Here is a 55199-nt window from a genome sequence, read left to right on the forward strand (position 1 = left end):
AACTTCCCCGCGCGCAAGGCCCACAGCGACTGGGACATCCCGCTGCCGCGCGGCATGGGCGACGCGGCCTACCTGCAGGTGGTCGACGATGCGCTCAATTACCTGCTGCCGCTGTACCAGCCAGACCTGGTGCTGTACGACGCCGGGGTCGATGTGCACAAGGACGACGCGCTGGGCTACCTGCAGTTGAGCGACCAGGGCGTGGCCGCGCGCGACGAACGCGTGCTGCGCCACTGCATTGGCCGGGATATCCCGGTGGTCGGGGTGATCGGCGGCGGCTACAGCAAGGACCGCGCGGCCCTGGCCAAGCGCCATGGCATCCTTCACCACAGTGCGGCAAAGGTCATGAGTTGTTCACAATGACTGTGGAACCGCCTGTGGATAACCTGAGTGAAAGCCGCTACAGCCCCCTAACTGCCTGACCTGCAAAGACCTGATCATTTTTTGCACAGTGCTTCACAGGGGCTCGCTGGGGTAGAATGCCGGCTCTTTTCCACAGCCTGCCGCCCGCCATGCCTGATCAACTCCCCGCTTGCCCTCCCCTCGTCGCCGTGATCGGTGCCGGCCCCGCCGGGCTGATGGCCGCCGAAGCCCTGGCCGCGGCCGGTGTGGCGGTGCAGGTGTTCGACGCCATGCCTTCGGTGGGGCGCAAGTTCCTGCTCGCCGGGGTCGGCGGCATGAACATCACCCACTCCGAGCCCTACCCGGCGTTCGTCGGCCGTTACGCCGAGCGCCGTGACGAGGTCGACGCGCTGCTGCGCGACTTCGATGCCGATGCGCTGCGCGAGTGGATTCATGGCCTGGGCATCGAGACCTTTGTCGGCACCTCGGGCCGGGTGTTCCCGCGTGACATGAAAGCCGCACCGCTGCTGCGCGCCTGGCTCAAGCGCCTGCGCGACAGCGGGGTAGTTATCCACACCCGCCACCGTTGGTTGGGCTGGAACGCCGACGGCGGCTTGCGGATAGGTTATCCACAGGGTGAATTGAGCCTGCACGCCGATGCGGTGGTGTTGGCCCTGGGTGGCGGCAGTTGGGCGCGACTGGGTTCGGACGGCGCGTGGGTGCCATTGCTGGCCGAGCGGGCTGTGGATATCTCCGCGCTGCAACCGAGCAACTGCGGCTTTGAGGTCGAAGGCTGGAGCGACGTGCTGACCAGCAAGTTCGCCGGTGCGCCGTTGAAGAACATTGCTTTGGCCATGCCCGGCAGCGCGGCGCGCAAGGGGGAGTTCATCCTCACTGCACAGGGCGTCGAAGGCAGCCTGGTCTACGCCTGGTCGGCGCAGGTGCGCGAGGCGATCAACCGCGATGGCCGTGCCACCCTGTTGCTCGATCTGCTGCCGGACCGGCCTGTGGATAAAATTGTCCAGGCCCTGGCCAAGCCACGCGGGTCGCGTTCGATGGCCAAGCACTTGCACAGTCAGTTGGGGATCGATGGAGTCAAGGCGGCGTTGTTGCGTGAGCTGACCGATCAGGCGACCTTTGCCGATCCGCAGGCGCTGGCGGCGGCGATCAAGGCACTGCCGATCGTGCTGGTGCGCACGCGGCCGCTGGATGAAGCGATCAGCAGCGCCGGTGGGGTGCGTTTTGCGGGGATGGATGACGGGTTGATGCTGCGCCCGTTGCCGGGGGTGTTCTGTGCGGGCGAGATGCTCGACTGGGAGGCGCCGACCGGCGGTTACCTGCTCACGGCATGCTTTGCCAGTGGCCTGCGGGCCGGGCGTGCGGCGGCGGATTGGCTCCGCGGCAAAGGCTGACATCCGCTGTGAATGGCAAGGGCTTTGCCCTTGTTCGCGGGTAAACCCGCTCCCACGGGACCGCGCAGCACTAGAGAGCAGCGCATATCCCTGTGGGAGCGGGTTTACCCGCGAAGAGGCCAGCACTGACGCGACAACGCCAGTGCGGCCCTCGGATCAAGGCTTGCGCTTGCGCGGCCCGCCATTGAAGCTCGGCACCTTGCGCACTGCCTTGACGGTCGGCTTGGCATCCGCCGAATCGGTGCTGTCCATCCATTTGCCCAGCCCGCGCTTGGCGCTGTTTTCCTTGGGCTTCTTGGGCTTTTTCGGCTTCTTGATCACTTGCCCGCTGGCATCGGTCATCGGCACCCGGTGCTCGGGGATGAAATCCGGCTCTTCATGGCGCGGCAAGGTCTGGCGGATCAGGGTCTCGATCGCCGACAACATCTGCACCTCGTCGGCACACACCAGCGAGATCGCCTCGCCTTTGTTGCCCGCCCGGCCGGTACGGCCGATCCGGTGCACATAGTCTTCAGCGACGATCGGCATGTCGAGGTTGACCACCAGCGGCAGGTCATCGATGTCCAGGCCACGGGCGGCGACATCGGTCGCCACCAGCACCTGGATCTCACGCGCCTTGAAGGTGTCCAGCGCACGCTGGCGGGTCGCCTGCGGACGGTCACCGTGGATGCCGTCGGCGTTGACGCCTTCGCTCAGCAGCCGCTCGACCAACTGATCGACGCCGTTGCGGGTCTTGGCGAACACCAGCACCTGGGTCCAGCGCTGCTTGCGCAGCAGGTAGCAGAACAGGTCGGCCTTGCGCTTCTTGTCGACCGGCACCAGCCACTGCTTGACCGTGCTCGCGGCGGCGTTGCGCGGGCTCACTTCGATGCTCAGCGGGTCGTTCAGGGCAAGGCCGGCCAGCATACGGATCTGCTCGGAGAAGGTCGCCGAGAACAGCAGCGTCTGGCGCTTGCGCGGCAGCGCGGCGTACACCGACTGCAGTTCTTCGGCAAAGCCCAGGTCGAGCATGCGGTCGGCTTCGTCGAGCACCAGGATCTGCACCTGGCCGAACTTCACCGCCTTCTGCCGGAACAGGTCGAGCAAACGCCCGGGGGTGGCGACCAGCAGGTCGACGCCACGGCGCAGGCGCATCATCTGCGGGTTGATGCTGACGCCACCGTAGACCGCGTAGGTGGACAGCGGCAGGTTCTCGGCATACTGCTGGACATTGGCATGTACCTGCTCGGCCAGCTCGCGGGTCGGCACCAGCACCAGCGCGCGGATCGAATTGCTCGCGACCTTTTCGCCTTCCAGGGCCAGGCGCTGCAACACCGGCAGGGCGAAACCTGCGGTCTTGCCGGTGCCGGTCTGGGCCGCGGCCATCAGGTCACGGCCGGCCAGCACGGCGGGGATGGCCTCGGCCTGGACCGGGGTCGGAGTGGTGTAGTCGCGCTGCTGCAGGGTGCGCAGCAGCGGTTCGATCAGGCCGAGTTTGGCGAAATTCATGGCAATACCGTCAGGGGGTTCAGCGAAGGGCGGCAGTTTACCGCAACACCCCGCCTCACTTGCACAATTGCGTTGGGGCCGACAGCACATTGCTCACTGCAAGCCAGGCCATCATCAATGGCGCAGGAGCAGATGCCCTTCGATCGGCACGTACTGGCTGGCCGCGCGAATCAGCGACAACGCCGTCAGCCCCGGCGTGCCATACACCACGGCCTCGACCCCATAACGCTGGATCGCGCGCTCCAGCAACAGGTCGAAATCGCCATCGCCAGATGCCAGCACCACCTGATCGACGCGGCTCGCGGCTTCGATCACATCCAGGGTAATGCCCACGTCCCAGTCGCCCTTGGCCGAGCCATCACTGCGCTGGATGTACGGCTTGAGGCGCACCTCGAAACCCAGGTTGCGCAAGATCTGCTGGAACTGCTGCTGCTTGCTGTCGCCGCGGTCGATGGCATAGGCCACCGCCTCGACGATCTGCCCCTGACGGCTCACCTCAGCCCACAGCGCGGCATAGTTGAAGTGACAACCGTGGGCCTGGCGAACGGTGTAATAGAGGTTCTGCACGTCGGCGAACAGCGCGATTTTCTTCATCCAGGTCCCCTCAGCGGGGCAGCTCTGCAGCCATCGCGGGCAAGCCCGCGCCTACAGAGGTCGCGCGGACCTTGTAGGAGCGGGCTTGCCCGCGATGGGGCCAGAAGCCCCCCTAAATCGCTGCAGTATGCCAGCTGTCAGACAAAGGTGTCGTCGTCCGAGAAGAAGCCACCGTCGTCACTGCCGTAGTCCGTGTCGGCATAGCCGCCCTGGTCGCCCGCATAGCCACCCTGGTCGGCCACATGCTGCTGCCCGTCCTGGTCATTCCAGCCGCCGCTGTCACTGGCCGGCGCCGGCTCTTCCTTGATCACCTCGACCACTTCCTCGGGCTGCGAATGATGGTTGAACAGGCTGCTGATGCCTTGCGCCAGCAGCACGCCGCCGGCGACCCCGGCCGCCGTCTGCATGGCGCCGCCGAGAAAGCTCGGGGCCCCGGCGCGTGCAGGCGCGGCATTGAACCCCGCCTGCTGTTGCGGCGGCGCGCTGTAGCCGGGCGCCGAAGGCTCGCGCCAGCCACCACCGCTTGGCGCCGGTGCAGCGGGCCGCTGTTGGGCTGGCTGCGACTGAGGCGCCGGGGCCGCAGAGCGCGCGCCACCGCCACCGCCGAAGATGCTCGACAGGAAGCCGCCGCCACTGTTGCCCTCGCGCGGCGCCTCGGCCTGGGCGCGGGCTTGCTTGAGTTCGTTCTGCAGTTGCTGGTTCTGCTCGTCCAGGCGCTTGATCGCCGCTTCCTGGACCAGGATCGCCTGGGCCATGTAGTACGGCGCCGCCGGCTGCTGGCGCACGTGCGCCTCGATGCACGCCTGGGCCTGGGCGTCGCGCGGCTGGCTCGGGTCTTCGGCTTGCTTGATGCGGCCGAACAGGCCGTCGATCAGGGATTGTTCTTCAGTGTTCATGGGCTACCTCGTGCGCCAAGCGGGACATCGGACCCCTCAAAGATGGGGTGCGCGGCGGCGCGATTCAATCACCGGCGGCGTGAAACTTTTTTCAGCTGGGCCTGGACTGGGCTAAAGTTACGCCCCTGCTTTTACTGCCATGCGATGTTGACTGATGAATCCGCTGAGCGTTCTGCGCGACTCCCTGTACTTTTTCCGCCGCCACCTGGCGAGCATCGTCCAGCTCTGCCTGCCGCTGGTGGTGCTCGAGGCGCTGCTCACCCAACTGGTGTACCGCCAGCTCGGTGACCAGGCTTCGCCGGCCTACGGCATGCTCATCAGCCTGCTGCTGTACCCGCTGTACAGCGCCGCACTGATCCTCTACCTGGACACCCGCACCAGCGGCCAGGAGATCTCCAAACGCAACCTGTTCGCCCGCGCCGTACAGCTGTGGCCGCCGCTGGCCTTGCTGATCATGATCAGTACCCTGCTGATCATGGCCGGCCTGGCGCTGTTCGTGTTCCCCGGCATCTGGATCATGATCAACCTGGTGTTCGCCGAGTACCTGCTGGTGCTGCGCGGCATGCCGCTGATGCTGGCGATGCGCGAGAGCGCGCGGATGACCACCGGGCACTTCATGCGCATCCTGGTCTGCGTGTTCGTTTCGCTGGCCCCGGCCTGGCTGGTGGACGGCCTGCTGATCATGGCCTTCCCCCAGCCGGAGCCCGGCGTGCAGCTGCTGATGGACAGCCTCAGCGGCTTGCTGCAGCTGTTCAGCAGCGTGGTGCTGTTCCGGATTTTCATGCTGCTCGAGGCCGACGCCGGCGCTTGAACTGGCCGGGCGACGAACGGCTCGGTTATGCTGGTGCGACCTGCACCGACAAGCCGAGCCGATGACCCGACTACTGCGCAATGTCTTGCTGTTCCTGATCGTGTTGCTGGCCCTGCTCTGGCTGCTCGCCGAGCACCTGAGCTGGCAACCTGCCCCGCGCGAGTCCGTGCCGGTCGCCTGCCAGGCGCCAGGCAAGCCGCTGCAGCCCGGCCAGACACTGAAAGTGATGACCTGGAACATCCAGCACCTGGCCGGCAAACGCTATGTGTTCTGGAATGACCCGGGCAAAGGCGGCGACACCCGGGCAACCGCCGAAGACCTGGCCTTCAACCTCGATGAAGTGGCGCGGGTGATTCGCGCCGAGCAACCCGACCTGGTGCTACTTCAGGAGCTGGACAAGGACGCCAAGGCCAGCGACTACCAGGACCAGCTAGCGCTGCTGCGCGAGCGCCTGGTCGACCTTTACCCGTGCAGCACCGAGGCTTTCGAATGGAAGGCCGGTTTCGTCCCCGACCGGCATATCGTCGGCAGCGTCGGCCGCACCCTGGCCACCCTCAGCCGCTACCCGATCGCCAAGGCCGAGCGCCTGCAACTGCCCAACACCGCCACTAACGCGCTGACCCGGCTGCTCGAAGCGCAACCGGCCATGCTGGTCAGCTACCTGCCGTTGGCCGATGGCAGCCGCCTGGCCGTGGTCAACACGCGGCTGTCTGCCTATCGGCCCGGCAGCGATATACAGCGTCGGCAGATGGCCCATGTGACCAAGGTGCTCGACCGCCTGGAGAGCCAGGGCACGCCGTGGCTGATCGGGGGTGACTTCAACCTTTTGCCGCTTGGCCAGTACCGCCGCCTGCCGCCTGCCCAACGCGGTAACTACCCGGCCGACAGTGACCTGCATCTGCTTTGGGACAAGTACCCGATGATCCCGAGCAACGCCGAGGCCGGCGGTGCCGATCGCGGCGTATGGCTCACCCACTTCCCCAATGACCCGGCCGTGAGTGGGCCAGACCGCACCGTCGATTTCCTCCTGCACAGCCCACGCCTGCAACGCCTGGACGCTCGCGTGCTGCAGGAGGGCACGCTGCAGATCTCCGATCACTTGCCGGTCCTGGGCATCCTCGCCCTGCCTGGAGCGGTGGCGCCGGTGCGCTAGAAGAACAGGCTGAGGGCCATCCTGCCGATCAGAAAGACCAGCAGGATCAGGAAAAACACGCGGACAAAACCGCTGCCATAGCGCAGCGACAAAAACGTACCGGTGAGGGCCCCGGCAATGTTGCACAGGGCCACCACCCCGCCAATCGCCCACAGCACATTGCCTGACGGGATAAAAAACAACAGCGCCGCGCTGAACGTGCCCAGGTTCACCAGCTTTGCCGACGCGGAAGCATTCAAGAAATCAAAGCCGAAAAACCTGACGAAGACGAACAGCAGGAAGCTGCCGCTGCCAGGTCCGAACAGCCCATCGTAAAAGCCGATGAGGCCGCCGAAAAAAATACCCAGGGCTATTTCTTTTGTGCCGCATTGAACATGCGAATGCACACGCCCCAGGTCTTTCTTGGCGAAGGTATAGACGGCCATCACCACCAAGATGGCGAAGACCCCATACTCCATGATCGTCTTGGGCACGAGCGAGACGGAAAGTGCGCCGAGAAACGCGAAGATAAAAGCGGATGCCAGGGTCGGCAACATCAGCTTCCAGACGATGTTGATACGCCTGACGTAGCTGAAGATTGAAAAGACATTGCCGCCCAGCACGGCCAGCTTGTTGGTGCCGAATACCGTGGCCAGGCTGTACTGGGGCAATGCATGCAGGAGCGCTGGCACCTGGACCAGCCCGCCCCCGCCTACCGCGGCATCGATCAAACCACCGCAAAACGCAAAAAAGCCCAAGGCTAATAGTGCGTACTCAACATCCATAGAGCCTGTCCTTGCCGTCGGAGGAGAAACGCGGCATGCCCTGATGGATGAAAGCCTGGCGTCAATCAGCCACGAAGGCGCTGCAGCGCATCGCTGATCTTGGCCTTGGGGATTTTCTGCAAGCTGCAGAACAAGTCATGGCCGACGTTACTCAGGCCATGGTTGTCGCGCAACCCCAGGGCCATGTATTGCAACAGGTTGGCGGCCATCTCGGCATCGGCCATGGCCCGGTGGGCAGTGCCGGTGTTGGGCAGGTTGGCCCAGCGGGTCAGGGTCCCGAGCTTGTGATCGGGCGCCGCCTGCAGCAGGCGCCGGGCCAGCAGCAGTGAGCAGGCGAAGGGCTGGGCGCGGCTACGGCGAACAAGCCCAAGCTCGTAGTCCCAGAACTTCTGGTCGAACGCGGCGTTGTGCGCAACCAACGGCGTATCGCCGACGAACTCGGCGACTTCGTTCATCACCTGGGCGGCCGAGGGTGCGCTGCGCACCATGGCCGTGGTGATGCCGGTCAGCCCGGTGATAAACCCCGGGATCGGCACGCCGGCGTTCATCAGGCTCTGGTAGCGCTCGACGATCTGCCCGCGCTCGAGCATCACCACGGCGATTTCCGTGGCGCGCGCGGCGCCTGGGGCGAGGCCCGTGGTTTCAAAGTCGATGACGGCTATACGTTCCAAAACAACTCCTGCGACAGCAATGCGTAAATGTTCGAATTCTACGGTAAATCAGATCCAACGGCGGTCAAGTGCCGCGTGGCTTCGCCCGTGCCGTGGCCTCCGCGACCAAGGGATCATCGGGCCAATAATGCTTCGGATAACGCCCCTTGAGGTCCTTCTTCACCTCGGCATAGGTCGTTCGCCAGAAGTTCGCAAGATCCTGGGTCACCTGCACTGGCCGCCGCGCCGGTGACAGCAGGTGCAGCTTGACCTGCTGGCGGCCCTGGGCGATGCGCGGGGTGTCGGCCAGGCCGAACAGCTCCTGCAGGCGCACGGCGAGGATCGGCGGGATTTCGCTGTAGTCCAGGCAGATGTTCGAGCCGGAAGGCACGTTGAGGTGTTGGGGTGCCCATTCGTCGAGGCGCTGGGGCAGCGGCCAGGGCAGCTGGTTGCGCAGGATCGACGACAGGTCGAGCTGGGCGAAGTGGCTCAACCGCGAGACTTTGCCCAGGTACGGCTGCAGCCAGTCTTCCAGGCGGGCGAGCAAGGCTTCATCGGACAGGTCGGGCCATTCGCTCTCGGCGTTTTTCTCCAGGTCCAGGCGACGCAGCAGGGCCACGCGGTTCTGCCACTGGCGCAGGTCCGGGGTCCATGGCAGCAGCGCCAGGCTCTTGCGCCGGACCAGGCCGAGCAAGGCCCGCGCCCGCGCTTCGTCGTTCAGACCGGGCAGCGCTTCGCGGCTCAATACCAGCTCACCGACCTTGCGCTGGCGTTCAGCGCGCAGCACCTGTTCGCGCTCATCCCAATCGAGCAGGTCGAGGGTTTCGACCTGCTCGGCGAGCACATCGTCGAACAGGCCAGGGTCGAATTCGGCCGCCATATAAATGCGCTCTTCACGCTGGCCCTGGCGGCTGCCGAGATCGGCGATCACCAGCCACGGCTGCTTCATCAAGGTGTCGACCTCGGCAAACAGCGCCGCGCGACCATTGGCCAGGCGGTACTCGGCAGCGCCTTCGCGGCGTTGCTGGGCGACGCGGTCGGGGTAGGCCAGCGCCAGCAGCGCGCCGAGCCAGCGCGAGTGATCAGGGTCGGCGACGGGTGCGCCAGGCTTGCCGCGCAACAGGCCGCGATACTGACGCGCCAGTTGCCGGGCACGCTGCACGCCACCCTGGCCGCCCCGGGCAACTCTGCTTTCGCCGCTGAGCAGCGCCAGCCGGGTGTGCAGGTCGGCACCGCCACCGCGCTGAATGTCGCGCTCGCCCAGCAAGGCGGCGACATTGCAGGCCATCTCGCTGAGCCCGAGGTCTTGCCCGCGCAGCAGCAGGTGAGCGATACGCGGGTGCGCTGGCAGTTCGGCCATGGCCTGGCCGTGCGCGCTGAGGCTGTCTCGGCTGGCCGGCTTGAACGCGCCGAGCCGCGCCAGCAGGTCTTGCGACTGGGCGTAAGCGGCGCTGGGTGGCTGGTCGAGCCAACGCAATTGCTCCGGGGTCACGCCCCAGCGCGCCAGCTGCAGGGCCAGGCCGGCCAGGTCGGCCTGGAGGATTTCGGCCGTGCCATGCGCCGCCAACTGTTCATGCTGCGCTTCGGACCAGAGCCGGTAGCACACGCCCGGTTCCAGCCGCCCGGCACGGCCGGCGCGCTGGGTGGCGCTGGCGCGGGAGATGCGCTGGGTGTCGAGGCGGGTCATGCCGCTGCCGGGGTCGAAGCGCGGCACCCGCGCCAGGCCGGCGTCGATTACCACGCGCACGCCATCGATGGTCAGGCTGGTCTCGGCGATGTTGGTCGCCAGCACCACCTTGCGCTGGCCCTTGGCAGGTGGCTCGATGGCCGCCCGCTGGGCATTCAGGTCGAGCTCGCCGTGCAACGGGCACAGGAGGATCTCAGGCCGCTCACCGACGGCCTCTTGCAAGGCTTGATGCACCCGCCGGATCTCGGCCTGGCCGGGCAGGAACACCAGCAGGCTGCCGCTTTGCTCGGCCAGCGCCTGCAGTACGCAATCGACCACCCGCGGCTCGATGAACTCGCCCGGCTGGAACGGCCGCCCCCACTGGACCGTCACCGGGTGCATGCGCCCTTCGCTGCTGACCACCGGCGCGTCGTCGAGCAGCCGCGAAAGGCGCTCGCCTTCCAGGGTCGCGGACATCAGCAGGATCTTCAGCGGCGGCTCGTCGCGCAGCAATTCGCGGCCATTGAGGCTCAGGGCCAGGGCCAGGTCGGCGTCCAGCGAGCGCTCGTGGTACTCGTCGAAGATCAGCAGGCCGACACCGTCGAGGGCCGGGTCCGCCTGCAAGCGGCGGGTCAGGATGCCTTCGGTGACCACTTCGATGCGCGTGTTGGGGCCGACCTTGCTGTCCAGGCGAATGCGGTAGCCGACCGTTTCGCCGACCTGCTCGCCGAGCTCGCTGGCCAACCGCTCGGCGGCCGCGCGGGCGGCCAGGCGGCGGGGTTCGAGCATGACGATGCGTTGCCCGGCCAGCCACGGCTCATCGAGCAGGGCCAGCGGCACACGGGTGGTCTTGCCGGCGCCGGGCGGCGCCTCGAGCACGGCTTCGTGGCGGGCGCGCAGGGCCTGGCGCAGGGCGGGCAATACGGCATCAATGGGTAATGAAATCATGGTGGTCCTCACGCAAGCTCGCGAGTATAACGGCGAACCGGCCCTGGCCAATCATGGTCATAGTATTCGCTAGCGGCTGATTGCCTGTATCGTTGTGACTTACTCTCGGAGATCTCCATGCGCATCCCATCCCGCGTCCTCGGTGGCGTTCTGGTCGCCACGCTGCTGACCCAACTGACGGCCTGCGGCACGCTGTTCTATCCCGACCGCCGCGGCCAGATCGAAGGCAAGATCGACCCTGCGATCGCCGTCCTCGACGCCGTCGGCCTGCTGTTCTATGTGATCCCGGGGCTGATCGCCTTTGGCATCGACTTCGCCAGCGGCGCGATCTATTACCCGCCCGGCACCACCGCGCACGTCGACCCGGCCAAGCTCAAACCGGCGATCGGTGCCGATGGCACGGTCGACAACGCCAAGCTGCAGGCCATTCTCGAAACCGAACTGGGCCAGCGCCTGCCGCTGGACGACCCGCGTCTGATCCAGCACCGTGGCAGCGTCGAGCAACTGACCGCCTTCGGCCTGGTACCGGCCGCCTGATCCGTAGCCCAAGGAAGGTACCCGCGGCATGACCAGCCCAACGGCAGAACAGCAACGCCTGCTGCGCCTGGCCACCCGCGCCTCGCTGGCGGTGGCGAGTATCCTGGTGGTGAGCAAGGCGCTGGGCTGGTGGCTGAGTGGCTCGGTCAGCCTGCTGGCGGGGCTGATCGACTCAGCGCTGGACGCCGTGGCGTCGTTTCTCAACCTGCTGGCGGTGCACTACGCGCTGCGCCCGGCCGACGACGACCACCGCTTTGGCCATGGCAAGGCCGAGGCCCTGGCGGGCATGGCGCAGGCGCTGTTCATCGGCGTCAGCGCGGTGCTGATCGGGGTGCAGGCGGTGGACCGCCTGCAATCGCCGCAGCCGCTGGGCAATACCGCCGCCGGTATTGCGGTGATGCTGCTGTCGCTGGTGCTGACCGTGGCGCTGCTGGCCTTGCAGCGCAAGGTGATCCGCGCCACGGGGTCGACGGCGGTGCGCGCTGATTCGCTGCATTACCGCTCCGACTTGCTGCTCAATGGCAGCATTCTGCTGGCCCTGGTGCTGGCCGGGTTTGGCTGGCCGCAGCTGGATGCGCTGTTTGGCCTGGGGATCGCGTTCTACATTCTCTGGAGTGCGCTGCAGATCGCCCGGGAGAGCACGGCGATCCTCATGGACAAGGAGCTGCCGGCGGATGTGGGTGAGCGGATGCTCGCGCTGGTGTGTGCGATCCCTGGAGTGCAAGGGGCGCATGATCTGCGTACGCGGGTGTCGGGCAGCTACTGGTTCGTCCAGGTGCACCTGGAACTGCCGGGGGCGCTGCCGCTGCATGAGGCGCACGAGTTGTGTGAGCAGGCGTTGGCGGTGATCCGCGAGCGTTATCCACAGGCGGATGTGCTGGTGCATGCGGACCCGGTGTAAGCCTTGAGGGTGCTGGGGGCGCTTTGCGCCCCTTTCGCGACACAAGGCCGCTCCCACAGTACAGCGCCGCTTCCAAGACATGCGCTGTCCCTGTGGGAGCGGCCTTGTGTCGCGAAAGGGCCGCGAAGCGGCCCCAGATACCTCAATTGATGCTGTAGCCGCGCCCACTCAAGCAGGCGCCCATCGCTCGGCGGTAGTTGTCGGCGACGTTGGCCGGCGGCGCGTAGGTCGCCTGCGCAGGGTCGAAGCCGGTCTGCTCCACCGCCCAGCGGTGACACTGATAACGGTCCTGATCCTGCTGCTGAGGAGTCTGCCCATACGCCGGGTAGGCGATCACATCGTAACCCGCGCTGGCCTGAGGCGGCTGCACCGGCACATTGACCGGCGGATTGACCACCACGTACTCGCGGCTGTCGGCCTGGTACTGGTAATAAGTGTCCGCCACCAGGAAGAACAACGCACCGCTCAGCCACACCTCCCGGGCATACGACGGCAGGTAGTTCACCCGCACGCCATACGGCGGGCGCACCACCACGTAACCGGGGCCGTTGGGGCGATACCAGTAGCCGCCGGAATAGAAGTAATCCTGGCCACGGTACGGCACCTTCCAGTAACGGTCCGGGAAGCGCTCGACGGCATGCCCTGGACGGTACTGCGGGCCGGGGCCCCAGCCGTTGCCATGGCCCTCCGGACGCCCGGCCCAGTTGTCACCCGGGCGCTGCCCTGGCCCACCGGCTTGCCACTGGCGGTTGTCGCCATTGCGCCGCGGGATGTCCTGATAGTAACCCTGGCGCGGTTGCTGGGTCTGGCGCACTTCGTCCCGCGAGTTCAGCGGCGAACCACCGCCGCCACCGCTGTTGGGGTCCTGCCCGCCGTGCCCGCCATGCCCCTCGCCCGGCCCTTGGGCCAGCGCCCCGAGGCTGATGCCCATGCCCAGCAAACCCACCCCGGCCAACTGCCAGATGCGCGACCTCATGGCGTTCCTCTCGATTAACCGCACTGCAATGGGTGGCAGTCTACCGCGAGCGTCAGGGGTGCAGATGAAAATCCAGCCATGAAAAAAGGGAGGCCTATGGCCTCCCTTTGGGAAATGTCGTCCGTGCTCGGCGCTTGTGGCGCCGGCTCACCTCACCCCGTCTGGTAAACGGTGTGTAGCCCGGGGGCCGGCGGATCCTGTTGGACCGGGGGCCGCGACCGCCTTCTTGGGCCGGTCGCCGTGGACTGATGTCCGGGCAGTGATTCTGTTGATAAAGATACCGGTCCAGGCCTGGCAGAGGATTGCGAAGATTGCTCAGATAAATAGCACTTGCGCAATTTTTAACCCTGGATTGATAATTCGCCGCAATCCGAACAGAAAAGGCCCCGTCCATGAGCAAGCTCGACCGCTACGACCTGAGCATCCTTGCCGAATTGCAGCGCGATGCGCGCATCTCCAACCAGGAGCTGGCCGAACGCATCGGCCTGTCGCCCTCGCCATGCTCGCGTCGGGTCAAGCAGCTCGAAGACGATGGCTATATCTCGCGCCAGGTGGCGCTGCTGGACCGCAAGAAGCTCGGCCTGAGCCTGACCGCCTATGTGCTGATCGGCATGGACCGGCACACCCCCGAGCGCTTCGAGACCTTCGAGGCGGCGATCCGCAACCTGCCGCAGGTACTCGAGTGCAGCCTGGTCACCGGGATGGACGCCGACTATCAGTTGAAGGTGGTGGTCGCGGACATGGACCACTATCAGAAACTGCTACTGGGCAGCCTGACCCGGATTGAAGGCGTGACCAGCGTGCGCTCGAGCTTCGTGCTCAACCAGGTGCTGGCGAGTACCGAGCTGCCCTTGACCCACCTGCGTTAACAGGGCTTGTCGGTGGGCGTATAATCGGCGGCTTGAGCCTGCCCGGAGCACACCGATGGATCCTGCAAAATTCGAAGAGTGGATGATGATCACCCTGGTCACCCTCCTGATCGGCTTCATGGGTTTCATCGTCTGGGACCTGGCGAAGAAATCCAAGGCGGGGCGCTTCGGCACGCTGATCCTGTTCGGCGTGCTGGGGCTGGGGGTGCTGGCCTTCATCATCAAGAGCGTGGTGGTGGGGATGCTTGAAGGGGTTTAGAGCTGCATAGGCCCCATCGCGGGCAAGCCCGCTCCTACAGTGATATGAGCTGCGCCCCCGTGGTTGGACACCCGTCCATCATCTGGGGCGCACAGGCTGTTGTAGGAGCGGGCTTGCCCGCGATGGCGTCGGCGCTGCGCTCAAAGCTTGGGCGCAACCTCGCGCCAGCAGCCCTGATCCAGCCCTTCCACGCTCCAGTCACCAATGCGCACGCGCACCAGGCGTAGGGTCGGCAAACCGACCGCGGCCGTCATGCGCCTGACCTGGCGATTACGCCCTTCGCGAATCACCAGCTCCAACCAACTGGTCGGCACGCTCTTGCGAAAACGCACCGGCGGATCTCGCGGCCACAGCTGCGGCTCCTCCAGCAAGCGAGCCTCGGCGGGCAGGGTCATGCCGTCATTGAGCTCGACCCCCTGGCGCAAGCGCTGCAACTGCTCCTCGTTCGGCTCCCCCTCCACCTGCACCCAGTAAGTCTTGGCCAGCTTGTGCTTGGGGTCGGCGATGCGTGCCTGCAAGCGACCGTCGTTGGTCAGCAGCAGCAAGCCTTCGCTGTCACGGTCCAGGCGGCCGGCGGGATAGATGCCGGGGATATCGATGAAATCCTTGAGCGTCGCCCGCCCCTCGCCGTCGCTGAACTGCGTGAGCACGTCGAACGGCTTGTTGAACAGGATCAGGCGTGGCTCGGCCGGCGCCGGCTTGGGCTGGCGGTATGGGCCGGCAGGCCGCGCCGGAGGGCGGCGCGGCTTGGAACGGGGTGGCAGGGGCATGGATCCTCAGCGGAACGGCGGCTCATCGAAGCTGCGCAGTTTACGCGAGTGCAGCGAATTGAGCTCGGTGCGCAGCAGGTCGAGGGCGGCGATGCCGATCTTCAGGTGCTGGCTGACCGCCCGGTTGTAGAACGCGTTGGCCGAACCTGGCAGCTTGATCTCGCTGTGCAGCGGCTTGTCCGAGACACACAGCAAGGTGCCGTACGGCACCCGCAGACGGTAGCCCTGGGCCGCGATGGTGCCGCTCTCCATGTCGACCGCAACGGCGCGCGACAGGTTGATCAGCGGCCGCTCCTGGGCCCAGCGCAGCTCCCAGTTGCGGTCATCGTAGGTGAGCACGGTACCGGTGCGCAGGCGCTTCTTCAGCTCGTCGCCGCGCTCGCCGGTCACTTGCGCGGCGGCTTCCTGCAGCGCCAGCTGCACTTCGGCCAGGGCCGGGATCGGGATGTTCGGCGGCACCACCCGGTCGAGAATGCCGTCGCGGCGCATGTAGGCGTGGGCCAGCACGTAGTCGCCGATGGTCTGCGACTGCCGCAGGCCACCGCAGTGGCCGATCATCAGCCAGCAGTGCGGGCGCAGCACGGCGAGGTGGTCGGTGATGTTCTTGGCGTTGGACGGGCCGACGCCGATGTTGACCAGGGTCACGCCATCGCCATCGGCGGCGATCAGGTGGTACGCCGGCATCTGGAAGCGGTGCCATACCACGCTGGCCACCAGGGCCTGGGTCTCGCCGTCGTCCATGCCTTTTTCGATCACCACGTTGCCCGGCAGGACCATGCGCACGAAGCGCGGGTCGGCGCGCAGCAGCTCGAGGCCATGGCCGATGAACTGGTCGACGTAGCGGTGGTAGTTGGTCAGCAGGATCCACGGTTGCACATGGCGCCAGTCACTGCCGGTGTAGTGCACCAGGCGGCGCAGCGAAAAGTCCACCCGGGCGGCGTCGAACAGCGCCAGCGGCAGGTCCTCGGCCTTGCTCCAGTCCCACAGGCCATCGGCGATATCGTCGGTGGCGGCCGACAGGTCGGTGCTGGGGAACACCCGCGCCAGCGCGGCGGCGGTGATGCCGGTACCGGCCAGCTCGTCGCCCTGCTCGACCACGTAGGGGTAAGGGATGTTCTGTTCGCTGACGCCGACTTCCACGGTCACCGTGTAGTCGTGCATCAAGGGCCGCAGCTGCTCGAGCAGGTACGCCCGGAACGCGGCAGGCTGGGTGACGGTGACGCTGTAGGTGCCGGCGACCTGGACCTTGGCGTAGGCGCGGGTGGTCGCGGCGACTTCGCCGTGGCTGTAGTAGGTCAGGCGCAAGGCGGGGTAACGGTACAGCGCGCGCTCCTCGGCATCCGGTTCGGTGCGGTCCTTGAGGTAGCGCTTGAGGGCCTGGCTGAGGGCCCCGGTGGCCTGTTCATGCAAGGCCGCCAGACGGTCGACGGCCTGTTCGGGGGTATCAACGACTTCAAACGCTTGGCTCACGCTGGGCTTCCTGTCTTCTGACATGCATGGCTTCCATCTTGCCTACCTTCGCGGGCAATTACACCCCCATGCCACCGCATCGCCCTTTTCGCGGGTAAACCCGCTCCCACAGGGCCCCCAGTGACCTGAGGCTCACCGCGGCACCTCTCACAGGGTCCCCGGCGCCCTGAGGCTCACCGCTACACCTCTCACAGGGTCCCCGGCGCCCTGAGGCTCACCGCTACACCTGTGGGAGCGGGTTTACCCGCGAAGGCGTCGCCTCAGGCCGACCAGACTGGCATCGCCCGCGCCACCAACGCTTCGGCATCAATCCCTCGCGGCAACGCGCCGTACACCCGCCCGCCGCCATTCAGGCGGCTGCCAATGAACGCATCACTGACGAGCGCATCGCCCGCCTCCAGCAACAGCTTGGCCTGCACCGCCAGGGCAATGTCCTCGGTCAGTTGCCGCGCCCGGTACTGGATGTCCGCCGTGTCGGCAAACGCCCCTTTGAGCTTGCCGATATGTGCGGCCAGGCGCGGATCACCATGGCCGTCGCCCAGCTCGGCGAACAGCGCATCGAGCACCCCGGGTTCCTTGGACAAGGCCCGGAGCACATCCAGGCACTGCACATTGCCCGAGCCTTCCCACGTGGAGTTGACCGGCGCCTCTCGGTACAGCCGCGGCAGGATGCTGTCCTCGACATAGCCGGCGCCGCCCATGCACTCCGCCGCCTCGTTGATCATTGCCGGCGCGCGCTTGCAGATCCAGTACTTGCCCACCGCCGTCAGCAACCGGGCAAAATGCGCCTGCTGCGGGTCTTCGGGCTGGTCCAGCGCCTGGCCCATGCGCAGGCTCAGGGCCAGTGCCGCTTCGCTCTCCAGGGCCAGATCGGCGAGCACGTTCTGCATCAACGGCTGCTCACTCAACAGCCGGCCGCCGACCTTGCGGTGGGCGCAGTGGTGCGCGGCCTGGGTCAGCGCCTGGCGCATCAGCGCGCTGGAGCCGACCATGCAGTCGAAGCGGGTCATGCCGACCATTTCGATGATGGTCGGCACACCGCGCCCCTCCTCGCCGACCATCCACGCCAGGGCGCCGCGAAACTCCACTTCGCTGGACGCGTTGGAGCAATTGCCGAGCTTGTTCTTCAGGCGCTGGATGTAGAACTGGTTGCGGTTGTCATCCGGGCGGTGACGCGGCAGCAGAAAACAGCTGAGGCCCTTGTCGGTCTGCGCCAGAGTGAGGAAGGCATCGCACATCGGCGCCGAGCAGAACCACTTGTGGCCGACCAGCTCGTAGGCCTGGCCCGGCCCCGGCGCACCGACCGGATACGCACGCGTGGTATTGGCGCGCACATCGGTGCCGCCCTGCTTCTCGGTCATGGCCATGCCGAGCGTGACCCCGGCCTTGTGCTGGTCGCCGACATTGCGCGGGTCGTACTCGCGCACCAGCACCTTGGGCAGCCAGTACTGGGCCAGCTCGGGTTGCAGGCGCAGGGTCGGCACGGCCGCGAAGGTCATGGTCAACGGGCAACCACTGCCGGCCTCGGCCTGGGTGTGCAGGTAAGTCATGGAGGCGCGGGCGACGTGCGCGCCGGCACGCGGCTCGGTCCAGGGCAGCGACGGCAAGCCGTGCTCGACGGCGGTGCGCATCAGCTCATGGTAGGCCGGGTGAAACTCGACCAGGTCGATGCGGTGGCCGTAACGGTCGTGGCTGCTAAACGTCGGCTTGTGCGCATTGGCGAGAAACCCGGCCGCCATCAGCGGCCCGCCGGCCAGGGCACCGTAGGCATCGATCCGCGCCTCGGCCCAGCCCGCGCCGTAGCGCCGCGACCATTCCTGCAGGGGCTGGTCGAGGCGATAGAGGTTGGCGCCGTCCAGCGACGGCGGCTGGTTGGTCACCTCATGGGTTTCGGCGTACTGGTGCAGGTTCATTGCGGCGCTCCTGGATCCGTGCGGGCCTGAGACGTCCAGTGAAGCACCGCTCAGCGGTCAGTCAAAGTGACAAAAACGCCTATATCGCCGCCGGATCGGGACGCGCCCTGCTAGAACCTCGCCGCACGGCTCGGCGGCGCCTGGACTTGCGCCAGCGCCAGGTTGAGGGTCAGTTCGAAACGGCTGCCCAAGCCGGGCGTCGACTCGTGCGACAGCGTGCCCTCGATCAACTCACCCAACTGCCGGCAGATCGACAGGCCGATGCCCAGCCCGCCATAACGCCGGGTCATCGAGCCGTCGACCTGGAAGAAACGTTGATAGAGCACCGCCTGGTCGAGGTCCTCGAAGCCGATGCCGCTGTCACTGACGACAAAGGTCAGCGCCACACGGTCGGGCCGCACCCGGCGCCCGCGCACCTGAATCATCACCCCGCCCTGGTGGGTGAACTTGAGGCCGTTGTCGACCAGACAGGCCAGGCAGCGCATGAGTTTGTGCCCATCCCCCGACAACTGGTCAGGCAATTCGGCCGGGATATCCAGGCTCAGGTACAAGCCCTTGCTCAGGGCCTGCCCGGCAAACCCCGCCCGCAGGGCCTGCAGCTCATGCCTGAGGCTGAACGGCGCGACCTGGTTGCGCAGGCGCCCGGCCTGCAGCTCGGTGAGGATGAGGATATCGTCGACCATGGCCATCATGTCTTGCGCGGAGCCGGCGGCGGTCCGGTGGTACTGCGCGTGTTCGGCGTCCATGGGCAGGGTGTGCATCAGCTCCAGTGAACCGATCACGCCGTTCATCGGGGTGCGCAGTTCGTGGGTCACGGTGGCCAGGAACTCATCCTTGAGGCGGTTGCTGCGGGCCAGTTGCTGGTTCAGTTGCTCCAGCGTCCGGCCAGTGTCGCGCAGGGCCTCGGCCTGTTGCTCGCGCAGGCTGTTGATGCGGTCGGCCAGGGCCAGCGAAAGCAGCGCCACTTCCAGCGCCGAGCCGAGCTGGCTGGCGTACATGGTGATGAACACGTTGGGCAGGTAGCCCAGCACCATCAGCGTGTTGACCAGCCCGCCGAGCAGAAACGCCGACCAGGCAATGATGAACCAGCGCGCCACCCGCACCCCGCGCGACCAGGCATACAGCCCGGCGGTGAAGATGCTCACGGTGAACAGCAGCGCCAGCACCGTGGCCATGCGCAGGGCGATGCCGTAGCGCAGGGTCACCGCCAGGACCATCACCAGCGCACCGCCCAGCATCAAGACCTGCAACAGCCGGTCGAAGCCGGGGCTCAGCCGCCCCAGGCGCAGGAAGTGGCGGGCGAACTGGCAGCCGAACAAACCAGCGGCGCCGATGAACAGCGGCGTCGAGGCATTCGCCCACCACGGGCTGTCGGGCCAGAAATAGGCCACTCCGGCGCCGTTGACCGACACCTGGTACAGCCCGAACGAGGCAATGTAGAGGATGTAGTAGAGGTAGCTGACATCGCGCACGCTGAGGTAGATGAACAGGTTGTACACCAGCATCACCAGCAGCACGCCGTAGATCATCCCCAGCACATACAGGCGGGTCGGCTGGTCTTCCATGTAGGCATTCACCGACCACAAGGTCAGCGGCGCCTGCACCGACCCTTGGCTGTGCAGGCGCAGGTAGGCCGTGGTCGGCTGCCCGGGTTGCAGCGGTAATTCGAACAGGTAGTTGTTCTGCAGGATCTGCCGGCTGGCATAGGGCAAGGCGTCACCGGTGCGCTGGGCCAAGCGATAGCCGCCCTGTCCGTCGGCCAGGTACAGCTCGAGGTGGTCGAGCGGTGGGTAGGCCAGCTCCAGCAGCCACGGGCGGGGGGCGCCGCCGGTGGGGGCCAGGTAACGCAAGTCGATGCGCAGCCAGAACACCGAGTTGGAGTAGCCGGCATTGAGCACGTCGTCATGGTGCGACTGAAAACGCTTGGCGAATTCTGCCGAACTGACCTCGGCGATGCTGGCGTTGGCGCTGCGGTCCTCGAACACCTGCATGACCTTGCCCAACGGCAGGCGCCGGGTAGCGTCGTCGAAATCGACCGCTCCGGCGAGCACGGGCCAGCAGCCCAGAAGCAACATCAGCAAATAGCGCATACAGCCCCAGCCTGTCTGTCCGGTCGCGTCGCAGTGGCCTCCCATCCTTTTGAGACGACGTGATCCGGCAGAGCTCATTATCGAGTTATCCGTGCACTGTAGCATAGCCGTACGGCCCACCTGGCAGCTACTGGCATTTTAATGCAACAGCTCTATCCCGACACTTTCAGCGAGTAATCGAGACAGTTCCTGACCAATTGATCAACAAAATCACTGCGCCGGAAGCTTCGCGCAAATAGGTTTGGTGGTAAGCTCGCCGACCATGAATACCTACAGCTCCCGCCCCGTTGTCCTCTGTCTCTCCGGCCACGACCCCAGTGGCGGCGCCGGCCTGCAGGCAGATATCGAAGCCCTGATCGCTCAAGGCTGTCACGCCGCACCCGCCGTGACCGCCCTGACCGTACAGGATACCGTCAATGTGTCCGACTTCCGCGTGCTCGACCGCGAGTGGGTGCTGGCCCAGGCCAACGCCGTGCTCAGCGACTCGACGGTGGCCGCGGTCAAGCTGGGCATGCTCGGCTCGATCGAGATGGTCGACACCGTCGCCGAACTGCTCGCCGCCCACCCGCACTTGCCGCTGGTCTGCGACCCGGTATTGCGCGCCGGGGGCGGTGGCCGCCTGGGCAAGGACGAAGTCGGCTATGCCGTGCGTGAACGCCTGCTGCCCTTGGCCACCATCGCCACGCCGAACCTGCCCGAAGCGCGCATCCTCGCCGAACTGCCGGACGGCACTGCCGACGAATGCGCCGACAAGCTCCTGGCCTTCTGTAGACACCTGCTGATCACCGGCGGTCACGGCGACGAAGAGCAGATCCACAACCGCCTGTACAGCCGCGACGGCACCAGCCAGACCTGGACCTGCCAGCGCCTGCCGGGCAGCTACCATGGCTCGGGTTGCACCTTGGCCAGCGCCCTGGCCGGTCGCCTGGCCCTCGGCGAGCAGCTGCAAAGCGCCGTGCGCAGCGCCCTCGACTACACCTGGCGGACCCTGCGTGACGCCGAACAACTGGGCCGCGGCCAGTTCGTCCCACGCCGGCTGCCGCTGGACTTCTGCTCCTGATTGACGCACACGAGGCCTGAAATGAAGCTACGCGGTCTGTACGCGATCACCGACAGCCAGCTGCTTGCCGGCCGTTTCCTGTCGCATGTCGAAGCGGCCCTGGAAGGCGGCGTGCGCCTTCTGCAATACCGCGACAAAAGCACCGATGAGGCCCAGCGCCTGCGCGAGGCCGAGGCGCTCAAGCGCCTGTGCGAGCGTTATGGCACCGCGCTGATCATCAACGACGACGCCGAGCTGGCCGCGCGCCTGGGTGTCGGCGTCCACCTGGGCCAGACCGATGGCCCGCTGACCCCGGCACGGGCCCTGCTCGGCCGCGGCGCGATCATCGGCTCGACCTGCCATGCGCAGCTCGAGCTGGCCCAGCAGGCCGCCGCCGAAGGCGCCAGCTACATCGCCTTTGGCCGCTTCTTCAACTCCGTCACCAAGCCCGGCGCGCCGGCTGCCAGCGTCGAACTGCTGGAACAGGCCCGCGCCCAGGTGAAGCTGCCGATCGCCGTGATCGGCGGCATCACCCTCGACAACGCCGCCCCGCTGGTCGCCCATGGCGCCGACCTGCTGGCGGTGATCCACGGCCTGTTTGGCGCCGACGATGCGCGTGAAGTCACCCGCCGCGCACGCGCCTTCAATGCCCTGTTCGCTTCCTGAATTCGAGAGAAACCCCATGTCCCGTTCCGAACTGCTGTTTGCCCAAGCCCAGAAGCACATCCCCGGTGGCGTCAACTCGCCCGTGCGCGCCTTCAAGAGCGTGGGTGGCACCCCGCTGTTCTTCAAGCACGCCGAAGGCGCCTACGTCATCGATGAAGACGACAAGCGCTACGTCGACTACGTCGGCTCGTGGGGGCCGATGATCCTCGGCCACAGCCACCCAGAGGTGCTGGCCTCGGTGCGCAAGCAGCTGGAGCACGGCCTGTCCTACGGCGCGCCGACCGCGATGGAAACCGAGATGGCCGACCTGGTCTGCTCGCTGGTGCCGTCGATGGAAATGGTCCGTATGGTCAGCTCCGGTACCGAAGCGACCATGAGCGCCATTCGCCTGGCCCGTGGCTACACCGGCCGTGACGCCATCATCAAGTTCGAAGGCTGCTACCACGGCCACTCCGACAGCCTGCTGGTCAAGGCCGGCTCGGGCCTGCTGACCCAGGGCGTGCCGAGCTCGGCGGGCGTGCCGGCGGACTTCGCCAAGCACACCCTGACCCTGCCGTTCAACGACATCGCCGCGGTCGAGAAGACCCTGGCCGACGTCGGCAAGACCGTCGCCTGCATCATCGTCGAACCGGTGGCCGGCAACATGAACTGCGTACCGCCGGCGCCGGGCTTCCTCGAAGGCCTGCGCGAGCAGTGCGACAAACATGGCGTGGTGCTGATCTTCGACGAAGTGATGACCGGTTTCCGTGTATCGCTCGGCGGCGCCCAGGGTTACTACGGCATCACCCCTGACCTGTCGACCTTCGGCAAGATCGTCGGCGGCGGCATGCCGGTCGGCTGCTTTGGCGGCAAGCGCGCGATCATGGAATGCATCGCCCCGCTCGGCCCGGTCTACCAGGCCGGTACCCTGTCGGGTAACCCGCTGGCCATGGCCGCCGGCCTGACCACCCTCAAGCTGATCAGCCGACCGGGCTTCCACGACGAGCTGAGCGCCTTCACCAGCAACCTGCTCGATGGCCTGCAACAGCGCGCCGATGCCGCTGGCGTGCCGTTCGTCACCACCCAGGCGGGGGCCATGTTCGGCCTGTACTTCAGCGGTGCCGACGATATCGTCACCTTCGAAGACGTGATGGCCAGCGACCTGGAGCGCTTCAAGCGCTTCTTCCACCTGATGCTGGAAGGCGGCGTGTACCTGGCGCCAAGCGCCTACGAGGCGGGCTTCACCTCCATCGTGCACGGTGATACCGAGCTGAAGATCACCCTGGATGCGGCTGAGCGGGCGTTTGCCAAGCTCAAGTAATCCCCGCCTGTGTCGGCCCTTTCGCGAGTTTGCCCCGCGAAAGGGCCAGTGCTGGCCACACGTGATCAGAATTTCGAGTAAAACTTTGTAAGGTTGGCGCTGCTTATCCCATAATGTGCCACCAGAGACATCGGTCGCAGCTTTGCAGAGGTAAGTCGATCCCCATGAACCGCACCGGCCGCGCCCTGACCCTGGGCTGCCTGTTGCTTCTTCAGCCCCTGCTGGCCTCGGCGGAGGGCGGTAACTCGTTGCTCATTCCTGCGACGGGCCGCTGCACTCTCAACGTTCAGCCAGAAGACCTGCAGAACGCCCTCAAGGTGTGCGAGCAAACGGCTGAGTCCGGGGATGCCCAGGCGCAGTACGAGCTGGGTGAGTTCTTCTATACCGAGGGTGGTGAACAGTCGCCGCGCAACCTCGACAAAGCCCTCAACTGGTTCCAGAAAGCCTCGCTGCAGGGCCACGCCCAGGCGCAATACCGCCTCGGTTCGATGTTCTTCCACGGTGAAGGGGTCAAGGCCAACAACGTGCAGGCCTACATCCTGCTGAAGATGGCCGCGGTCAACGGCGCCGAAGACGCCCTCGACCTGGCCGACGAAGTCACCGAGCAGATGCCCCGCGACGAACTCGAGCACGCCACCCAGGTGCTCGGCCAGATCTTCCGCAAATACCTCCTCGAGCTGCAGAACGCCGAGGGCCGCAGCCCCTTCGCGCCGCTGCCCTGACCCTTACTTGTCGGGCATTGGCATCGGGAACGGCATCACGTTGCCGGTGATCTTGGCCTCGCTGATCTTCGCCGTACCCAGGCGCTCCACCTCATCGATACGCACGATCGAATGCATCGGCACGAAACTGCGGATGACGCCCTCGAACTGCGCCTTGAGCTTCTCTTCGCTGGGGTCGACGACCATTTGCGTGCGCTCGCCGAACACGAACTCCTCGATCTCGAGGAACCCCCACAGATCGCTCTGGAAGATCTGCTTGGCGTACATTTCGAAGACCTGCCCCTGATTGAGGAAGATCACTTTGTAGATGGCGGGTTCGCGTTTGCTCATGATCGGCGTTGGGCACATACGGTTGAAAATGGCCCGCATCATAGCAGAGCCCGCCGCCCGGTGATTCCTGTGCCAGCGGCCTTGCGTCGGCAATAGGTCGTAGAGCACCGGACGCTGCGGCGACCCTTGATCGTTTCAGTGCTTTCGCCACTGCCGATCAGGGGTTATTCTTGAGTTCACCTCTATTGCCGGCGAGCGGCCTAAAACCACCTTGAACGCACCCATACAACCCCATCGTTTCATCCTCGAACCTTTCGAGGCCCACCGTTTCGCCAACTTGTGCGGCCAGTTCGACGAGCACCTGCGCCTGATCGAGCAACGCCTGGCCATCGAGATCCGCAACCGCGGCAACCAGTTCGAACTGGTCGGCGATCCCAAGGCCACCTCCGCCGCTGAACAGCTGCTGCGCCGTCTCTATCGCGAGACCAAGGCCCTCGAGCTGTCGCCGGAAACGGTCCATCTCTACCTGCAGGAGTCGGCCGTCGAGCACATCGACAACCCGGCGGTGAACGAGGTCAGCGTCTCGCTGCGCACGCGCAAGGGCAACATTCGCCCGCGCGGGCTCAACCAGCAGCGCTATGTAAAAGAGATCCTGGCCAACGACATCAACTTCGGCGTTGGCCCAGCGGGTACCGGCAAGACCTACCTGGCCGTGGCCTGCGCCGTCGATGCCCTGGAGCGTGAACAAGTGCGGCGCATCCTCCTGGTGCGCCCGGCGGTCGAGGCCGGCGAAAAGCTCGGCTTCCTGCCCGGCGACCTGGCGCAGAAGATCGACCCGTACCTGCGCCCGCTGTACGACGCCCTGTACGAAATGCTCGGCTTCGAACACGTGGCCAAGCTGATCGAGCGCCAGGTGATCGAGATCGCCCCGCTGGCCTACATGCGCGGTCGCACCCTGAACAACAGCTTCATCATCCTCGACGAAAGCCAGAACACCACCCTCGAGCAGATGAAGATGTTCCTCACCCGCATCGGCTTCGGCTCGACCGCGGTGATCACCGGTGACGTCACCCAGGTCGACCTGCCGCGCGGCACCAAGTCCGGGCTGGCCCACGTGGTCGAGGTGCTCAAGGACGTGCCGGGCATCAGCTTTACCCATTTCCAGCCCAAAGACGTCGTGCGCCACCCGCTGGTGCAGCGCATCGTCGAGGCCTACGACCGTTTCGAGGGCCGCCAGGCTCAAGCCGAGGCAGCCGCCCGCGATGCTTGAACTCGACCTGCAACGGGCCACGGACGCCGCCGCCCCTGATGATGCCGCCTTCCGCCGCTGGTGCGAACTGGCCCTGCGCCAGCGCACGGCCGACTCGGAAATGACCATTCGCCTGGTCGATGAAACCGAAGGGCGTGAGCTCAATCACACCTACCGTCATAAAGATTACGCAACCAATGTGTTGTCCTTCCCTGCCGACGTCCCCGACGAGCTGCTCGACATACCGCTGCTAGGCGACCTGGTGATCTGCGTGCCAGTGGTCGAGCGTGAAGCGGCCGAGCAAGGCAAGGCGCTCGAAGCGCACTGGGCACACCTGGTCATCCATGGCTGCCTGCACCTGCTCGGCTACGACCACATCGACGATGACGAAGCCGAAGAGATGGAAGCCCTGGAACGAACATTGCTGGCAGAACTGGGTCATCCGGACCCATACGCCGACGACGAACTCCCCCACACCGATATCTGCAAGGACCACGAGTAACCGCCATGAGCGAAGACCGATCGAGCAACGGGCAAAAGTCCTGGCTGGGTAAACTGACCCAGGCTTTTGCCCATGAGCCGAAAAACCGCCAGGAGCTCCTCGAGCTGCTGCGCGAAGCCCATCAGAACAAGCTGCTCGACAGCGAAGCGCTGACCATCGTCGAAGGCGCCATCCAGGTCGCTGACCTGCAGGTGCGCGACATCATGGTGCCGCGCTCGCAGATGATCAGCATCAAGGCCAGCCAGTCGCCTCGCGAGTTCCTGCCGTCGGTGATCGACGCGGCGCACTCGCGCTATCCGGTGATCGGCGAAAGCCACGATGATGTGCTCGGGATCCTGCTGGCCAAGGACCTGCTGCCGTTGATCCTCAAGGAGAACGGCGACAGCTTCAACATCAAGGACCTGCTGCGGCCGGCCACCTTCGTGCCCGAATCCAAGCGGCTCAACGTGCTGCTGCGCGAGTTCCGCGCCAACCATAACCACATGGCCGTGGTCATCGACGAATACGGTGGCGTGGCGGGCCTGGTGACCATCGAAGACGTGCTCGAGCAGATCGTCGGCGACATCGAAGACGAACACGATGTCGAAGAAGACAGCTACATCAAACCGCTGCCCAGCGGCGACTTCCTGGTGAAGGCCCTGACGCCGATCGAGAACTTCAACGAGTTCTTCGACAGCACCTTCTCCGACGATGAGTTCGACACCGTTGGCGGCCTGGTGATGAGTGCCTTCGGCCACCTGCCCAAGCGCAACGAAACCACCGAGATCGGCGCCTACCGGTTCCGTATTCTCAACGCCGACAGCCGGCGTGTGCACCTGCTGCGCCTGACCCCGATCACCCGTTAAGGAAAACCATGCGCTGGATCACCCGCCCCGGCTGGCCCGGTAACCTGCTGGCCATGGCGGCCGGCGCGTCTACCCTGCTGGCCCTGTCGCCTTTTGACTTCTGGCCGCTGGCCCTGCTGGCCGTAGGCCTGTTCTACGCCGGCCTGCGCGAGCTGAGCCCGCGCCAGGCCATGGGCCGTGGCTGGTGCTTCGGCTTTGGCCTGTACGGCGCCGGCACCAGCTGGATCTACGTCAGCATGAACACCTACGGCGGCGCCTCGCCGCTGCTGGCGATCGTGCTGCTGCTCGCGTTCTTCGCGGCGATCGCCTGGTTCTTCGCCCTCCCCGCCTGGCTCTGGGCGCGCTGGCTGCGGCGCAACGAGGCGCCGCTGGCCGACGCCTTGTGCTTCGCCGCGCTGTGGCTGCTGCAGGAGGCCTTCCGCGGTTGGTTCCTGACCGGTTTCCCGTGGCTTTACTCGGGCTACAGCCAGCTCGACGGACCATTGGCCGGCCTCGCCCCGCTGGGTGGCGTGTGGCTGATTTCGTTTGCCCTGGCGCTGAGCGCTGCACTGCTGTGCAACCTGCACCGCTTGCGGGCCCGGCCGTCGTTCATGGCCATCGGCGCAGTGCTGCTGGTGGCGCCGTGGATCCTCGGCATGGCCCTGAAAAACCACGCCTGGACCCGCCCGGCCGGCGACCCGCTGACCGTCGCGGCGGTGCAGGGCAACGTCGCCCAGGACCTGAAATGGGACCCGGACCACGTCAACGCGCAGCTGGCGCTGTACCGCGACATGAGCTTCAGCTCCAAGCCGGTCGACCTGCTGATCTGGCCGGAGACCGCGGTGCCGGTGCTCAAGGAACAGGCCCAGGGCTACCTGAACATGATGGGCGGGTTCGCCGCGGAGCGGCATTCGGCGATGATCACCGGGGTGCCGGTGCGCGAAGTGGTGCACGGGCAACGGCGCTACTACAACGGCATCACCGTGACCGGTGAAGGCGATGGCACCTACCTCAAGCAGAAGCTGGTGCCGTTCGGTGAGTACGTGCCGCTGCAGGACATGCTGCGTGGCGCGATCGAGTTCTTCAACCTGCCGATGTCGGACTTTGCCCGCGGCCCCGAAGACCAGCCGCTGCTGCAGGCCAAGGGTTATCAGATTGCCCCGTACATCTGCTACGAGGTGGTCTATCCGGAGTTTGCCGCCAGCCTGGCGGCGCGCAGCGACCTGCTCCTGACCATCAGCAACGACACCTGGTTCGGCACTTCGATCGGCCCCCTGCAGCACCTGCAGATGGCCCAGATGCGCGCACTGGAGGCTGGCCGCTGGATGATCCGTGCGACCAACAACGGCATTACTGCGCTGATCGATCCGTTTGGTCGGATCACCACGCAGATCCCGCAGTTCCAGCAGGCGATCCTGTATGGGGAAGTCGTGCCGATGCAGCAACTGACGCCTTATCTGCAGTGGCGCTCGTGGCCGCTGGCGATTGTCTGTGCGCTGCTGATGGGCTGGGCGTTGCTGGCCGGGCGTATCGCCAAGACCGTTTAGGATCATTGGGCTGCTGCGCAGCCCATCGCGACACAAGGCCGCTCCCACAGGGTAGGCGCAAGGCTTGAAACCTGCGCTGAGCCTGTGGGAGCGGCCTTGTGTCGCGATGGGCCGCGAAGCGGCCCCAAGTGCCACGGCTCAGTAGAACAGACGGTACCCCACCAGCCCCGCGACTTCATTGAGCAACTGCCCGCTCTGCCAGATCGCCCGGTTATCCGGCAGGAGCCCAGCGAACGGCCGGCCGTGATCCTGCCCGAGGAACCCCACCGGCCCCGGCACCACTTCAAACCCGGCCTGCTCGAAGCTCCAGCGCGAACGCTGCATATGCCAGGCCTGGGTCACCACCACCACACGGCGAATCCCCAGCGGCTGCAACACTGCGGCGCTCATCTGGGCATTTTCCCAGGTGGTGCGGCTGCCCTCCTCCTGCCACTTGACCACCACACCGAAGTCATCGCGCAGGCGGTCGGCCATCAACCGCGCCTCACTCGGCGGGGTACCGTAGTGCAAGCCACCACTGGTCAGCACCGGTAACCCGGACGCCTTGGCCAACTGCGCCGCAAAGCGCATGCGCTCCAGCGCCGTGCCGGTGGGTTGATCCTGGCCGCCCCAGGCCAGGTCGCCCCGTTCGCGACCCGCGCCAAGCACCACGATCGCATCCGCCCGCCCCGCCAGGCCTGACCACGCCTGCACGCTCAACGGCGGCTCGGTTTCCAGCTGCCGCGCGACCTGCTCGACCACCAGCGGCAGGCTCATCAGCCAGAAGCCACCCAGCCCCGCGACAAAACAGGCCAGGGCCAGGCGCGGGCGGCGCTTGCGCAGCCACCAGGCACCGAGCAACAGCAACAAGAGCAGCCCCGGTGGCATCAGCCATTGCTTGATGAAGTATCGAATAGGCACTGCGCACACCTCCTGTGAAGGCGTGCAGCCTAAAAGGATCGGCGCCGGGCAACAAGTCTGCAGCCGGCGCCTGTCGTGGGATGTGTTGGAATAGAACCGGCGCGTGACGATCTGCGCCTGAATCCTGAACAGCTATCGCAAGGGCAGCGTCCTGGATCTCGCCGGGGTGGCGGTGCGTTTCTTGTCCTTCAGCCAGACGATCTTGGCGCTCGCCTGCTCAGGCTGCTGGGGGGCAGCGGCGCAGGCGTTGCGGCGTTCCGGGAGGGATTCCAGGTACGCCTTGATCACTTCGAACTCTGCATGGCTAAGGCCGCGCAACTCCAGTTCGGCTGGCATCTCGTCGCGCAATCTGACCGACGTCCTGGCGATTTCGAGTGCCAGGCCCAGACGGTCGATCAGGCGTTCGTATAGCTCCGGTTTGGTTGCGGGTAGCTGCGACTCTCCCATCCGTTCACCTCATTGAAGATAACGATATCTCCCCCACACCTGAGCTTAGCGGCACTGCAAAAAGCAGACGAGCGCTGCGACAAACGGCCCGCGGGGCGCCTGGGCGCAATAGGGTTTCCCACGATGCGCGGCGCTCATGTATGCTACGGCGTTCACTCTTACCGACGCCGGAGTGCCGGACGCAGCGAGGTTCCGCTGCCGGGAACAAGGTCTCTTCTCTCTCAGCCAAAAGTAGCCATGCACGAACAATACACGCCCCGTGACATAGAAGCCGCCGCCCAGAAATCCTGGGACGAGCAACAATCGTTCGCTGTTACCGAACAGCCAGGCAAAGACACTTTCTATTGCCTATCGATGTTCCCGTACCCGAGCGGCAAGCTACACATGGGCCACGTGCGCAACTACACCATCGGCGACGTGATTGCCCGCTACCAGCGCATGCTCGGTAAAAACGTCCTGCAGCCCATGGGTTGGGATGCCTTCGGCATGCCGGCAGAAAACGCGGCGATGAAAAACAACGTCGCCCCGGCCAAGTGGACCTACGAAAACATCGACTACATGAAGACCCAGCTCAAGAGCCTGGGCCTGGCCATCGACTGGTCGCGTGAAGTCACCACCTGCAAGCCGGACTACTACCGCTGGGAACAGTGGCTGTTCACCCGCCTGTTCGAAAAAGGCGTGATCTACCGCAAGAACGGTACCGTCAACTGGGACCCGGCCGACCAGACCGTGCTGGCCAACGAACAGGTCATCGACGGCCGTGGCTGGCGTTCGGGCGCGCTCATCGAGAAGCGCGAAATCCCGATGTACTACTTCCGCATCACCGACTACGCCGACGAGCTGCTGGAAAGCCTCGACGAGCTGCCGGGCTGGCCTGAGCAGGTCAAGACCATGCAGCGCAACTGGATCGGCAAGTCGCGCGGCATGGAAGTGCAGTTCCCGTACGACCAGGCCAGCATCGGTCATGAAGGCGCACTGAAAGTCTTCACCACCCGTCCTGACACCCTGATGGGCGCTACCTATGTCGCGGTGGCCGCCGAGCACCCGCTGGCCACGCAGGCCGCCGAAGGCAACCCTGCGCTGCAGGCGTTCATCGATGCGTGCAAGGGCGGCAGCGTTGCCGAGGCCGACATGGCCACCCAAGAGAAGCAGGGCATGCCCACGCCCCTGTTCGTCGAGCACCCACTGACCGGTGAGAAACTGCCGGTATGGGTCGCCAACTACGTGCTGATGCACTACGGCGACGGTGCGGTCATGGCCGTGCCGGCCCACGACGAGCGCGACTTCGAGTTCGCCCACAAGTACAACCTGCCGATCAAGGCCGTGGTACGTACCAGTGCTGGCGATGACGTCGGCAGCGAATGGCAGGCCGCCTACGGCGAGCATGGCCAACTGATCAACTCCGGCGAGTTCGACGGCCTGGACTTCCAGGGTGCCTTCGACGCCATCGAAGCCGCACTGATCCGCAAGGAACTCGGCAAGTCGCGCACCCAGTTCCGCCTGCGCGACTGGGGCATCAGCCGTCAGCGTTACTGGGGCTGCCCGATCCCGATCATCCACTGCCCATCGTGCGGTGACGTGCCGGTACCGGAAGACCAACTGCCGGTGAAGCTGCCAGAGAACGTCGTGCCGGACGGCGCCGGTTCGCCGCTGGCGCGGCTGCCCGAGTTCTATGAATGCACCTGCCCGAAATGCGGCACCGCGGCCAAGCGCGAAACCGACACCATGGACACCTTCGTCGAGTCGTCCTGGTACTTCGCCCGCTACGCCTCGCCTAACTACGACCAGGGCCTGGTCGACCCGAAAGCGGCCAACTACTGGCTGCCGGTCGATCAGTACATCGGTGGTATCGAACACGCCATCCTGCACCTGCTGTACGCGCGCTTCTTCCACAAGCTGATGCGCGACGAAGGCCTGGTCACCTCCAACGAGCCGTTCAAGAACCTGCTGACCCAGGGCATGGTCGTTGCCGAGACCTACTACCGCGTTGCCAGCAATGGCGGCAAGGACTGGTTCAACCCGGCCGATGTCGAGCTCGAGCGTGACGCCAAGGCCAAGGTCATCAGCGCCCGCCTGAAGACCGACGGCCTGCCGGTGGAAATCGGCGGCACCGAGAAGATGTCCAAGTCGAAGAACAACGGCGTCGACCCGCAGTCGATGATCGATGCCTACGGCGCCGACACCTGCCGCCTGTTCATGATGTTCGCCTCGCCGCCCGACATGAGCCTGGAATGGTCCGACTCTGGCGTCGAGGGTGCCAGCCGCTTCCTGCGTCGCGTCTGGCGCCTGACCCAGGCCCACGTCAGCCAGGGCCTGCCGGGCGCACTGGACATCGCTGCGCTGGATGACGGGCAAAAGGTCATCCGTCGCGCCATTCACGCCGCGATCAAGCAAGCCAGCAGCGATGTCGGCCTGCACCACAAGTTCAACACCGCCATTGCCCAGGTGATGACCGTGATGAACGTGCTGGAAAAAGCCCCGCAGGCCACCGCACAAGACCGTGCGCTGCTTCAGGAAGGCCTGGAAGCGGTCACCCTGCTGCTGGCACCGATCACCCCGCACATCAGCCATGCGCTGTGGAACGAACTGGGCCATGCCCAGCCGGTGATCGACGCCAGCTGGCCGAGCGTTGACGACAGCGCCCTGGTGCAAGACACCGTGACGCTGGTGGTACAGGTCAACGGCAAGCTGCGTGGCCAGGTCGAAATGCCGGCCGCCGCCAGCCGCGAAGAAGTCGAGGCCGCTGCCCGCAGCAACGACAACGTGCTGCGCTTCACCGACGGCCTGACCATTCGCAAGGTCATCGTGGTACCGGGCAAACTGGTCAACATCGTCGCCAACTGATGGCAACGCCCGCCCGCAGACACTGCGGGCGGGCGGAATCGGCCCACAAGGGAGCAACAACATGATCAAACGCAATTTGCTGGTAATGGGCCTGGCCGTCATGCTCAGCGCCTGCGGTTTCCAGTTGCGCGGTACCGGTACCAGCGAGCTGACCCTCAAGGAACTGGATCTCAGTGCACGCAACGCCTACGGCGAGACCGTGACCCAGCTGCGTCAGGTGCTGAAGAACAGTGGCGTCGACGTTCACCCGGGCGCGCCGTATCACCTGATCCTGACCAACGAGCAGGAATCCCAGCGCGCTGCCAGCTACAGCGGTGGCAATCGCTCGGTCGAATACGAGCTCACCACCGTGCTCGACTACAGCATCGTCGGCCTGAACGACGTGCCGCTGCTCAGCGACAAGCTCGAAGTGCGCAAGATCTACGTGCACGACGGCGACAACATCACCGGCTCCGACCAGCAAGCCGACCAGACCCGCCAAGAACTGCGCCGCGACCTGGTGCAAGGCATGGTCGTGCGCCTGCAGATGCTGACCCCGGCGCAGCTCGACGAGCTGCAGAGCAAGGCCGACCAGCGCGCCCAGGCAGAAGCCCAGGCCGCAGCCGCTGCCCAGCGCTACCGCGATGAGACCCCGCAGCAATCTCCTGTGGAAGTACCGGGCCAGTAAGCCCGTACGGGGCACCGCCCGGTGCCCCGACTCTTCTCATGAAGCTCGCCCCCGCCCAACTCAACAAGCACCTGCAAGGCGCTCTGGCACCGGTCTACGTGGTCAGCGGTGATGACCCGCTGCTCTGCCAGGAAGCCGCCGACGCCATTCGTGCGGCGGCCCGCCAGCAGGGCTTCGACGAACGCCAGGTGTTCAGTGCCGACGCCAACTTCGACTGGGGTACCCTGCTCCAGGCGGGTGCCAGCCTGTCGCTGTTCGCCCAGCGGCGCCTGCTCGAGCTGCGCTTGCCTTCCGGCAAGCCTGGCGACAAGGGCGCGGCCGCGCTGATCGAATACTGCAGCAGGCCTGCCGAAGACACGCTGTTGCTGATCAGCCTGCCCAAGCTCGATGGCAGCGCGCAGAAGACCAAGTGGGGCAAGGCGCTGGTCGAAGGCACGCACTGCCAGTTCATCCAGATCTGGCCGGTCGACGCCCAGCAGTTGCCGCAGTGGATCAACCAGCGCCTGGCGCAGGCCGGGCTGTCGGCCCAGCGTGACGCCGTCGACCTGATCGCCGCCCGCGTCGAAGGCAACCTGCTGGCCGCCGCCCAGGAGATCGAAAAGCTCAAGCTGCTCGCCGAAGGCAATCAGATCACCGTCGAGACGGTGCAGTCTGCGGTGGCCGACAGTGCCCGTTTCGATGTCTTCGGGCTGGTCGATGCGATCCTCAAGGGTGAAGCGGCGCATGCCCTGCGCATGCTCGAAGGGTTGCGCGGTGAGGGCGTCGAGCCGCCGGTCATTCTCTGGGCGCTGGCCCGCGAGCTGCGCCTGCTGGCGGGCATTGCCCTGCAGTTCAGCCAGGGCATACCGCTGGACAAGGCGTTCAGCCAGGCCAAGCCACCGGTGTGGGACAAGCGCCGACCGTTGGTCAGCAAGGCCCTGCAACGGCTCTCGGCGCAGCGTTGGGCGCAGTTGCTGCAGGATGCCCAGCGCATCGATGCGCAGATCAAGGGCCAGGCCGAGGGCTCACCCTGGACCAGCCTGGCGCGGTTGTCGCTGTTGATGGCCGGCCAGCGTTTGGCGTTGCCGTCGCAGTAAACCACTGATCGCCGGGGCCGCTGTGCGGCCCTTCGCGGGCAAGCCCGCTCCCACAGGGATTGCGCTTGGCGGCAGCAGACCTCTCATATATACAATCAATTGGCCCTTAGCCGGGCACGGCCTTACAGTGCGCCCCGTCACTCAGCACCCGGACGGGACTTCTCGCATGAGCAAAAAGCCGAAAAAACACGGCCCCAACAAGGCCAAGTCGATCATCGCCCAACCGTTGTTCCGCAGCCGCCAGGAACAACCCGACAAGGGCAAAGGCAGCTACCGCCGCGAAGCCTTCCAATCGAGAGATTGGGAGGCTTCTTACTTTTTGGCCGCATGAAAGCATCACACGCGCAGGCATGGTATGGTCGGCACCTGACCTGTAATTCCTGGATCTGTGCATGCTCTTCAGTCTGTTCCCACGCTGGCAACCCCGCCAGCTGATCGCCGCCTCCAGCCTCATTCTGCTCGTCGCCTGCGCGGAAAAACCCACCGCCGCCGACGCCCTGCCGCTGGCACCTGCCCAGCCCGCTCCGGTGGTGACCCTGCCCGGCAGCGCGACGGACGTCAGCACTGAAATCCAACCCGTGCAGACCTTCGCCCAATGGCAGGCGGGCTTCCGCCAGCAAGCCCTGCAAGCCGGCATCAGTGCCAGCCTGTTCGACCGCGCGTTCGTCGGCATCACCCCCGACATGGACGTGATCAAGGCCGACCGCAGCCAGCCTGAGTTCAGCCGCCCGGTGTGGGAATACCTCGACGGCGCCTTGTCGCCCGTGCGCGTGCGCAACGGCAAGCGGCTGCTCGGCGAAAACGCCGAACTGCTCTCGCGGCTCGAACAGCGCTATGGCGTCGACCGCCAGGTGCTGGTCTCGGTGTGGGGCATGGAAAGCAACTTCGGTCAGTTCCAGGGCAGCAAGTCGGTGATCCGTTCGCTGGCGACCCTGGCCTATGAAGGCCGCCGCCCGCAGTTCGCCCAGGACCAGTTGATCGCGGCGCTGCAGATCCTGCAGAACGGCGATATCCAGCCCGAGGCCATGCTCGGCTCGTGGGCCGGCGCGATGGGCCAGACCCAGTTCATCCCGACCACCTACAACACCCACGCGGTGGACTTCGACGGTGACGGCCGCCGCGACATCTGGAAGAGCACCGCCGACGCCCTCGCCTCGACCGCCCACTACCTGCAGAGCTCGGGCTGGAAGCGCGGCCAACCGTGGGGCTTCGAGGTCCGGGTGCCGGCCGGCTTCGACTACTGGATCGCCGACGGGGTACAGCGCAAGACGGTCAGCGAATGGCTGCAACTGGGCGTGCAACTGCCCAACGGCACGCAGTTGCCGGCAGGCAGCAATCAGCTGTCGGCGGCCCTGCTGTTGCCTGCCGGGGCCGGTGGCCCGGCGTTCCTGGTGCTGGATAACTTCCGCGCGATCCTCAAGTACAACAACTCGTCGTCCTATGCGCTGGCGGTGAGCCTGCTGGGTGATCGCTTCTCGGGCTGGGGCTTCATTGCCGGCAGTTGGCCCAAAGGCGACCTGCCGCTGAGCCGCAGCGAGCGCATCGAGCTGCAGAACCTGCTCAATGCCAGTGGCCATGAGGCGGGCAATGCCGACGGCATCATTGGCGCCAACACGCGCAAGGCGATCCGCAATGCCCAGCAGGCGCAGGGCATGCCGGCGGATGGTTATCCGACCCACAAGCTGCTGGATGGCTTGCGTCAGCGCTGATCCTGCCAGGGGCCGCTCTGCGGCCCATCGCGGGGCAAGCCCGCTCCCACAGGTTCTCGGTACGCCGGAATTCGGGGTCCAGTACAGATCCTGTGGGAGCGGGCTTGCCCCGCGAAGGGGTCGCTGCCTATCTCACTGAAACAGCGCCTGCCCCAGCACCACCTTCTGCCCTTCACTGTCCAGCCGCACCCGCGCGCCCATCGGCAGGCAGACATTGGGATCACAGTGCCCACTGCGCCATCCGGCCAACACGGGAATCCCCAACGGCCCGAAGATATCCAGCAGCAAGGGCGTCATGGCCGCCACCGTCACCCCGGCAAAATCCCCCACCAGCACGCCACGCACACCCTCCAGCTTGCCCGCCAGGCGCAACTGGGTCAGCAGCCGGTCGACCCGGTACAGCGGCTCGTTCACATCTTCGATCAACAGGATGCTGTCGCGGGTATCGATCTCTGCCAAGGTGCCAAGCGTCGCCCCGAGCATCGACAGATTGCCGCCAAGCAAGCGCCCGCTGGCCACCCCAGGCACCACCGTGGTCAACGGGTACGCCAGCGGATGAACAATCTCGTCGCCCTCCCCCAACGCCCCATGCAACTGCTTCAGCAGTGAGCTCAGCGTCGGCTCGAGCTTGTCGCCGAGCAGATCGGCATTGAGCATGCCGCCATGAAAGCTCAGCAAGCCGGCGTGCCGATCGAGCGCCATGTGCAACGCGGTGATGTCGCTGTAGCCGATCAACGGCTTGGGATGACGGCGGATCAGCTCGAAGTCGAGCCTGTCGAGCAGGCGCATGCTGCCGTAACCACCCCGCATGCACAGGATGGCGTCCACTTGCGGATCGGCAAAGGCGTCGTGCAGGTCCTGCACACGCTGCTGGTCGGTGCCCGCCAGATACCCCTGGGCCTCGCTCACCGCAGGGTAGATGCGGCACTGGTAACCGCGTGTGGCAAACCACTGGCGGGCCTTTTCAGCGTCCAGCCGCGCCGGCCCGGCAGGCGCGACGATGGCGAAACAGGCAGTGGCCGACAAGGCCTTGGGCAACGGCAAACCGCGGCGTTCAACACCGTCCATCGAGCAACTCCTTCCCCAATAAAAAATGCCGATGGCGCCTCTCGGCGCGCATCGGCATGTGTCCTGCTGCCCTGACTCAGAGCTTGATCTTGGCTTCGTGCGCTTGCTGGTCAGCATGGTAGGACGAACGCACCAGCGGGCCGGATGCGACGTTCTTGAAGCCCATCTTGTAGCCTTCTTCGGCGAACCAGGCAAAGGTGTCCGGGTGGACGAAGCGCTGCACCGGCAAGTGGCTACGCGACGGCTGCAGGTACTGGCCGAGGGTAAGCATGTCGATGTTGTGCTCGCGCATGCGATGCATCACTTCGATGACTTCCTCGTCGGTCTCGCCCAGGCCGAGCATCAGGCCGGACTTGGTCGGTACGTGCGGGACCATCTGCTTGAACTTCTCGAGCAGGTCCAGCGACCAGTCGTAGTCCGAGCCCGGACGCGCAGCCTTGTACAGGCGCGGCACGGTTTCCAGGTTGTGGTTGAACACATCTGGCGGCTCTTGGGCGGTGATCGCCAGGGCCACGTCCATCCGGCCGCGGTAGTCCGGCACCAGGGTTTCCAGCTGCACGCCCGGGGACAGCTTGCGGATCTCGCGCAGGCAGTCGGCGAAGTGCTGGGCACCGCCGTCGCGCAGGTCGTCGCGGTCCACCGAGGTGATCACCACGTACTTCAGGCGCAGGTCGGCGATGGCCACGGCCAGGTTGTGCGGTTCGTCGGCATCCAGCGCCTTCGGCCGGCCGTGGCCGACGTCGCAGAACGGGCAGCGACGGGTACAGATGTCGCCCATGATCATGAAGGTCGCGGTACCGCCAGAGAAGCACTCGCCCAGGTTCGGGCAGGAGGCTTCTTCACACACGCTGTGCAGCTTGTGCTTGCGCAGCAGTTGCTTGATGCGGTCGACTTCCGGCGAAACCGGGATGCGCACGCGGATCCAGTCAGGCTTCTTCGGCAGTTCGTCGGTGGGGATGATCTTGACCGGGATGCGCGCGACCTTGTCGGCGCCACGCAGTTTCACGCCAGCTTCCACCTTCTTCGGCGCGGGGCGCGGGGTGACATCCTGGCTCGGTATCAGGTTCGGCACGGCTTCTTGCACAATTGTCATATTCAGTCGATTCCGCCCATGAGGGTCGTCTGCTCAGCGTAGGCGAGGTGCTTGACCAGCTGTCCGCGCAGCCTTGTCCTGACCTCGGAGAGTTCGATCGGACCTGCCTGATCGCGCAGCTGGGTCATTGCCAGCCCCGCATATCCGCAGGGATTGATTCGGCGGAATGGCGCGAGGTCCATGTCCACGTTCAGGGCAAGGCCGTGGAACGAACGACCGTTGCGGATTCGCAGGCCGAGCGAGGCGATTTTCGCCCCGTCGACGTAAACACCCGGCGCATCGGGCTTGGCCGCGGCCTCGACATCATAACTGGCGAGCAGATCGATCAGGCTGTGCTCGATCCGGCTGACCAGTTCACGCACGCCAAAACCCAGCCGGCGCACGTCGAGCAACAGGTAAGCCACCAACTGGCCGGGGCCATGGTAGGTCACCTGGCCGCCGCGGTCGGTCTGCACCACCGGGATGTCGCCCGGTACCAGCAGGTGCTCGGCCTTGCCGGCCTGGCCCTGGGTGAAGACCGCGGGGTGTTCGACCAGCCAGATTTCATCCTGGCTGTCCGGGCCACGCTGCTCGGTAAAACGTCGCATGGCTTCCAGCACCGGTTCATAGGGCTGCAGGCCAAGCTCGCGAACACCGAGGCATGCGGGCATCAGAGCACCATTTTCACGATGCCGGTAGCGCGCAGGGCGCTATTGATATCGTGCAGCTGGTCCTCGCTGGTGGCAACGATGTGCAGTTGCACCGTGGTGTACTTGCCTTCCTTGCTCTGACGCTCGGCCAAGGTGTTCATGTCGACCTCGGCGTGCTTCTTGAGAATCTCGATCACCGTGTCACGGAAATTGACCACGGTGTCGCCGATCACCTTGATCGGATAATCGGCGCAGGGGAATTCGATCTTGTGCGACTTGACGTCAGCTTCGCTCATGCGGAAACGGCCTCGTAAGCCGTGGCAACAACAACGCTCCCGCGTGAATGAGCGGGAGCGTGGCAGGTCACGTTATCAGTTGAACAACCCGTAGAAGAATAGACGAATGCTATCCCACATACGGCCGAAGAAACCAGCTTCCTCGACACCGTCGAGGGCGATCAGGTCAGCGCTGTGGACCACTTTCTCGTCCAGTTTGACTTCGACTTTACCGATCACGTCACCTTTGGCGATGGGCGCGGTCAGCTGCGGGTTCATGGTCATCGAAGCGACCAGGCGCTTCAACTGGCCTTTGGGCAGGGTCATGGTCAAATCGTTGGCTAGGCCAGCCTTGACCTGGTTGGTGGCGCCCTTCCAGACCGGGGCCTGAGCCAGCTCGGTGCCCTTCTGGTAGAAGGTCTGGGTTTCGAAGAAGCGGAAACCGTAGGTCAGCAGCTTCTGCGTTTCGGCGGCACGCGACTGTTCGCTGTTGGTGCCGAACACCACGGCGATCAGGCGCTGGCCGTCACGTACGGCGGAGGCGACCATGCAGTAGCCGGCTTCGTCGGTGTGGCCGGTCTTCAGGCCGTCGACGGTCTTGTCACGCCACAGCAGCAGGTTGCGGTTGGGCTGCTTGATGTTGTTCCAGTAGAACTCTTTCTGCGAGTAGATGGCGTAGTGCGCCGGGTCTTCGTCGATGATCGCACGGGCCAGCAGGGCCATGTCGTGCGCGGACGAGTAGTGCTCCGGGTTCGGCAGGCCAGTCGGGTTCATGAAGTGACTGTTGCTCATGCCCAGGTCGGCAGCGGTCTTGTTCATCATGTCGGCAAAGGCATCTTCGCTGCCGGCGATGTGCTCGGACAGGGCGACCGAGGCATCGTTGCCCGACTGGATGATGATGCCGTGCAGCAGGTCGCTGACGGTGACCTGGCTGCCGACCTTGATGAACATCCGCGAACCGCCGGTGCGCCAGGCGTTTTCGCTGACGGTGACCGGGTCGTTTTCGCCGATCTGGCCACGACGGATGTCGAGGGTGGCGATGTAGGCGGTCATCAGCTTGGTCAGGCTGGCTGGCGGCAGTCGCTCGTCACCGTTGTTCTCGACCAGCACGTTGCCGCTGGACGCGTCCATGAGTACGTAGGACTTGGCTGCCAACTGCGGTGGCGATGGCATCATCTGCTCCGCTGCAAAGGCAGCAGGCGTGATCATCAGCAGTACGGGCAGGCAAAGTCGTTTGGCAAGGTTGGTGATGTTCATCCGTCTCTCGAAAATCGCTAATGGTCTGATGTTCCGTGGGCAAAGCCCAACGCCCAGTCAGTCTAGTTATGTGAGCTGCTGTGCAGCTCCGGGCCAAGCCCAGGGGCCTGGCGAGCAAAAACGGCCATTGTACATGGCCGGGCCTGGCAATTCATGACAAACCCGACAGTTACGTCGATCAGTCCGTGACCAGTTTGGCCTGGCCCAGGTTGGCCATGCGCACGCTGTCCTGGGTCTGCTGCACTTCGCCCTGGCTGTTCATCGGCCCCAGGCGCACACGGTGCAGGGTCTGCTGGTTACGCACGATCGAGCTGATGAACACCGGCGCGCTGACCATGGTGCTGAGCTTGGAGCGCAGCAGTTCGGCCGCATCCGGGTTGGCGAAGGCGCCGACCTGGAGGAACATCCCGCCACTGTTGCTCGCCACACTGTTGCTGGCGATCTGCACCGGCACCACCGCCGCGGCATGCTGCTGCGCCGGCGGCGTCCACTGCTCGACCTTGCCGGTGCTGGCTGGCAGGCTCTGGGTCTGGGCCACCTGGGGCTCCTTGAGCACCAGCGGCGGCTGCTGGCCACGCTGGGCCCACCACTGCTGCGGATCGATACCCTCGACACGCACGTGGGCGGTGCCGGTTTCGGCATAGCCGAGCTTCTTCGCCGCCGCGTAGGACAGGTCGATGATGCGGTCCGAATAGAACGGGCCGCGGTCGTTGACCCGCAGTACCACGCTACGGCCGTTGGCCAGGTTGGTCACCCGCACATAGGCCGGCAGCGGCAAGGTCTTGTGCGCCGCGCTCATGCCGTACAGGTCGTAGAGCTCGCCGTTGGCGGTGTTCTGGCCATGGAACTTGGTGCCGTACCAGGAGGCAGTGCCCTCGGCGCGGTAGTTGCGCGAGTCCTGGATCGGGTAGTAGGTCTTGCCCAGCACCGTGTACGGGTTGGCCTTGTAGTTGCCGGTGTGCACGGTCGGCGTGGCGTCGGGGATCTTGTTGACGTCGACGTCCCACCAGGGCGCGCCGTCCTTGTGTGCACGGTTGATGTCCAGGCCCGGCTGCGCGCGGACGACGCTGCCGCCTTGGGGGGTCGAGGTCGGCCGGCTCGACGAGCAACTGGCCAGGGCCAGGCCGAGCGCAACGCAGGTCAGCAGCTTGAAGGTAGGGATGGAAAACGATACGCGCATTACTTGACGCCCCGTGCAATAACCAGCTGTTCCGAGAGCTGATGCACCGCCATGGCGTACATCACGCTGCGGTTGTATCGCGTGATCGCGTAGAAGTTCTTCAGGCCCATCCAGTATTCCGGACCGTTAGCGCCCTCCAGCTTGAAGGCGGTAACCGGCAGATCATCGCGCAGCGCATCATGACTTGACCACCCCAGGGCTCGCAACTCCCCGACCGTCTTGACCGGTTCGATGCCGGTGGTCAGGCCTTCATCGGCGCGCTCGCCACGCACCTGGGCGCGGCTAACCACGCCTTGGCCGGCGACCCAGCCATGGCGCTTGAAGTAGCTGGCAACGCTGCCGATGGCGTCGTCCGGGTTGTTCCAGATATTGATGTGGCCGTCGCCGTCGAAGTCCACGGCGTAGTTGCGAAAACTGCTCGGCATGAACTGCGGCAGGCCCATGGCCCCGGCGTAGGAGCCTTTGAGGGTCAGCGGGTCGAGCTGCTCTTCACGCGCCAGCAGGAGGAACTCGCGCAGCTCCTTGCGGAAGAATTCAGCACGCGGCGGGTAGTCGAAGCCCAAGGTCGACAAGGCGTCGATGACCCGATAATTGCCGGTGTTGCGACCAAAGAAGGTCTCCACGCCGATGATCGACACGATCACCTGGGCCGGCACGCCGTATTCCTGCTCGGCGCGCGCCAGCACGGCCTCGTGCTGACGCCAGAAGTCGACGCCACGGGCAATCCGCGCATCGGTGATGAACATCGGCCGGTAGTCCTTCCACGGCTTGACCCGCTCGGCGGGCCGCGAAATCGCGTCGAGGATCGGCTGCTTGCGCTGCACCTCACGGAACACGCCCATCAGCTGCTCACCGGCAAAGCCGTAGTCACGGGTCATCTCGCCGACGAACTCGGCCACCTGGGGCGAACCGTCGTAATCGCCGGCATTGGCTTGCTGGACAGCGCCGAACAGACCCATGGCGCCCATCCAGGGCGCCAGACGGGCAGCCCAGGTACGCACTGCTTGCATGAAATTGTTCACCTTATTCAAACCTGTGCGATCCATTTGCGGTGGGTGTGGATCGACATCAGAACGCCAAACGCTGACAGCAGCGTCACCAACGAAGTTCCGCCATAGCTGATGAAGGGCAGCGGCACGCCCACCACGGGAAGCAAGCCGCTGACCATACCGATATTGACGAACACGTATACAAAGAAAGTCATCGTCAGGCTGCCCGCGAGCAGCTTGCCGAACAGGGTCTGGGCCTGGGCGGTAATCACCAGCCCGCGGCCGATCAGCAGCAGGTAGACGATCAGCAACAGGCAGATGCCGACCAGGCCGAACTCCTCGCCGAGCACCGCGATGATGAAGTCGGTGTGGCTTTCCGGGAGGAAGTCCAGGTGCGACTGGGTACCCAGCAGCCAGCCCTTGCCGAACACCCCGCCGGAGCCGATCGCGGCCTTGGACTGGATGATGTTCCAGCCGGTGCCGAGCGGGTCGCTTTCCGGGTCGAGGAAGGTCAGCACGCGCTGCTTCTGGTAGTCGTGCATCACAAAGAACCACATCGCCACCGCCACCGGTACCGCGGCCGTCAGCACGCTGATGATCCAGCGCCACTTCAGGCCACCCATGAACAACACGAAGGCGCCCCCGGCGAGGATCAGCAGCGCGGTACCCAGGTCGGGCTGGCGGACGATGAGGATGAACGGCAGGCCGATCAGCACCAGGCTGATTGCCACGTGCTTGAGATCAGGCGGCAGGGTGCGCTTGGACAGGTACCAGGCGAGGGTCGCCGGCATGATGATCTTCATGAATTCCGAAGGCTGGAAGCGGATCACCCCGGGGATGTTGATCCAGCGGGTCGCACCCATGGCGTTGTGGCCCATGACATCCACGACCACCAGCAACAGCACGCCGGCGACATACGCCAGCGGCACCCAGCGGGCCATGAAACGTGGCTCGAGCTGGGCAATGATGAACATCGACACCAGGCCGATGCCGAACGAGGTGGCCTGCTTCATCAGCAGGTCCCAGTTCTTGCCGCTGGCCGAATACAGCACGAACAGGCTGCCGGCGGCCAAGGTCAGGAGGATGATCAGCAACGGGCCGTCGACGTGGATGCGCTGAAGAAAACTCGCGCGCCGACGCATGACGTCCTCGCTGGAGAGCATGCGGTCAAAATTGTTCATCATTGGGCCTGCTCCTGAGCGAGGGTGGCGGGCGCGAACTCGGTCTTCAGGTGGCCGCTCTCGTCGAGCAGCCAGGCGTCCATCACCTGGCGCATCACCGGCGCGGCAACGCGGCCACCGGCCTCGCCGTTCTCGATCATCACCGATACCACGATCTTGGGGTCCTCTGCAGGGGCGAAGCCCACGAACAAGGCGTGGTCGCGGTGGCGCTCCTGGACTTTGTTGCGGTCGTACTTCTCGCCCTGCTTGATCGCCACCACCTGGGCGGTACCACTCTTGCCGGCGATCCGGTACTGGGCACCGGCGGCGGCGGCACGGGCAGTGCCGCGGGCGTTGTGCATCACCTGTTCCATGCCGTGGGTGACGCGAGTCCAGTCGGCCTTGTCACGCAGGATGATGTCGTCGATGGGGTTTTCATCCACAGGCGGCTGGCCCTCGATGGTCTTGGCCAGGTGCGGGCGGAACCACTTGCCCTTGCTGGCGATCAGCGCGGTGGCCTGGGCCATCTGCAACGGCGTGGTCTGCATGTAGCCCTGGCCGATGCCGAGGATCAGCGTCTCGCCCGGGAACCACGCCTGGCGGCGGGTGGCGCGTTTCCATTCGCGGGTCGGCATGAGCCCGGAAGACTCCTCGAACATGTCCAGGGAGACCTTCTGGCCGAGGCCGAACTTGTTCATGTAGTTCGACAGCCGATCGATGCCCATCTTGTGCGCAAGGTCGTAGAAGTAGGTGTCGTTGGAGCGCATGATCGCCAGGTCGAGGTCGACCCAGCCATCGCCGCTGCGGTTCCAGTTACGGTACTTGTGGTCGTAGTTGGGCAGCTGGTAGTAGCCCGGGTCGAACACCCGGCTGCTGGCCGTGACCACACCGGCATCGAGCCCCGCGATGGCCACCGCCGGCTTGATCGTCGAGCCCGGCGGATACAGCCCGCGCAGCACGCGGTTGAACAGCGGCCGGTCGATCGAGTCACGCAGCTCGGCATAGGCCTTGAAGCCGATGCCGGTGACGAACAGGTTGGGGTCGAAGCTCGGCTGGCTGACCATCGCCAGCACCTCGCCGGAACGCGGATCGAGCGCCACCACCGCACCACGGCGGCCGCCGAGGGCCAGTTCGGCGGCTTCCTGGAGCTTGATATCCAGGCTCAGGACGATGTCCTTGCCGGGGATCGGGTCGGTGCGCTTGAGCACGCGCAGCACCCGCCCGCGGGCGTTGGTCTCGACTTCTTCGTAACCGACCTGGCCGTGCAGGGCATCTTCATAGAAGCGCTCGACGCCGGTCTTGCCGATATGGTGCGTGCCGCTGTAGTTGACCGGATCGAGGGTTTTCAGCTCTTTTTCGTTGATCCGTCCGACATAGCCGACCGAATGGGCGAAATGCGCGCCCTGCGGGTAGTGCCGCACCAACTGCGCGGCGACTTCCACCCCCGGCAGGCGGAACTGGTTGACCGCGACGCGAGCGATCTGCTCTTCGCTGAGCTCGAAGAGGATCGGCACCGGCTCGAACGGCCGACGCCCCTGCTTCATGCGCTTCTCGAACAAGGCCCGGTCATCGTCGCTCAACTCCAGCACTTCGACGATGTTATCCAGCACTTCCTGCCATTTACCCGCGCGTTCACGGGTCATGGTCAGGCTGAAGCTGGGCCGGTTGTCGGCGATGATCACCCCGTTACGGTCGAAGATCAGCCCGCGGGTCGGCGGGATCGGCTGCACGTGCACCCGATTGTTCTCCGACAGCGTGGAGTGATAGTCGTACTGGATGATCTGCAGGTAGTACAGCCGAGCGATCAGCACGCACACCAACAGCATGATCGCCACAGCGCCGACCACGACGCGGTTGCGCACCAGACGGGCGTCTTTCTCGTGGTCCTTGAGGCGAATCGGCTGCGACATCGGGAGGGCTTACAGGCTCATTTGTGGTAGGGATGCCCGGACAACACGGTCCAGGCGCGGTAGATCTGTTCGCCGATCAGTATCCTTACCAACGGGTGCGGCAGCGTCAGCGGCGACAGCGACCAGCGCTGTTCGCTCCGCGCGCACACCTCCGGCGCCAGGCCCTCCGGCCCACCCACCATCAAATTCACCGTCCGCGAATCCAACCGCCAGCGGTCCAGCTCGCCCGCCAACTGCTCGGTGCTCCACGGCTTGCCATGGACCTCGAGGGTGACAATGCGTTCACCGGGCTGCACCTTGGCCAGCATGGCCTCGCCCTCCTGACGGATCAGGCGGGCCACGTCGGCATTCTTGCCACGGGTGTTCAGCGGGATTTCCACCAGCTCGAGCGACAGCTCCGAGGGGAGGCGCTTGGCATACTCATGCCAGCCTTCCTCGACCCACTTGGGCATGCGCGAGCCGACCGCGATCAATCGCAGACGCACGGCGCTTCCTTATTGCTTGTTGCTGAGTTTGTCGAAGTAGTCGTTGGTGCCGCCTTCCGAGCTGTGGTGCTTGCCATCGGCGGCACGGCTCTGCTCGGCACCCATCCACAGACGCTCGAGGTCGTAGAACTGGCGCGCGGCGGCGGTCATCATGTGCACGATGACGTCGTTCAGGTCGAGCAGCACCCAGTCGCTTTCGCCTTTGCCTTCTTCGCCCAGCGGCATGACGCCCTTGGCTTTGACCAGCTCGCGGACCTTGTCCAGCATCGCGTTGATCTGGCGATTGGAGGTACCGGTGGCGATGATCATGTAGTCGGTCAGGCTGTGCTTGTCGCGCACGTCAATGACCTGGATATCCAGGGCCTTGACCTCTGCCAGCGCTTCCTTGGCCAGCTCGACCAGTTCTTCGGCAGTGATGTCGTTTTGCTTCTTCATAGGTACTCGTTCAACTCGTGTAATGAGGCGCCCCAACGGCGCCGTCAGTTGGACGCACGATACAGATCGTGCGCCTCGATATAGGCCAGTACTGCGTCCGGCACCAGAAACCGCACCGACTTGCCGCTGGCCAGCAGCTGTCGGATTTGCGTGGCGGACACCGCGAGCGGTGTCTGCCAGACGAACGAAATGTGCCCCGCCGGGCCAGACATGGCGGTGGGATCGCTCTCCGAGCGCGCAGCCAACAGGTTGCGCAGCTCGTCAGGGGGTTCGACATCAGCATCTGGCCGTTGCAGCACCAGGATGTGACAGTGTTGCAGCAATTCTTCCCAGCGGTGCCAGCCTGGCAGGCCGCAGAACGCGTCCCAGCCGAGGATCAGGAACAACTGGTCGTCGCCCGCCAGCTCGGCGCGCATCGACTCCAACGTGTCGATGGTGTACGACGGCTTGTCGCGCGCCAGCTCACGGTCATCGACGCTCAGGCAATCGACGCCGTTTACCGCGTTTTGCACCATCGCCAGGCGGTCTTGCGGCGACACCTGCGGGGTGTCGCGGTGCGGCGGCCGGGCGTTGGGCAGCAGGCGCAGCTCGTCCAGACGCATCAGCTCGGCGACTTCCAGCGCACTGCGCAGGTGGCCGATGTGCACCGGGTCGAAGGTACCGCCGAGAATGCCGACGCGCCGGGCTGCCTGGGCCTTGCTCAACTCAGCAGGACTCCTGGCCGCGCAGCTGGCCGTCGCCGATCACCACGTACTTCTCGCAGGTCAGGCCTTCGAGGCCGACCGGGCCACGGGCGTGCAGCTTGTCGGTGGAAATCCCGATCTCTGCGCCCAGGCCGTATTCGAAGCCGTCGGCGAAGCAGGTCGGGGTGTTGAGCATCACCGACGCCGAGTCGACCTCGGCGATGAAGCGCCGGGCCTGACCCTGGTGTTCGGTGATGATCGAATCGGTGTGGTGCGAGCCGTAGTGGTTGATGTGCTCGATGGCCTGGTCCAGGCCGTCGACCACACGGATCGACAGGATCGCCGCCAGGTACTCGGTGTGCCAGTCGTCTTCGCTCGCCGGCGCGGCCGCGATGATCGCCCGGGTGCGCTCGCAACCGCGCAGCTCGACGCCCTTCTCCTGGAAGCGGCGGGCCATTTCCGGCAAGAAGTCCTGGGCCACCGACTGGTCGACCAGCAGGGTTTCCATCGCGCCACAGATGCCATAACGGTAGGTCTTGGCGTTGAAGGCCACGCGCCAGCCCTTGTCGAGGTCGGCGTGCTGGTCGATGTAGACGTGGCAGATGCCGTCGAGGTGCTTGATTACCGGCACGCGGGCATCGCGGCTGATGCGCTCGATCAGGCCACGGCCGCCCCGCGGGACGATCACGTCGACGTACTCGGGCATGCTGATCAGCGCGCCAACGGCTTCGCGGTCCGTGGTCTCGACCACTTGCACCACGGCGGCCGGCAGGCCAGCAGCGGCCAGGCCACGCTGGATGCAGGTGGCGATGGCGCGGTTGGAGTGAATCGCCTCGGAGCCACCGCGCAGGATCGTCGCATTGCCCGACTTCAGGCACAGGCTGGCGGCGTCGATGGTGACGTTGGGCCGCGACTCGTAGATGATCCCGATCACGCCCAGGGGCACGCGCATCTTGCCGACCTGAATCCCCGACGGGCGGTAGCTCATGTCGCGGATGGCGCCGACCGGATCAGCCAGGCTGGCGACTTGGCGCAAGCCGGTGATCATGCCGTCGATGCGCGCCGGGGTCAGCGCCAGGCGGTCGAGCAGTGCGGCGTCCAGGCCATTGGCACGGCCGGCGGCCAGGTCCTGTTCATTGGCTGCGGTAAGCTCGGCGCGGGCAGCGTCCAACGCGTCAGCCGCGGCCTGCAGGGCGCGGTTCTTCTGCGCGGTGCTGGCACGGGCGATCACGCGAGAGGCCTCGCGGGCGGCGCGACCCAGGCGGGTCATGTAGTCAAGAACGGACTCAGTCATGGGCTCGATGTCTTGGCGAAAGGGGAAATCGGCTGATTATAACTGGCACGCCCCTATACGCCCAGCGGCGGGTGGCGGATGGTAGAAGATGACAGCGGCAATGGGTAGGAAAGATGTAACCGGCCTTGACGAAAAACCCTCTGCCCAGGCGCTGTTTATCGCGGGGCAAGCCCGCGCCCACGGGGTGCTACGGTATTTGCGGGGCGCGGGCCTGCCCCGCGATGAGGCCCTGTGCTTCAGCCTCGATTCAGCAATTAATTGCTATCATCGCGCCGACTCAATCACGAACAGCCAGCATGCCACCACCCGCCCCCTGCCCGGCCCGTGCCTTGCCCGACGGTTTTTTCGACCGTGATGCCCAGACCCTGGCCAAGGCTTTGCTGGGTAAAGTCATCCGTCACCGCCACGGCGATCTGTGGCTGGCCGCGCGGATCATCGAGACCGAAGCCTATTACCTGACCGACAAGGGCAGCCACGCCTCGCTGGGCTACACCGACAAGCGCAAGGCGCTGTTTCTCGATGGCGGGCACATCTATATGTACTACGCCCGCGGGGGTGACTCGCTGAACTTCAGCGCCCACGGCCCCGGCAACGCGGTGCTGATCAAGTCGGCCTATCCTTGGCAGGACGCCCTCTCGGACGCCAACAGCCTGGCACAGATGCAACTGAACAACCCCGACGCCAGCGGCCATGTGCGCCCGGCCGAGCGCCTGTGTGCCGGGCAGACCCTGCTGTGTCGTGCGCTCGACCTGAAAGTGCCGCAGTGGGACGGCAAGCGCTTCGACCCCGAGCGGCTGTTTGTCGAAGACTGTGCCATCGCGGTACCCACGATCATCCAGTGCGCGCGCCTGGGCATCCCCCATGGCCGCGACGAACACCTGCCGTACCGCTTCGTCGATGCTCAATTCGCCCGCTTCTGCACACGGAACCCGCTGCGTCGGGGCCAAGTCGAAGGTCGGGACTTCTCAATTCTGGAACAAGGAAGCTGACTCATGGGCCAATGGCTCGACAGCCTGACCGGCTGGCTCAGCGCCAACCCGCAGTGGCTTGGCCTGGCAATCTTTCTGGTGGCGTGCATCGAGTGCCTGGCAATTGCCGGGATCATCGTGCCGGGCACCGTGCTGTTGTTCGCGGTCGCGGTGCTGGCCGGCAGTGGCGCCTTCAGCCTCGGCGAAACCCTGCTGCTGGGCTTTGCCGGTGGCCTGCTCGGTGACGCGCTGTCGTACACCATCGGCAAGTACTTCCACCAGAACATCCGCCGCCTGCCGCTGATCCGACACCACCCGGAGTGGATCGGCAGCGCCGAGAGCTACTTCCAGCGCTATGGCATCGCCAGCCTGCTGGTGGGGCGTTTCATCGGTCCTTTGCGGCCGATGCTGCCAATGGTCGCGGGCATGTTCGACATGCCGCTGCCGCGCTTCATCGCGGTCAGCGTGGTGGCCGGTGCCGGCTGGTCGGTGGCGTACCTGCTGCCCGGCTGGGCCACGGGCGCGGCCATGCGCCTGCCGCTGCCGGAAGGTTTCTGGCTGGATGCGGGGCTGATCGCCGGCACCCTGGCGGTGCTGATCGGCCTGAGCCTGAACAGCAGTATCCGCGACCAGCGCCATGCCACTCGGCTGATTGCCGGGCTGAGCGTGATCGCGCTGGCGGGGCTGTTTCTCGGCTGGCCGTACCTGCATGAGTTCGACCAGGGGGTGATGACCCTGGTCCAGGAGCACCGCAGCCAGGCGGTCGATGGCGTGGTGGTGCTGGTGACGCGGCTGGGCGATTTCCGCACGCAGCTGTTTCTCGGCGGGTTGCTGACCGGCCTGCTGCTGCTGGCGCGGCAATGGCGCCATGCGCTGTTCGCCGGCGGTGCACTGATGGGCACGGCGGTGGCCAACGGGACACTGAAGTGGCTGTTCGCCCGGGCGCGGCCGGAGGTGCTGAGTGACCCGCTGACCACCTACAGCATGCCCAGCGGGCACAGTTCGGCGTCGTTCGCGTTCTTTCTGGTGATGGCGGTGCTGGCCGGGCGTGGGCAGCCGCCGCGCATGCGCCTGACCTGGGTCTTGCTGGGGTGCATCCCGGCGCTGTCGATCGCCCTGTCACGGGTGTACCTGGGCGCGCACTGGCCGACCGATATCCTTGCCGGGGCGTTGCTGGCCTGCTGCGTGAGTGCGCTGAGCCTGACGCTGGTGCAGTACCGCCAGCCGTTGAACGCGCTGCCGCTGAGGGTGTGGTGGCTGGTGCTGCCGGCCTGTATCGCGCTGCTGGCGTTCTTTGCCTTGCACGCCCTGCCCCAGGCCCTGTTGCGTTACCAGTATTGAGTGAATCCGTACTGACCTCTTCGCGGGCAAGCCCGCTCCCACAGGGTTCTCGGTAACGCCCACATTCTGGGAGTTCAATTAGGGCCCTGCAATGCCCGAATTTTAGCCGCAGCACAAACCCTGTGGGAGCGGGCTTGCCCCGCGAAGAGGCCAGCGCAGGCAACGCTGCTCAGTCAGGCAAACAGTTCACCCTGGATGCGCTCCAGCAGGTTCTGGATCGCCGCCAGGCGTGCCTGCGGCGAGTCGATCGCCAGCAGGTCGAGTTTGTCCTCTTCCATGAAGGGCAGCAGGTAGGCCAACTGATTGGCCAGCGAGCGGCGCCCATCGACCGCCCGCGGCATGTCCAGCGAGGCGACCATCGGGTGCTCGCCCAGCGCCAGCAGCAGCGCGAGCAGGTCGTCGTCGTGCTCACTGAGCTCGCTGTCCGTGCCTTCGGTCAGCCAGCGCACCTCGCCGAGCAGCAACTGGTCCTTCTGCACCTCGGTCTGCTCGACCTCGAAACGCCGCACACCTTCGACACGAATCCCCAGCAGGCCGTTTTCCTGCTGGTCGAAGTCACGGATCAGCGCCTCGCAGCCGATCGATGCCACGCCCGACGGCACCTTGCCGACCTGCTCGCCTTCAAGGATGCACACCACGCCAAAACCGCCGCCTTGCTTCATGCAGCGGCCGATCATGTCCAGGTAGCGCGCCTCGAAGATCTGCAAATCGAGCATGCATCCGGGAAACAGCACGGTATTGAGCGGAAACAGCGGTAGCGTCATCGTCGATCCTCAAGCCACCAGGCTGACCGCCAACGGCAGGAACACCGCCGTGGCCACACCCATCAAGCTCATCGCCAGCGCGGCGAAAGCGCCGCATTCATCACCTTCTTGCAGGGCCACCGAAGTGCCCACCGCATGCGCGGTCACGCCCAGCGACATGCCCCGTGCCTCGGGGCTGTGCACGCCGAAGCGGGTGAGCAGCGCCGGGCCGAAGATAGCCCCGATCACCCCGGTGATCAGCACGAACACCGCTGCCAGGGCCGCCACGCCGCCGATCTGCTCGGCCACCAGCATGGCGATCGGCGAGGTCACCGACTTGGGCGCCATGGTCATCAGGATCATGTGCTCGGCGCCAAACCACCAGCCCAGCAGCAGGCACGCCACGGTCGCGAACAGGCCCCCGATTACCAGCGTAGTAAATGTCGGCCAGAACAGCTGACGGATGCGCCGCAGGTTGAGGTAGAGCGGCACGGCCAGGGCCACGGTGGCCGGGCCGAGGAGGATGTTCATGATTTCGGTGGCCTTGCGGTACTCGGCATAGTCGATGCCGCACACCAGCAGGACGCCGATGACCAGCAACATCGACACCAGCACCGGCTGGAGGAAGATCCAGCGGGTCTTTTCAAAGGCGGCCAGGACGATCTGGTAGGCGCCGAGGGTAATGCCGATGCCGAACAACGGATGATGGATGACCGCGTCGAGCGCGCCGTGCCAGTCGAGGCTCATGGGCGCTCCTCAGGCTTGCCTTGGCGGTGGATGAGCTTTTGCATCAACACCCCGACGAACACCAGGGTTATCAGGCACGACAGCACCAGCGCGCCGGCGATGGCCCAGAAATCCGCGGCGATGTCCTTGGCATACACCATCACCCCCACCGCCGGCGGCACCAGCAGCAACGGCAGGTAGCGCAGCAGGCTCGAGGCGGCTTCGTTCAACGGCTTGCCAACTTCGCCGCGGAACATGAGCGACACCAGCAGCAACAGCAGGCCGATGATCGGCCCCGGCAGAATCGGTACAAACAGATGGTTGATCGCCGTACCCAGCAGCTGAAACAACACCAGCCAGGTCAAACCACGCAACAACATAAGCATCTCCTTCGGGCATGGCGGCCATTATAAGCACGCGCAGGTTGCACCTATAAGCCGATATTCGCCGAAAAGATGGCAACTTGACCGCAACCCTGCGACGTGCTGATCTAGCACCTTCGTACCACTCGCAGTGCAATGACAATTTGGAGAGTCACGATGCCCTATGTACCTGTTGCAGCGCTTTCGCAGTACGTTGGTAAGGAACTGGGACGTTCCGAATGGCTGAAGATCGATCAGCAGCGCATCAACCTGTTCGCCGAAGCGACCGGCGACTTCCAGTTCATCCATGTCGACCCCGAAAAAGCCAGCAAGACGCCGTTCGGCAGCACCATCGCCCATGGCTTCCTGACCCTGTCGCTGATCCCCAAGCTGATGGAAGACATCCTGGTCCTCCCTGAGGGGCTGAAGATGGTGGTCAACTATGGCCTGGACAGCGTGCGCTTCATTCAGCCGGTCAAGGTCGACAGCCAGGTGCGGCTGAAGGTCGAGCTGACCGAGGCCATCGAGAAGAAGCCCGGGCAGTGGCTGCTCAAGGTGACCGCCACGCTGGAGATCGAAGGCGAAGCGAAACCGGCCTATATCGCCGAGCCGTTGTCGCTGTGCTTTGTCTGAACCCTTCCGGGGCCGCGCTGCGGCCCCTACGATTCACCGCCTGACGCTGTCTCAGCCAACGCATTGTGCGGCATACTCGGCAGATCTAACGCCCGGGATCCGTCATGCGTGCACTGCTACCCCTCGTCCTGACCCTGTTGCTCGCCGCCTGCGGCGAAGGCGAACCGCTGTCGCCTCCCGACGCGCGCCTGCCCGATGGCGGCCGCTACCGGGGCACCGTGGTCGACGGCCTGCTGCAGGGTGAAGGGCGCATCGACTACCCCAACGGCAGCTGGTACGCCGGCACCTTCAACAACGGCCAATGGCATGGCCAGGGCGAATGGCACGGCAGCAACGGCGAGGTCTACCGCGGCCAGTTCGCCAGTGGCCTGTTCAATGGCCTGGGCGACCTGACCACGCCCGGCAGCCACTACGCCGGCACCTTCAAGCACGGCCGGCGCGACGGCGAAGGCACCCTCAAACAGAACGATCAGGTCTACCGCGGCCAGTTCAAGGACGACCAGTACGAAGGCGCCGGCCAGCTCGACCTGGCTGACGGCAGCCGCTACCAGGGCCTGTTCGCCAAGGGCAAGCCGAACGGCGCCGGGGTGCGCAGCGACGCCAGCGGCAACCAGTTCAGCGGGCGTTTCAGCGACGGCCAGCTGCAAGGCAGTGGCACCTACGACAGCGTCGACGGCGAGCAGTACATCGGCGAATTCAAGGACAACCGCCTGGAGGGCCGCGGCCGTTACGAGAACGCCGATGGCGACGTGTGGATCGGCGAATTCAAGGACGGCTCGCTGGATGGCCAGGGCGAACTGCTGGGCAGCGATGGCAGCCGCTACAAGGGCAGCTTCCGCGAATGGCGGTTCTCGGGTGAAGGCCGCCTGCACCTGGCCGACGGCAGCCAGTACATCGGTGGCTTCGCCGACGATGCCTACCAGGGCCATGGTCGCCTGACCCAGGCCAATGGCCGCATCGAGGCCGGCTTCTGGGTCAACGGCGTGCGCGTGCGCGACGAACAGAGCAAGCTGCTCCCCGACCCGCTGGACCTGGCCCTGCTCAACCAGGGCAAGCTGCTCGACGCTGCGCTGGCAGCGCTGCCGCAGTCGCAGCCGTCGATCCAGCTGTACAGCCTGGTGGTGGCCGGCGATGGCCAGCAGAGCGTGTTCCTGCGTGAGGCCGACTATGTCAGCAACATGCTCAAGGTGCGTTTCGGTGCCCGCGGCCAGGTCACCCTGGTCAACCACCGCGACCACCTGGCCGACCGGCCGATGGCCACCCGCGAGAGCATCACCCGCGCGGCCAGGGCCCTGGCCGAGCGCAGCGGCCCCGAAGACCTGGTGTTCGTCTACCTGACCAGCCACGGCAGCCACGATCACCAACTGGTGCTCGACCAGCCACGCCTGCAGTTGGCCGACCTGTCCGCCGACGAACTGGCCAGTGCTTTGGCGCCATTGAAAGATCGCGACAAGGTGGTGGTCATCTCTGCCTGTTACTCGGGCGGCTACATCGCCCCGCTGAAAGACGAGCGCACCTTGATCATGACGGCCGCGCGCCCCGACCGGGTGTCGTTCGGCTGCTCGGAAGAAGCCGACTTCACCTATTTCGGCGACGCCCTGTTCGCCGAAGCACTGAACCAGACCGACGACCTCAAGCAGGCTTTTGAACTGGCCCGCGCCAGCGTTGCCGAACGCGAAGCAAGGGAAGGTTTCGAG

Annotated in this window: 55 protein-coding genes (2 of these 55 cut by a window edge); 25 read left to right on the plus strand and 30 right to left on the minus strand. The window is 65.4% G+C overall.

The window, feature by feature from the left end:
• On the plus strand, positions 1-363 hold the end of the coding sequence (locus tag CCOS865_RS03565; protein WP_119137992.1) for a histone deacetylase family protein. 552 nt of this gene lie to the left of the window's left edge; 363 of the gene's 915 nt are visible here — the last part of the coding sequence; its start codon lies off the left edge, out of view; it ends in the stop codon at positions 361-363.
• A 149-nt stretch (positions 364-512) separates the two neighbouring features.
• A complete protein-coding gene (locus CCOS865_RS03570; protein WP_119137994.1) occupies positions 513-1754 on the plus strand; it encodes a TIGR03862 family flavoprotein in 1242 nt (413 codons plus the stop codon).
• A 156-nt stretch (positions 1755-1910) separates the two neighbouring features.
• Here the strand turns inward: CCOS865_RS03570 and rhlE1 are convergent, their stop codons facing one another.
• From rhlE1 to CCOS865_RS03585, 3 genes are all read right to left on the minus strand, one after another.
• Complete coding sequence (rhlE1, locus tag CCOS865_RS03575) at positions 1911-3242, minus strand: RNA helicase RhlE1 (protein WP_119137996.1); 1332 nt, start codon at positions 3240-3242, stop codon at positions 1911-1913.
• Positions 3243-3356: 114 nt separating this feature from the next.
• Entirely contained in the window at positions 3357-3836 is a 480-nt protein-coding gene (locus tag CCOS865_RS03580; protein WP_119137998.1) for a LabA-like NYN domain-containing protein, read from the minus strand.
• Between the two features lie 137 nt (positions 3837-3973).
• Positions 3974-4732 carry a DUF2076 domain-containing protein gene (locus CCOS865_RS03585; protein WP_119138000.1) on the minus strand — a complete coding sequence of 253 codons (759 nt, stop codon included), beginning with the start codon at positions 4730-4732 and terminating at the stop codon, positions 3974-3976.
• Positions 4733-4886: 154 nt separating this feature from the next.
• On the opposite strand from CCOS865_RS03585, the gene CCOS865_RS03590 reads away from it, so the two are divergent.
• Entirely contained in the window at positions 4887-5543 is a 657-nt protein-coding gene (locus tag CCOS865_RS03590) for a YciC family protein (RefSeq protein WP_119138002.1), read from the plus strand.
• A gap of 61 nt (positions 5544-5604) precedes the next feature.
• A complete protein-coding gene (locus CCOS865_RS03595) occupies positions 5605-6696 on the plus strand; it encodes an endonuclease/exonuclease/phosphatase family protein (RefSeq protein ID WP_119138004.1) in 1092 nt (363 codons plus the stop codon).
• On the opposite strand, the gene CCOS865_RS03600 is transcribed toward CCOS865_RS03595, so the two are convergent.
• From CCOS865_RS03600 to hrpB, 3 genes are all read right to left on the minus strand, one after another.
• Positions 6693-7460 (minus strand): sulfite exporter TauE/SafE family protein, encoded by a 768-nt coding sequence (locus tag CCOS865_RS03600; RefSeq protein WP_119138005.1) that lies wholly within the window; start codon positions 7458-7460, stop codon positions 6693-6695. The genes CCOS865_RS03595 and CCOS865_RS03600 overlap by 4 nt on opposite strands.
• Positions 7461-7525: 65 nt before the next feature.
• On the minus strand, positions 7526-8131 hold the full coding sequence (locus tag CCOS865_RS03605; protein WP_119138007.1) for a 3'-5' exonuclease: 606 nt from the start codon (positions 8129-8131) through the stop codon (positions 7526-7528).
• A gap of 64 nt (positions 8132-8195) precedes the next feature.
• Positions 8196-10724 carry an ATP-dependent helicase HrpB gene (hrpB, locus tag CCOS865_RS03610; RefSeq protein WP_119138009.1) on the minus strand — a complete coding sequence of 843 codons (2529 nt, stop codon included), beginning with the start codon at positions 10722-10724 and terminating at the stop codon, positions 8196-8198.
• A 117-nt stretch (positions 10725-10841) separates the two neighbouring features.
• On the opposite strand from hrpB, the gene CCOS865_RS03615 reads away from it, so the two are divergent.
• Entirely contained in the window at positions 10842-11261 is a 420-nt protein-coding gene (locus CCOS865_RS03615; protein ID WP_119138011.1) for a polyribonucleotide nucleotidyltransferase, read from the plus strand.
• Positions 11262-11289: 28 nt separating this feature from the next.
• The gene (locus CCOS865_RS03620; RefSeq protein WP_119138013.1) at positions 11290-12162 is read left to right on the plus strand and encodes a cation diffusion facilitator family transporter; all 873 of its coding nucleotides are present in this window, start codon (positions 11290-11292) and stop codon (positions 12160-12162) included.
• A 142-nt stretch (positions 12163-12304) separates the two neighbouring features.
• Here the strand turns inward: CCOS865_RS03620 and CCOS865_RS03625 are convergent, their stop codons facing one another.
• The gene (locus tag CCOS865_RS03625) at positions 12305-13138 is read right to left on the minus strand and encodes a DUF6515 family protein (RefSeq protein WP_119138014.1); all 834 of its coding nucleotides are present in this window, start codon (positions 13136-13138) and stop codon (positions 12305-12307) included.
• A 392-nt stretch (positions 13139-13530) separates the two neighbouring features.
• Here CCOS865_RS03625 and CCOS865_RS03630 point away from each other — a divergent pair, with 392 nt between their 5' ends.
• Together CCOS865_RS03630 and CCOS865_RS03635 are read left to right on the plus strand one after the other, a co-directional pair.
• On the plus strand, positions 13531-14007 hold the full coding sequence (locus CCOS865_RS03630) for an Lrp/AsnC family transcriptional regulator (RefSeq protein WP_054905923.1): 477 nt from the start codon (positions 13531-13533) through the stop codon (positions 14005-14007).
• Positions 14008-14062: 55 nt separating this feature from the next.
• Positions 14063-14266: a DUF2788 domain-containing protein gene (locus CCOS865_RS03635; RefSeq protein ID WP_119138016.1), complete on the plus strand. Its 204-nt coding sequence runs from the start codon at positions 14063-14065 to the stop codon at positions 14264-14266.
• 140 nt (positions 14267-14406) lie between these two features.
• Here the strand turns inward: CCOS865_RS03635 and CCOS865_RS03640 are convergent, their stop codons facing one another.
• The 4 genes from CCOS865_RS03640 to CCOS865_RS03655 form a co-directional block, all read right to left on the minus strand.
• Positions 14407-15036 carry a pseudouridine synthase gene (locus CCOS865_RS03640; RefSeq protein WP_119138018.1) on the minus strand — a complete coding sequence of 210 codons (630 nt, stop codon included), beginning with the start codon at positions 15034-15036 and terminating at the stop codon, positions 14407-14409.
• 6 nt (positions 15037-15042) lie between these two features.
• The gene (gene amn / locus CCOS865_RS03645) at positions 15043-16530 is read right to left on the minus strand and encodes an AMP nucleosidase (protein WP_167469005.1); all 1488 of its coding nucleotides are present in this window, start codon (positions 16528-16530) and stop codon (positions 15043-15045) included.
• A gap of 236 nt (positions 16531-16766) precedes the next feature.
• Positions 16767-18419 (minus strand): acyl-CoA dehydrogenase family protein, encoded by a 1653-nt coding sequence (locus tag CCOS865_RS03650; RefSeq protein WP_119138022.1) that lies wholly within the window; start codon positions 18417-18419, stop codon positions 16767-16769.
• 110 nt (positions 18420-18529) lie between these two features.
• Positions 18530-20509: a sensor histidine kinase gene (locus CCOS865_RS03655; RefSeq protein ID WP_119138024.1), complete on the minus strand. Its 1980-nt coding sequence runs from the start codon at positions 20507-20509 to the stop codon at positions 18530-18532.
• Between the two features lie 262 nt (positions 20510-20771).
• Here CCOS865_RS03655 and CCOS865_RS03660 point away from each other — a divergent pair, with 262 nt between their 5' ends.
• The 4 genes from CCOS865_RS03660 to CCOS865_RS03675 all read left to right on the plus strand — a co-directional run bounded on the left by CCOS865_RS03660 (position 20772) and on the right by CCOS865_RS03675 (position 24236).
• Positions 20772-21569: a hydroxymethylpyrimidine/phosphomethylpyrimidine kinase gene (locus CCOS865_RS03660; protein ID WP_119138026.1), complete on the plus strand. Its 798-nt coding sequence runs from the start codon at positions 20772-20774 to the stop codon at positions 21567-21569.
• Positions 21570-21590: 21 nt separating this feature from the next.
• Positions 21591-22214: a thiamine phosphate synthase gene (gene thiE, locus CCOS865_RS03665; protein WP_119138028.1), complete on the plus strand. Its 624-nt coding sequence runs from the start codon at positions 21591-21593 to the stop codon at positions 22212-22214.
• Positions 22215-22230: 16 nt separating this feature from the next.
• Entirely contained in the window at positions 22231-23514 is a 1284-nt protein-coding gene (hemL, locus tag CCOS865_RS03670) for a glutamate-1-semialdehyde 2,1-aminomutase (protein WP_119138030.1), read from the plus strand.
• Between the two features lie 164 nt (positions 23515-23678).
• Positions 23679-24236: a tetratricopeptide repeat protein gene (locus tag CCOS865_RS03675; protein WP_119138032.1), complete on the plus strand. Its 558-nt coding sequence runs from the start codon at positions 23679-23681 to the stop codon at positions 24234-24236.
• A gap of 3 nt (positions 24237-24239) precedes the next feature.
• Here the strand turns inward: CCOS865_RS03675 and CCOS865_RS03680 are convergent, their stop codons facing one another.
• Positions 24240-24566, minus strand: a complete 327-nt coding sequence (locus tag CCOS865_RS03680) for a DUF1820 family protein (RefSeq protein WP_119138239.1) — start codon at positions 24564-24566, stop codon at positions 24240-24242.
• A gap of 211 nt (positions 24567-24777) precedes the next feature.
• Here CCOS865_RS03680 and CCOS865_RS03685 point away from each other — a divergent pair, with 211 nt between their 5' ends.
• The 4 genes from CCOS865_RS03685 to lnt are packed head-to-tail and all read left to right on the plus strand — an operon-like array spanning position 24778 to position 28628.
• Positions 24778-25776 (plus strand): PhoH family protein, encoded by a 999-nt coding sequence (locus CCOS865_RS03685; RefSeq protein ID WP_119138034.1) that lies wholly within the window; start codon positions 24778-24780, stop codon positions 25774-25776.
• On the plus strand, positions 25769-26257 hold the full coding sequence (gene ybeY, locus CCOS865_RS03690; protein ID WP_119138036.1) for an rRNA maturation RNase YbeY: 489 nt from the start codon (positions 25769-25771) through the stop codon (positions 26255-26257). Before CCOS865_RS03685 ends, ybeY begins: the two co-directional genes overlap by 8 nt.
• Positions 26258-26262: 5 nt before the next feature.
• Positions 26263-27102, plus strand: a complete 840-nt coding sequence (locus CCOS865_RS03695) for an HlyC/CorC family transporter (protein ID WP_119138038.1) — start codon at positions 26263-26265, stop codon at positions 27100-27102.
• Between the two features lie 8 nt (positions 27103-27110).
• Complete coding sequence (lnt, locus tag CCOS865_RS03700) at positions 27111-28628, plus strand: apolipoprotein N-acyltransferase (RefSeq protein ID WP_119138040.1); 1518 nt, start codon at positions 27111-27113, stop codon at positions 28626-28628.
• Positions 28629-28766: 138 nt separating this feature from the next.
• Here lnt and CCOS865_RS03705 read toward each other — a convergent pair whose 3' ends face one another.
• On the minus strand, positions 28767-29528 hold the full coding sequence (locus CCOS865_RS03705) for a YdcF family protein (protein ID WP_119138042.1): 762 nt from the start codon (positions 29526-29528) through the stop codon (positions 28767-28769).
• A gap of 132 nt (positions 29529-29660) precedes the next feature.
• The gene (locus CCOS865_RS03710; protein WP_119138044.1) at positions 29661-29975 is read right to left on the minus strand and encodes a hypothetical protein; all 315 of its coding nucleotides are present in this window, start codon (positions 29973-29975) and stop codon (positions 29661-29663) included.
• Positions 29976-30212: 237 nt separating this feature from the next.
• Here CCOS865_RS03710 and leuS point away from each other — a divergent pair, with 237 nt between their 5' ends.
• From leuS to CCOS865_RS03735, 5 genes are all read left to right on the plus strand, one after another.
• Positions 30213-32819: a leucine--tRNA ligase gene (gene leuS / locus CCOS865_RS03715; RefSeq protein WP_119138046.1), complete on the plus strand. Its 2607-nt coding sequence runs from the start codon at positions 30213-30215 to the stop codon at positions 32817-32819.
• 61 nt (positions 32820-32880) lie between these two features.
• Positions 32881-33486 carry an LPS-assembly lipoprotein LptE gene (locus tag CCOS865_RS03720; RefSeq protein ID WP_119138048.1) on the plus strand — a complete coding sequence of 202 codons (606 nt, stop codon included), beginning with the start codon at positions 32881-32883 and terminating at the stop codon, positions 33484-33486.
• A gap of 38 nt (positions 33487-33524) precedes the next feature.
• Complete coding sequence (gene holA, locus CCOS865_RS03725) at positions 33525-34562, plus strand: DNA polymerase III subunit delta (protein WP_119138050.1); 1038 nt, start codon at positions 33525-33527, stop codon at positions 34560-34562.
• Positions 34563-34728: 166 nt separating this feature from the next.
• Positions 34729-34893, plus strand: coding sequence for an alternative ribosome rescue factor ArfA (gene arfA / locus CCOS865_RS03730; protein ID WP_119138052.1), 165 nt, complete (start codon positions 34729-34731; stop codon positions 34891-34893).
• A 61-nt stretch (positions 34894-34954) separates the two neighbouring features.
• Complete coding sequence (locus CCOS865_RS03735; protein ID WP_119138053.1) at positions 34955-36271, plus strand: lytic murein transglycosylase; 1317 nt, start codon at positions 34955-34957, stop codon at positions 36269-36271.
• Between the two features lie 132 nt (positions 36272-36403).
• Here CCOS865_RS03735 and CCOS865_RS03740 read toward each other — a convergent pair whose 3' ends face one another.
• From CCOS865_RS03740 to CCOS865_RS03800, 13 genes are all read right to left on the minus strand, one after another.
• Positions 36404-37339 (minus strand): S66 peptidase family protein, encoded by a 936-nt coding sequence (locus CCOS865_RS03740; RefSeq protein WP_119138055.1) that lies wholly within the window; start codon positions 37337-37339, stop codon positions 36404-36406.
• 76 nt (positions 37340-37415) lie between these two features.
• Positions 37416-38432 (minus strand): lipoyl synthase, encoded by a 1017-nt coding sequence (gene lipA, locus CCOS865_RS03745; RefSeq protein ID WP_119138057.1) that lies wholly within the window; start codon positions 38430-38432, stop codon positions 37416-37418.
• Positions 38433-38434: 2 nt separating this feature from the next.
• Positions 38435-39082, minus strand: coding sequence for a lipoyl(octanoyl) transferase LipB (gene lipB, locus CCOS865_RS03750; protein WP_119138059.1), 648 nt, complete (start codon positions 39080-39082; stop codon positions 38435-38437).
• On the minus strand, positions 39082-39357 hold the full coding sequence (locus CCOS865_RS03755; RefSeq protein WP_119138060.1) for a DUF493 domain-containing protein: 276 nt from the start codon (positions 39355-39357) through the stop codon (positions 39082-39084). Before CCOS865_RS03755 ends, lipB begins: the two co-directional genes overlap by 1 nt.
• Before the next feature lie 75 nt (positions 39358-39432).
• Positions 39433-40593, minus strand: a complete 1161-nt coding sequence (locus CCOS865_RS03760) for a D-alanyl-D-alanine carboxypeptidase family protein (protein ID WP_119138062.1) — start codon at positions 40591-40593, stop codon at positions 39433-39435.
• A 178-nt stretch (positions 40594-40771) separates the two neighbouring features.
• A complete protein-coding gene (locus tag CCOS865_RS03765; RefSeq protein WP_119138064.1) occupies positions 40772-41773 on the minus strand; it encodes a septal ring lytic transglycosylase RlpA family protein in 1002 nt (333 codons plus the stop codon).
• A complete protein-coding gene (mltB, locus tag CCOS865_RS03770) occupies positions 41773-42783 on the minus strand; it encodes a lytic murein transglycosylase B (protein WP_119138241.1) in 1011 nt (336 codons plus the stop codon). The genes CCOS865_RS03765 and mltB overlap by 1 nt, the downstream gene beginning before the upstream one ends.
• 17 nt (positions 42784-42800) lie before the next feature.
• Complete coding sequence (rodA, locus tag CCOS865_RS03775) at positions 42801-43904, minus strand: rod shape-determining protein RodA (RefSeq protein WP_167469012.1); 1104 nt, start codon at positions 43902-43904, stop codon at positions 42801-42803.
• Between the two features lie 38 nt (positions 43905-43942).
• Positions 43943-45832, minus strand: coding sequence for a penicillin-binding protein 2 (mrdA, locus tag CCOS865_RS03780; protein WP_119138068.1), 1890 nt, complete (start codon positions 45830-45832; stop codon positions 43943-43945).
• A gap of 17 nt (positions 45833-45849) precedes the next feature.
• Positions 45850-46317: a 23S rRNA (pseudouridine(1915)-N(3))-methyltransferase RlmH gene (rlmH, locus tag CCOS865_RS03785; protein WP_119138070.1), complete on the minus strand. Its 468-nt coding sequence runs from the start codon at positions 46315-46317 to the stop codon at positions 45850-45852.
• Between the two features lie 9 nt (positions 46318-46326).
• A complete protein-coding gene (gene rsfS, locus CCOS865_RS03790; RefSeq protein ID WP_119138072.1) occupies positions 46327-46752 on the minus strand; it encodes a ribosome silencing factor in 426 nt (141 codons plus the stop codon).
• Positions 46753-46796: 44 nt separating this feature from the next.
• Entirely contained in the window at positions 46797-47456 is a 660-nt protein-coding gene (gene nadD / locus CCOS865_RS03795; protein WP_119138074.1) for a nicotinate-nucleotide adenylyltransferase, read from the minus strand.
• A 1-nt stretch (position 47457) separates the two neighbouring features.
• On the minus strand, positions 47458-48729 hold the full coding sequence (locus tag CCOS865_RS03800) for a glutamate-5-semialdehyde dehydrogenase (protein WP_119138076.1): 1272 nt from the start codon (positions 48727-48729) through the stop codon (positions 47458-47460).
• Between the two features lie 296 nt (positions 48730-49025).
• On the opposite strand from CCOS865_RS03800, the gene CCOS865_RS03805 reads away from it, so the two are divergent.
• Together CCOS865_RS03805 and CCOS865_RS03810 are read left to right on the plus strand one after the other, a co-directional pair.
• Complete coding sequence (locus CCOS865_RS03805; protein ID WP_119138078.1) at positions 49026-49718, plus strand: DNA-3-methyladenine glycosylase; 693 nt, start codon at positions 49026-49028, stop codon at positions 49716-49718.
• A 3-nt stretch (positions 49719-49721) separates the two neighbouring features.
• The gene (locus CCOS865_RS03810) at positions 49722-51038 is read left to right on the plus strand and encodes a bifunctional DedA family/phosphatase PAP2 family protein (RefSeq protein ID WP_119138080.1); all 1317 of its coding nucleotides are present in this window, start codon (positions 49722-49724) and stop codon (positions 51036-51038) included.
• A gap of 173 nt (positions 51039-51211) precedes the next feature.
• Here CCOS865_RS03810 and CCOS865_RS03815 read toward each other — a convergent pair whose 3' ends face one another.
• The 3 genes from CCOS865_RS03815 to CCOS865_RS03825 are packed head-to-tail and all read right to left on the minus strand — an operon-like array spanning position 51212 to position 52887.
• Complete coding sequence (locus CCOS865_RS03815) at positions 51212-51802, minus strand: LON peptidase substrate-binding domain-containing protein (protein WP_119138082.1); 591 nt, start codon at positions 51800-51802, stop codon at positions 51212-51214.
• Between the two features lie 9 nt (positions 51803-51811).
• The gene (locus CCOS865_RS03820; protein ID WP_119138084.1) at positions 51812-52528 is read right to left on the minus strand and encodes an LrgB family protein; all 717 of its coding nucleotides are present in this window, start codon (positions 52526-52528) and stop codon (positions 51812-51814) included.
• Positions 52525-52887, minus strand: coding sequence for a CidA/LrgA family protein (locus CCOS865_RS03825; RefSeq protein WP_119138087.1), 363 nt, complete (start codon positions 52885-52887; stop codon positions 52525-52527). The genes CCOS865_RS03820 and CCOS865_RS03825 overlap by 4 nt, the downstream gene beginning before the upstream one ends.
• 159 nt (positions 52888-53046) lie before the next feature.
• On the opposite strand from CCOS865_RS03825, the gene CCOS865_RS03830 reads away from it, so the two are divergent.
• Both CCOS865_RS03830 and CCOS865_RS03835 read left to right on the plus strand, forming a co-directional pair.
• Complete coding sequence (locus CCOS865_RS03830) at positions 53047-53502, plus strand: MaoC family dehydratase (protein WP_119138089.1); 456 nt, start codon at positions 53047-53049, stop codon at positions 53500-53502.
• 104 nt (positions 53503-53606) lie between these two features.
• Positions 53607-55199, plus strand: partial view of a C13 family peptidase gene (locus CCOS865_RS03835; RefSeq protein ID WP_119138091.1) — the 5' portion only. The gene runs 141 nt beyond the window's last position; only the first 1593 of its 1734 coding nucleotides appear in the window; the start codon lies at positions 53607-53609; its stop codon lies off the right edge, out of view.

Source organism: Pseudomonas reidholzensis, assembly GCF_900536025.1.
GTDB classification, from domain to species: domain Bacteria; phylum Pseudomonadota; class Gammaproteobacteria; order Pseudomonadales; family Pseudomonadaceae; genus Aquipseudomonas; species Aquipseudomonas reidholzensis.

What these genes read in the sequence shown, in the direction of transcription:
- CCOS865_RS03635 (WP_119138016.1), top strand. Translation starts at nt 14,063, where the DNA reads ATGGATCCTGCAAAATTCGAAGAGTGGATGATGATCACCCTGGTCACC.
- rhlE1 (WP_119137996.1), bottom strand. Translation starts at nt 3,242, where the DNA reads ATGAATTTCGCCAAACTCGGCCTGATCGAACCGCTGCTGCGCACCCTG.
- CCOS865_RS03630 (WP_054905923.1), top strand. Translation starts at nt 13,531, where the DNA reads ATGAGCAAGCTCGACCGCTACGACCTGAGCATCCTTGCCGAATTGCAG.
- CCOS865_RS03640 (WP_119138018.1), bottom strand. Translation starts at nt 15,036, where the DNA reads ATGCCCCTGCCACCCCGTTCCAAGCCGCGCCGCCCTCCGGCGCGGCCT.
- CCOS865_RS03735 (WP_119138053.1), top strand. Translation starts at nt 34,955, where the DNA reads ATGCTCTTCAGTCTGTTCCCACGCTGGCAACCCCGCCAGCTGATCGCC.
- CCOS865_RS03585 (WP_119138000.1), bottom strand. Translation starts at nt 4,732, where the DNA reads ATGAACACTGAAGAACAATCCCTGATCGACGGCCTGTTCGGCCGCATC.
- CCOS865_RS03720 (WP_119138048.1), top strand. Translation starts at nt 32,881, where the DNA reads ATGATCAAACGCAATTTGCTGGTAATGGGCCTGGCCGTCATGCTCAGC.
- ybeY (WP_119138036.1), top strand. Translation starts at nt 25,769, where the DNA reads ATGCTTGAACTCGACCTGCAACGGGCCACGGACGCCGCCGCCCCTGAT.
- CCOS865_RS03710 (WP_119138044.1), bottom strand. Translation starts at nt 29,975, where the DNA reads ATGGGAGAGTCGCAGCTACCCGCAACCAAACCGGAGCTATACGAACGC.
- CCOS865_RS03800 (WP_119138076.1), bottom strand. Translation starts at nt 48,729, where the DNA reads ATGACTGAGTCCGTTCTTGACTACATGACCCGCCTGGGTCGCGCCGCC.
- CCOS865_RS03660 (WP_119138026.1), top strand. Translation starts at nt 20,772, where the DNA reads ATGAATACCTACAGCTCCCGCCCCGTTGTCCTCTGTCTCTCCGGCCAC.
- hemL (WP_119138030.1), top strand. Translation starts at nt 22,231, where the DNA reads ATGTCCCGTTCCGAACTGCTGTTTGCCCAAGCCCAGAAGCACATCCCC.
- CCOS865_RS03830 (WP_119138089.1), top strand. Translation starts at nt 53,047, where the DNA reads ATGCCCTATGTACCTGTTGCAGCGCTTTCGCAGTACGTTGGTAAGGAA.
- lnt (WP_119138040.1), top strand. Translation starts at nt 27,111, where the DNA reads ATGCGCTGGATCACCCGCCCCGGCTGGCCCGGTAACCTGCTGGCCATG.
- CCOS865_RS03755 (WP_119138060.1), bottom strand. Translation starts at nt 39,357, where the DNA reads ATGAGCGAAGCTGACGTCAAGTCGCACAAGATCGAATTCCCCTGCGCC.
- thiE (WP_119138028.1), top strand. Translation starts at nt 21,591, where the DNA reads ATGAAGCTACGCGGTCTGTACGCGATCACCGACAGCCAGCTGCTTGCC.
- CCOS865_RS03810 (WP_119138080.1), top strand. Translation starts at nt 49,722, where the DNA reads ATGGGCCAATGGCTCGACAGCCTGACCGGCTGGCTCAGCGCCAACCCG.
- leuS (WP_119138046.1), top strand. Translation starts at nt 30,213, where the DNA reads ATGCACGAACAATACACGCCCCGTGACATAGAAGCCGCCGCCCAGAAA.
- CCOS865_RS03815 (WP_119138082.1), bottom strand. Translation starts at nt 51,802, where the DNA reads ATGACGCTACCGCTGTTTCCGCTCAATACCGTGCTGTTTCCCGGATGC.
- CCOS865_RS03695 (WP_119138038.1), top strand. Translation starts at nt 26,263, where the DNA reads ATGAGCGAAGACCGATCGAGCAACGGGCAAAAGTCCTGGCTGGGTAAA.
- CCOS865_RS03765 (WP_119138064.1), bottom strand. Translation starts at nt 41,773, where the DNA reads ATGCGCGTATCGTTTTCCATCCCTACCTTCAAGCTGCTGACCTGCGTT.
- CCOS865_RS03650 (WP_119138022.1), bottom strand. Translation starts at nt 18,419, where the DNA reads ATGAACCTGCACCAGTACGCCGAAACCCATGAGGTGACCAACCAGCCG.
- CCOS865_RS03625 (WP_119138014.1), bottom strand. Translation starts at nt 13,138, where the DNA reads ATGAGGTCGCGCATCTGGCAGTTGGCCGGGGTGGGTTTGCTGGGCATG.
- lipA (WP_119138057.1), bottom strand. Translation starts at nt 38,432, where the DNA reads ATGACAATTGTGCAAGAAGCCGTGCCGAACCTGATACCGAGCCAGGAT.
- rsfS (WP_119138072.1), bottom strand. Translation starts at nt 46,752, where the DNA reads ATGAAGAAGCAAAACGACATCACTGCCGAAGAACTGGTCGAGCTGGCC.
- amn (WP_167469005.1), bottom strand. Translation starts at nt 16,530, where the DNA reads ATGTCAGAAGACAGGAAGCCCAGCGTGAGCCAAGCGTTTGAAGTCGTT.
- mltB (WP_119138241.1), bottom strand. Translation starts at nt 42,783, where the DNA reads ATGCAAGCAGTGCGTACCTGGGCTGCCCGTCTGGCGCCCTGGATGGGC.
- CCOS865_RS03615 (WP_119138011.1), top strand. Translation starts at nt 10,842, where the DNA reads ATGCGCATCCCATCCCGCGTCCTCGGTGGCGTTCTGGTCGCCACGCTG.
- CCOS865_RS03760 (WP_119138062.1), bottom strand. Translation starts at nt 40,593, where the DNA reads ATGAACATCACCAACCTTGCCAAACGACTTTGCCTGCCCGTACTGCTG.
- hrpB (WP_119138009.1), bottom strand. Translation starts at nt 10,724, where the DNA reads ATGATTTCATTACCCATTGATGCCGTATTGCCCGCCCTGCGCCAGGCC.
- mrdA (WP_119138068.1), bottom strand. Translation starts at nt 45,832, where the DNA reads ATGTCGCAGCCGATTCGCCTCAAGGACCACGAGAAAGACGCCCGTCTG.
- CCOS865_RS03680 (WP_119138239.1), bottom strand. Translation starts at nt 24,566, where the DNA reads ATGAGCAAACGCGAACCCGCCATCTACAAAGTGATCTTCCTCAATCAG.
- CCOS865_RS03595 (WP_119138004.1), top strand. Translation starts at nt 5,605, where the DNA reads ATGACCCGACTACTGCGCAATGTCTTGCTGTTCCTGATCGTGTTGCTG.
- CCOS865_RS03740 (WP_119138055.1), bottom strand. Translation starts at nt 37,339, where the DNA reads ATGGACGGTGTTGAACGCCGCGGTTTGCCGTTGCCCAAGGCCTTGTCG.
- CCOS865_RS03805 (WP_119138078.1), top strand. Translation starts at nt 49,026, where the DNA reads ATGCCACCACCCGCCCCCTGCCCGGCCCGTGCCTTGCCCGACGGTTTT.
- CCOS865_RS03600 (WP_119138005.1), bottom strand. Translation starts at nt 7,460, where the DNA reads ATGGATGTTGAGTACGCACTATTAGCCTTGGGCTTTTTTGCGTTTTGC.
- rodA (WP_167469012.1), bottom strand. Translation starts at nt 43,904, where the DNA reads ATGCGTCGGCGCGCGAGTTTTCTTCAGCGCATCCACGTCGACGGCCCG.
- CCOS865_RS03825 (WP_119138087.1), bottom strand. Translation starts at nt 52,887, where the DNA reads ATGTTGTTGCGTGGTTTGACCTGGCTGGTGTTGTTTCAGCTGCTGGGT.
- CCOS865_RS03570 (WP_119137994.1), top strand. Translation starts at nt 513, where the DNA reads ATGCCTGATCAACTCCCCGCTTGCCCTCCCCTCGTCGCCGTGATCGGT.
- CCOS865_RS03675 (WP_119138032.1), top strand. Translation starts at nt 23,679, where the DNA reads ATGAACCGCACCGGCCGCGCCCTGACCCTGGGCTGCCTGTTGCTTCTT.
- arfA (WP_119138052.1), top strand. Translation starts at nt 34,729, where the DNA reads ATGAGCAAAAAGCCGAAAAAACACGGCCCCAACAAGGCCAAGTCGATC.
- CCOS865_RS03820 (WP_119138084.1), bottom strand. Translation starts at nt 52,528, where the DNA reads ATGAGCCTCGACTGGCACGGCGCGCTCGACGCGGTCATCCATCATCCG.
- CCOS865_RS03580 (WP_119137998.1), bottom strand. Translation starts at nt 3,836, where the DNA reads ATGAAGAAAATCGCGCTGTTCGCCGACGTGCAGAACCTCTATTACACC.
- holA (WP_119138050.1), top strand. Translation starts at nt 33,525, where the DNA reads ATGAAGCTCGCCCCCGCCCAACTCAACAAGCACCTGCAAGGCGCTCTG.
- CCOS865_RS03620 (WP_119138013.1), top strand. Translation starts at nt 11,290, where the DNA reads ATGACCAGCCCAACGGCAGAACAGCAACGCCTGCTGCGCCTGGCCACC.
- CCOS865_RS03590 (WP_119138002.1), top strand. Translation starts at nt 4,887, where the DNA reads ATGAATCCGCTGAGCGTTCTGCGCGACTCCCTGTACTTTTTCCGCCGC.
- lipB (WP_119138059.1), bottom strand. Translation starts at nt 39,082, where the DNA reads ATGCCCGCATGCCTCGGTGTTCGCGAGCTTGGCCTGCAGCCCTATGAA.
- CCOS865_RS03655 (WP_119138024.1), bottom strand. Translation starts at nt 20,509, where the DNA reads ATGCGCTATTTGCTGATGTTGCTTCTGGGCTGCTGGCCCGTGCTCGCC.